40 protein-coding genes, 1 tRNA gene, 1 pseudogene and 1 riboswitch are annotated in these 44,559 nt (G+C 66.5%); of the genes and pseudogenes, 23 read left to right on the top strand and 19 right to left on the bottom strand.

Going from position 1 to position 44,559, the window contains the following annotated elements; translation table 11 throughout:
- A partial coding sequence (locus VNQ78_RS10550) for a glutamate synthase-related protein (RefSeq protein ID WP_325689428.1) occupies window positions 1-1,704 on the top strand: 1,704 nt, incomplete at its 5' end.
- Window positions 1,705-1,751: 47 nt separating this feature from the next.
- On the opposite strand, the gene VNQ78_RS10545 is transcribed toward VNQ78_RS10550, so the two are convergent.
- The gene (locus VNQ78_RS10545) at window positions 1,752-2,150 is read right to left on the bottom strand and encodes a hypothetical protein (protein ID WP_325689426.1); all 399 of its coding nucleotides are present in this window, start codon (window positions 2,148-2,150) and stop codon (window positions 1,752-1,754) included.
- A 303-nt stretch (window positions 2,151-2,453) separates the two neighbouring features.
- Between VNQ78_RS10545 and VNQ78_RS10540 the strand changes: the two genes are divergently transcribed.
- From VNQ78_RS10540 to VNQ78_RS10510, 7 genes are all read left to right on the top strand, one after another.
- Window positions 2,454-3,341 (top strand): cation diffusion facilitator family transporter, encoded by an 888-nt coding sequence (locus VNQ78_RS10540; protein WP_325689424.1) that lies wholly within the window; start codon window positions 2,454-2,456, stop codon window positions 3,339-3,341.
- Window positions 3,342-3,395: 54 nt separating this feature from the next.
- Window positions 3,396-5,285 (top strand): ATP-binding protein, encoded by a 1,890-nt coding sequence (locus VNQ78_RS10535; RefSeq protein ID WP_325689422.1) that lies wholly within the window; start codon window positions 3,396-3,398, stop codon window positions 5,283-5,285.
- Window positions 5,282-6,631 (top strand): sigma-54 dependent transcriptional regulator, encoded by a 1,350-nt coding sequence (locus VNQ78_RS10530; RefSeq protein ID WP_325689420.1) that lies wholly within the window; start codon window positions 5,282-5,284, stop codon window positions 6,629-6,631. Before VNQ78_RS10535 ends, VNQ78_RS10530 begins: the two co-directional genes overlap by 4 nt.
- Window positions 6,632-6,826: 195 nt before the next feature.
- Entirely contained in the window at window positions 6,827-7,801 is a 975-nt protein-coding gene (locus VNQ78_RS10525; RefSeq protein ID WP_325689418.1) for a tripartite tricarboxylate transporter substrate-binding protein, read from the top strand.
- Between the two features lie 57 nt (window positions 7,802-7,858).
- Window positions 7,859-8,320, top strand: a complete 462-nt coding sequence (locus tag VNQ78_RS10520; RefSeq protein WP_325689416.1) for a tripartite tricarboxylate transporter TctB family protein — start codon at window positions 7,859-7,861, stop codon at window positions 8,318-8,320.
- Between the two features lie 10 nt (window positions 8,321-8,330).
- Window positions 8,331-9,839, top strand: coding sequence for a tripartite tricarboxylate transporter permease (locus VNQ78_RS10515; RefSeq protein ID WP_325689414.1), 1,509 nt, complete (start codon window positions 8,331-8,333; stop codon window positions 9,837-9,839).
- Window positions 9,840-9,868: 29 nt separating this feature from the next.
- The gene (locus VNQ78_RS10510; RefSeq protein ID WP_325689412.1) at window positions 9,869-10,834 is read left to right on the top strand and encodes a tripartite tricarboxylate transporter substrate binding protein; all 966 of its coding nucleotides are present in this window, start codon (window positions 9,869-9,871) and stop codon (window positions 10,832-10,834) included.
- A 54-nt stretch (window positions 10,835-10,888) separates the two neighbouring features.
- Here VNQ78_RS10510 and VNQ78_RS10505 read toward each other — a convergent pair whose 3' ends face one another.
- Window positions 10,889-12,325, bottom strand: a complete 1,437-nt coding sequence (locus tag VNQ78_RS10505; RefSeq protein ID WP_325689410.1) for a helix-turn-helix domain-containing protein — start codon at window positions 12,323-12,325, stop codon at window positions 10,889-10,891.
- A 137-nt stretch (window positions 12,326-12,462) separates the two neighbouring features.
- Between VNQ78_RS10505 and aceB the strand changes: the two genes are divergently transcribed.
- From aceB to VNQ78_RS10475, 6 genes are all read left to right on the top strand, one after another.
- The gene (aceB, locus tag VNQ78_RS10500) at window positions 12,463-14,085 is read left to right on the top strand and encodes a malate synthase A (protein ID WP_325689408.1); all 1,623 of its coding nucleotides are present in this window, start codon (window positions 12,463-12,465) and stop codon (window positions 14,083-14,085) included.
- Window positions 14,086-14,181: 96 nt separating this feature from the next.
- The gene (locus VNQ78_RS10495; protein WP_325689406.1) at window positions 14,182-15,792 is read left to right on the top strand and encodes an isocitrate lyase; all 1,611 of its coding nucleotides are present in this window, start codon (window positions 14,182-14,184) and stop codon (window positions 15,790-15,792) included.
- 131 nt (window positions 15,793-15,923) lie between these two features.
- Window positions 15,924-16,123, top strand: a riboswitch (cobalamin riboswitch).
- Between the two features lie 124 nt (window positions 16,124-16,247).
- A complete protein-coding gene (locus VNQ78_RS10490; RefSeq protein ID WP_325689404.1) occupies window positions 16,248-18,113 on the top strand; it encodes a TonB-dependent receptor plug domain-containing protein in 1,866 nt (621 codons plus the stop codon).
- Window positions 18,107-18,940, top strand: coding sequence for an ABC transporter substrate-binding protein (locus tag VNQ78_RS10485; protein WP_325689402.1), 834 nt, complete (start codon window positions 18,107-18,109; stop codon window positions 18,938-18,940). Before VNQ78_RS10490 ends, VNQ78_RS10485 begins: the two co-directional genes overlap by 7 nt.
- Window positions 18,937-19,935, top strand: coding sequence for an iron ABC transporter permease (locus tag VNQ78_RS10480; protein WP_325689400.1), 999 nt, complete (start codon window positions 18,937-18,939; stop codon window positions 19,933-19,935). The genes VNQ78_RS10485 and VNQ78_RS10480 overlap by 4 nt, the downstream gene beginning before the upstream one ends.
- Window positions 19,932-20,684: an ABC transporter ATP-binding protein gene (locus VNQ78_RS10475; RefSeq protein ID WP_325689398.1), complete on the top strand. Its 753-nt coding sequence runs from the start codon at window positions 19,932-19,934 to the stop codon at window positions 20,682-20,684. Before VNQ78_RS10480 ends, VNQ78_RS10475 begins: the two co-directional genes overlap by 4 nt.
- Here VNQ78_RS10475 and VNQ78_RS10470 read toward each other — a convergent pair.
- The 10 genes and pseudogenes from VNQ78_RS10470 to VNQ78_RS10425 form a co-directional block, all read right to left on the bottom strand.
- Window positions 20,674-22,611, bottom strand: coding sequence for a M10 family metallopeptidase (locus VNQ78_RS10470; protein WP_325689396.1), 1,938 nt, complete (start codon window positions 22,609-22,611; stop codon window positions 20,674-20,676). The genes VNQ78_RS10475 and VNQ78_RS10470 overlap by 11 nt on opposite strands.
- Window positions 22,608-22,979, bottom strand: a complete 372-nt coding sequence (locus VNQ78_RS10465) for a hypothetical protein (protein WP_325689394.1) — start codon at window positions 22,977-22,979, stop codon at window positions 22,608-22,610. The genes VNQ78_RS10470 and VNQ78_RS10465 overlap by 4 nt, the downstream gene beginning before the upstream one ends.
- A gap of 205 nt (window positions 22,980-23,184) precedes the next feature.
- Window positions 23,185-23,868, bottom strand: coding sequence for an ABC transporter permease (locus tag VNQ78_RS10460; RefSeq protein ID WP_325689392.1), 684 nt, complete (start codon window positions 23,866-23,868; stop codon window positions 23,185-23,187).
- A 1-nt stretch (window position 23,869) separates the two neighbouring features.
- Window positions 23,870-24,577, bottom strand: coding sequence for an ABC transporter permease subunit (locus VNQ78_RS10455; protein ID WP_325689390.1), 708 nt, complete (start codon window positions 24,575-24,577; stop codon window positions 23,870-23,872).
- 69 nt (window positions 24,578-24,646) lie between these two features.
- A complete protein-coding gene (locus VNQ78_RS10450; protein ID WP_325689388.1) occupies window positions 24,647-25,447 on the bottom strand; it encodes a transporter substrate-binding domain-containing protein in 801 nt (266 codons plus the stop codon).
- Between the two features lie 73 nt (window positions 25,448-25,520).
- Complete coding sequence (locus VNQ78_RS10445; RefSeq protein ID WP_325689432.1) at window positions 25,521-26,267, bottom strand: ABC transporter ATP-binding protein; 747 nt, start codon at window positions 26,265-26,267, stop codon at window positions 25,521-25,523.
- Between the two features lie 138 nt (window positions 26,268-26,405).
- A pseudogene (locus VNQ78_RS10440) lies at window positions 26,406-27,410 on the bottom strand (DUF2817 domain-containing protein); the annotation flags it as partial.
- A gap of 149 nt (window positions 27,411-27,559) precedes the next feature.
- The gene (locus tag VNQ78_RS10435) at window positions 27,560-28,717 is read right to left on the bottom strand and encodes a 2Fe-2S iron-sulfur cluster-binding protein (protein WP_325689430.1); all 1,158 of its coding nucleotides are present in this window, start codon (window positions 28,715-28,717) and stop codon (window positions 27,560-27,562) included.
- A 2-nt stretch (window positions 28,718-28,719) separates the two neighbouring features.
- Window positions 28,720-29,760, bottom strand: a complete 1,041-nt coding sequence (locus VNQ78_RS10430; protein WP_325689386.1) for an aromatic ring-hydroxylating dioxygenase subunit alpha — start codon at window positions 29,758-29,760, stop codon at window positions 28,720-28,722.
- Window positions 29,761-29,841: 81 nt separating this feature from the next.
- The gene (locus tag VNQ78_RS10425; RefSeq protein WP_325689384.1) at window positions 29,842-30,771 is read right to left on the bottom strand and encodes a LysR substrate-binding domain-containing protein; all 930 of its coding nucleotides are present in this window, start codon (window positions 30,769-30,771) and stop codon (window positions 29,842-29,844) included.
- A gap of 158 nt (window positions 30,772-30,929) precedes the next feature.
- Between VNQ78_RS10425 and VNQ78_RS10420 the strand changes: the two genes are divergently transcribed.
- Window positions 30,930-32,225, top strand: a complete 1,296-nt coding sequence (locus tag VNQ78_RS10420) for an FAD-dependent oxidoreductase (RefSeq protein ID WP_325689382.1) — start codon at window positions 30,930-30,932, stop codon at window positions 32,223-32,225.
- A 165-nt stretch (window positions 32,226-32,390) separates the two neighbouring features.
- A complete protein-coding gene (gene speB / locus VNQ78_RS10415; RefSeq protein WP_325689380.1) occupies window positions 32,391-33,365 on the top strand; it encodes an agmatinase in 975 nt (324 codons plus the stop codon).
- Between the two features lie 86 nt (window positions 33,366-33,451).
- On the opposite strand, the gene VNQ78_RS10410 is transcribed toward speB, so the two are convergent.
- The 3 genes from VNQ78_RS10410 to leuB all read right to left on the bottom strand — a co-directional run bounded on the left by VNQ78_RS10410 (window position 33,452) and on the right by leuB (window position 35,716).
- A tRNA-Pro gene (locus VNQ78_RS10410) sits at window positions 33,452-33,528 on the bottom strand.
- A 57-nt stretch (window positions 33,529-33,585) separates the two neighbouring features.
- The gene (locus tag VNQ78_RS10405) at window positions 33,586-34,533 is read right to left on the bottom strand and encodes a DMT family transporter (protein WP_325689378.1); all 948 of its coding nucleotides are present in this window, start codon (window positions 34,531-34,533) and stop codon (window positions 33,586-33,588) included.
- Between the two features lie 61 nt (window positions 34,534-34,594).
- Window positions 34,595-35,716, bottom strand: coding sequence for a 3-isopropylmalate dehydrogenase (gene leuB, locus VNQ78_RS10400; RefSeq protein WP_325689376.1), 1,122 nt, complete (start codon window positions 35,714-35,716; stop codon window positions 34,595-34,597).
- Between the two features lie 144 nt (window positions 35,717-35,860).
- Between leuB and VNQ78_RS10395 the strand changes: the two genes are divergently transcribed.
- On the top strand, window positions 35,861-36,262 hold the full coding sequence (locus VNQ78_RS10395) for a hypothetical protein (protein WP_325689374.1): 402 nt from the start codon (window positions 35,861-35,863) through the stop codon (window positions 36,260-36,262).
- A 56-nt stretch (window positions 36,263-36,318) separates the two neighbouring features.
- The gene (locus tag VNQ78_RS10390) at window positions 36,319-37,131 is read left to right on the top strand and encodes a uracil-DNA glycosylase (RefSeq protein ID WP_325689372.1); all 813 of its coding nucleotides are present in this window, start codon (window positions 36,319-36,321) and stop codon (window positions 37,129-37,131) included.
- 9 nt (window positions 37,132-37,140) lie between these two features.
- Here VNQ78_RS10390 and VNQ78_RS10385 read toward each other — a convergent pair whose 3' ends face one another.
- On the bottom strand, window positions 37,141-37,947 hold the full coding sequence (locus VNQ78_RS10385) for a protein-disulfide reductase DsbD domain-containing protein (RefSeq protein WP_325689370.1): 807 nt from the start codon (window positions 37,945-37,947) through the stop codon (window positions 37,141-37,143).
- Window positions 37,948-38,069: 122 nt separating this feature from the next.
- Between VNQ78_RS10385 and VNQ78_RS10380 the strand changes: the two genes are divergently transcribed.
- Complete coding sequence (locus VNQ78_RS10380; RefSeq protein WP_325689368.1) at window positions 38,070-38,642, top strand: YqgE/AlgH family protein; 573 nt, start codon at window positions 38,070-38,072, stop codon at window positions 38,640-38,642.
- A gap of 3 nt (window positions 38,643-38,645) precedes the next feature.
- Here the strand turns inward: VNQ78_RS10380 and VNQ78_RS10375 are convergent, their stop codons facing one another.
- Window positions 38,646-39,596, bottom strand: a complete 951-nt coding sequence (locus tag VNQ78_RS10375; protein ID WP_325689366.1) for an L-threonylcarbamoyladenylate synthase — start codon at window positions 39,594-39,596, stop codon at window positions 38,646-38,648.
- A 111-nt stretch (window positions 39,597-39,707) separates the two neighbouring features.
- Between VNQ78_RS10375 and VNQ78_RS10370 the strand changes: the two genes are divergently transcribed.
- Genes VNQ78_RS10370 through VNQ78_RS10355 form a run of 4 tightly spaced genes read left to right on the top strand, consistent with a single transcriptional unit; the run spans window position 39,708 to window position 43,299 of the window.
- On the top strand, window positions 39,708-41,399 hold the full coding sequence (locus VNQ78_RS10370) for an acyl-CoA dehydrogenase family protein (RefSeq protein ID WP_325689364.1): 1,692 nt from the start codon (window positions 39,708-39,710) through the stop codon (window positions 41,397-41,399).
- A complete protein-coding gene (locus VNQ78_RS10365) occupies window positions 41,396-42,418 on the top strand; it encodes an MBL fold metallo-hydrolase (protein WP_325689362.1) in 1,023 nt (340 codons plus the stop codon). Before VNQ78_RS10370 ends, VNQ78_RS10365 begins: the two co-directional genes overlap by 4 nt.
- A gap of 55 nt (window positions 42,419-42,473) precedes the next feature.
- Entirely contained in the window at window positions 42,474-42,626 is a 153-nt protein-coding gene (locus tag VNQ78_RS10360; protein ID WP_325689360.1) for an aa3-type cytochrome c oxidase subunit IV, read from the top strand.
- A gap of 25 nt (window positions 42,627-42,651) precedes the next feature.
- Complete coding sequence (locus tag VNQ78_RS10355) at window positions 42,652-43,299, top strand: hypothetical protein (protein ID WP_325689357.1); 648 nt, start codon at window positions 42,652-42,654, stop codon at window positions 43,297-43,299.
- Here the strand turns inward: VNQ78_RS10355 and VNQ78_RS10350 are convergent.
- Both VNQ78_RS10350 and VNQ78_RS10345 read right to left on the bottom strand, forming a co-directional pair.
- Window positions 43,284-43,613 (bottom strand): AzlD domain-containing protein, encoded by a 330-nt coding sequence (locus VNQ78_RS10350; RefSeq protein ID WP_325689355.1) that lies wholly within the window; start codon window positions 43,611-43,613, stop codon window positions 43,284-43,286. The genes VNQ78_RS10355 and VNQ78_RS10350 overlap by 16 nt on opposite strands.
- Complete coding sequence (locus VNQ78_RS10345; RefSeq protein ID WP_325689353.1) at window positions 43,610-44,404, bottom strand: AzlC family ABC transporter permease; 795 nt, start codon at window positions 44,402-44,404, stop codon at window positions 43,610-43,612. Before VNQ78_RS10345 ends, VNQ78_RS10350 begins: the two co-directional genes overlap by 4 nt.
- Between the last annotated feature and the right edge of the window lie 155 nt (window positions 44,405-44,559).

The following is a 44,559-nucleotide window of genomic DNA, read 5'->3' as shown; positions in this document are numbered from 1 at the left end:
GTCACCGCCGAATACCTGAACGCCTGCGAGGAGCTTGAGATCAAGGTTGCCCAGGGCGCGAAACCCGGCGAGGGCGGCCAGCTTCCCGGCATGAAGGTCACCGACCTGATCGCCCGGCTGCGGCACTCGACCAAGGGCGTGACGCTGATCTCGCCGCCGCCGCATCACGACATCTACTCGATCGAGGATCTGGCGCAGCTCATCTATGACCTGAAGCAGATCAACCCGCGCGCCAAGATCACGGTGAAGCTGGTGGCCTCCTCGGGCGTTGGCACGATCGCGGCGGGCGTGGCGAAGGCGAAAGCCGATGTCATCCTGATCTCGGGCCATAACGGCGGCACGGGCGCCTCGCCCGCGACCTCGATCAAGTTTGCGGGCCTGCCGTGGGAGATGGGGCTGACCGAGGCGCATCAGGTTCTGGCGATGAACCGCCTGCGTGACCGCGTCACGCTGCGGACCGATGGCGGGCTGCGCACCGGCCGCGACATCGTCATGGCCGCGATGATGGGGGCCGAGGAATACGGCATCGGCACCGCCGCCCTGATCGCGATGGGCTGCATCATGGTCCGCCAGTGCCAGTCGAACACCTGCCCGGTGGGCGTCTGCACGCAGGACGAAAAGCTGCGCGCCATGTTCAACGGCTCGGCCGATAAGGTGGTGAACCTGATCACCTTCTACGCCACCGAAGTGCGCGAGATCCTGGCCTCGATCGGCGCCCGCTCGCTCGACGAGATCATCGGCCGCGCCGACCTGCTGACGCAGATCAGCCGTGGGGACAAGTCGCTTGACGACCTCGACCTGAACCCGCTTCTGATCACCGTCGATGGCTCGGAAAAGATCGTCTACGACCGTTCGAAGCCGCGCAATGCGGTGCCGGACACGCTGGACGCCGAGATCATCCGCGACGCCAGCCGCTTCTTCAGCGATGGCGAGAAGATGCAGCTGAGCTATGCGATCAGGAACACACTGCGGACCGTGGGCACGCGGACCTCGTCGATGATCGTTCAGACCTTCGGGATGCGGAACAATCTGCAACCCGACCACCTGACGGTTCGCCTGACGGGTTCGGCGGGTCAGTCGCTGGGCGCCTTCGCGGCTCCGGGCCTCAAGCTCGAGGTTTCGGGCGATGCCAACGACTATGTCGGCAAGGGCCTCTCGGGCGGCACCATCGTCGTCCGCCCGCCGATGGCGAGCCCGCTGACCGCCGCCGATAACACGATCATCGGCAATACCGTGCTTTACGGCGCGACCGACGGCTATCTCTTCGCGGCAGGCCGCGCGGGCGAGCGGTTCGCGGTTCGGAACTCGGGCGCGAAAGTGGTGATCGAGGGCTGCGGCTCGAACGGTTGCGAATACATGACCGGCGGCGTTGCCGTGATCCTTGGCCGCATCGGCGCGAATTTCGGCGCAGGCATGACCGGGGGCATGGCCTATCTCTATGACCCGAGCGGCGTGGCGCGCGATTATATCAACGCCGAGACGCTGATCCTCTGCCCCGTGACCCAGGACCATTGGGAAACCGAGCTGAAGGAACTGGTCGAGCGCCATTTCAAGGAAACCGGTTCGCGCCGGGCGGGCGAGATCCTGCAAAACTGGGCCGAAGAAAAGGCCAATTTCCTGCAGGTCTGCCCCAGAGAGATGCTGCCGCATCTGAAACATCCCATCGCGGATATGGACGATCTGGCGGCAGTGCCGGCGGAATAAGGGAACGGGGGCCGGGAGGCCCCCTTTTCCTTTGCCCCCCCTGCGGCCTAGGACGACGGAGCTTTCACCAATTTGCTGCGATCAAATGGTTCGACGTGATCGGGGATTACGCCGATCCAGGTGCCGCGCCCGATCACGAGAATCTCCATGCCCGGCGTCAAACGGCTGCGAACCTCATCCGAAAGGTCACAGATCAGTTCTCCGGTAGCCAGCTCAACCGGATTTCGGCATTTGCCCCGCCGTTCAGGCAGGGATCGCACAATCTGGACAATTCCCGCCCGCTGCCCGAGTAGAACCGCGGCCAAAGCCGGAATTGTGTGCAAAAGCAGCAGACTGCCCGAAAACGCGCCGAACATGAGCGCAGCCACAAGCGTCACGACGGGCCGTTTTGGACGAACCGGCGCAACGAAAATCGCCGCGCCTCCCAAAAGCATAGAAGCGATCACGGAAACAGGCACCCAGCCGGAAATCAGGGCGACCCAGGTACAGCGACATGACGGTCCTTACGAAGACCGACATCAGGAATGACACGACGATCAGCAGGCAGAAGATCGCGGCGAGAACGGCGGTCAGTCTGGATCTCCACCGGGGGGTGTCTTGTGTCATTGTTCGTCGCGCCCACCCTCCGCTGCAGCATATCGGTTGCGACCTTAGCTGACCGGCCTTCTGTAACAAGCGGCACAAATGGTTGGCGAGTCCGGCAATCCCCGCTAGAACACGCCTTCGACAGATTCGTACAGGGAAGCGCGATGTCCGCGACCGAAAGAATCGCAATCGGCAGTATTATCGTCGGAGTCGTAGTCCTCGGCCTCAAGGCTCTCGCCTGGTGGGTGACGGGCTCGGTGGCGCTGCTGTCGGATGCGCTGGAAAGCACCGTGAACGTGGCGACCGCCTTCGCCGCGCTGATCGCGATTCGCGTGGCGGCCAAACCCGCCGACCGGAGCCATCCCTATGGCCATCACAAGGCCGAGTTCTTCAGCGCCGTGCTGGAAGGGGTGATGATCATCGTCGCCGCGCTGCTGATCCTGCGCGAGGCCTGGCACGGCTTCCTGAACCCGCGGATCCTAGATGCACCGCTACTGGGCCTGCTGATCAACGTCGCGGCAAGTTGCCTCAACGGCTGGTGGTGCTGGGTGCTGATCCGGGGCGGCAGGCGCCACCGCTCGCCCGCGCTGGTCGCGGACGGGCATCACCTGCTGTCGGACGTGATCTCCTCGGGCGGGGTGGTGGTCGGCGTCGCGCTGGCGGTCCTGACCGGCTGGGCGGTGCTCGACCCGGCGCTCGCCGCATTGGTCGCGCTCAATATCCTGTGGTCCGGCTGGCGGGTGATGACCACCTCGCTCTCCGGGCTGATGGACGAGGCGGTGTCCGAGGGCACGCTCAACAAGATCCGCACCACGATCTCGGACAATGCCACCGGCGCGATCGAGGCGCATGACCTGCGCACCCGCCATGCGGGGCCGAAGACCTTCATCGATTTTCACCTCGTCGTGGACGGCCAGACCACCGTGGATCAGGCCCATGACATCTGCGACCGGGTCGAGCAGGCGCTGAAGGCCGATCTGCCGGGCGCGCTGATCACCATCCATGTCGAGCCCGAGCACAAGGCCAAGCATTCCGGGGTCGTGGTGATCTGACGGCATTGTTGCGCGCCGCAAGGCAAGCTGCCACATTTCCGACGGGGAAATGGGGTGAGCGCGAATGACCGTGATCTTGGCTGGCTCGGGGCAATGGGCCTGACGGTTCCGGCGACAGGCTGGACGGGCCGCCGTCCATGGCGACCGGCAGCCCTCGCCGCCGCTTTGGCGCTGGTCCTGTGGGGCGGCGCGCAACTCGCCTTCCAGCATTACCTTGCCGCCGGCGAAAACCGGGCCGCCGCCGCGCTGCGGCTGACGGTCAACGCGTTGCAGGCCGATCTGGCCCGTTACGAGGTCGTACCCCAATTGGTGGGCGAGTTCGACCTGATCCACCAGCTTGCTGCCCAGCCCCACGATCCCTCGCTGCGCAGGCAGACGAATGACTGGCTGGCCGAGCAGAACCGGGCGGTGCAGGCCTCGGACATCTATCTGGTCCTGCCCGATGGCGAGACGGTCGCCCATTCCACCCCCACGGGCCCGCAAAGCTTCATCGGGCAGAATTTCAGCTATCGGCCCTATTTCATTGATGCGATGCAGGGCCTGCAGGGGCGGTTCTACGGCGTGGGGACGACCTCAGGCGTGCGGGGGTATTTCTTCTCGGCCCCGGTCAGGGACGATGCGGGGCGGATCACCGCCGTCGTCGCGGTCAAGATCGGCGTCGACCGGATCGAAGCCTCCTGGCGGGGCGGAGAGTTTCGGATGCTGGTTACCGACCCTGACGGGGCTGTCTTTCTCTCCTCCGAGCCGGGCTGGCTTTATCACAGCCTCGAGCCGCTGACGCCCGAGCGGCTGGCGCGGAGCGCCACCTCGCGCCGCTATGCCGAGACGCCACTGACCGAGTTTCCGCTGGAGCGGCGGGTCGAGCATGGCGTCAACCTGCTGCGCCTGCCCGAGGCCGGGACGGGCACCCGCGACTATGTCATCGCCTCGGAAGCCATGTCGGGGGCGGGCTGGACCGTGCATGTCCTTCTGGACAGCGCCGATCTGCGGGCCGAGGCGAAGCTCGCCGTTCTGGGGCTGGTCCTTTTCCTGTCCGCTGCCGGGTTCGGCGCGATGATGTGGCGACAGCGCCGGGTGCAGGCCGAGGAGCGGCGGGCGATGGAACGCTTTGCCCATGCCGAGCTGGAGCGCCGGGTGATCGAGCGCACGGCGGCGCTGGCCCTCGCCAATGACCGGCTGGAGCAGGAGATCGCCGAGCGCCGCGCCACCGAGGCCGAGCTTCGCGCCGCGCAGGCCAGCCTCGTGCAGGTCGGAAAGCTGGCGGCGCTGGGGCAGATGTCGGCCTCGCTCTCGCATGAGATCAACCAGCCATTGGCGGCGGCCCGAAACTATGCCGACAGCGCGCAGGTCCTGATCGAGCGGGGCGAGCTTGCGCGGGCGCGCGAGAATATCGGCCAGATCCTGCTGCTGGTGGACCGCATGGCCGCGATCGGCAGGCATCTTCGGCAGGCAGCCCGCAAGCCGGATGACCGGCTGGGCGCCGTGGCGCTGGCCCCCCTCTTGGAGGAGACGCGGATCATCGTCGCGGCCAGGCTCGCCGCCAGCGGGGCCGAGCTGGAGCTGGACCTGCCCGCGACCCTGCCGCCCCTGCGCGCGGGGCCGACGCGGCTGCAGCAGGTGCTGGTGAACCTGATCAGCAACGCCGCCGATGCCGCCGAGACTGCCGCCGATCGCCGGATCACCGTCTCGGCCCGTTCCGAAGGCGGCCATGTCGAGATCGTCGTCCGCGACCGTGGCGCGGGCATTCCGCAGGCCATCGAGGAGCGCATCTTCGACCCCTTCTTCACCACCAAGGGGGTCGGCGCGGGGCTTGGCCTCGGCCTCTCGATCACCGCCAATATCGTGCGGGATTTCGGCGGCGAGATCACCTGCCGCAACCGCGAGCCGGGGGCCGAGTTCCGCATCCGCCTGCATGTCGCGGAAAGCGCCGGGGTGGCGGCATGACCTCGGGCCGGGTGCTTCTGGTCGATGACGACCCGCAAATCCGCAATTCGACCGCGCAGGCGCTGGAGCTGGCCGGTTTCGCGGTCGAGGCGCTGGCCACCGGCGACGAGGCGCTGGCGCTGGCCGGGCCGGGATTTCCGGGGATCGTGGTCAGCGACATCCGCATGCCCGGCATGGACGGCATGACCCTGCTGGGCCGGCTGCGCGAGGTCGATCCCGACCTGCCGGTGATCCTCGTCACCGGCCATGCCGAGGTGCCGCTGGCGGTCGAGGCGATCCGCGGCGGCGCCTATGACTTCATCGAGAAGCCCTTCGTCGTGCAGGAGCTTGCGACCGTCATCCGCCGCGCGCTGGATCATCGCGGGCTGGTGCTGGAAAACCGCCGCCTGCGCGCCGTCGCCGGCAAGCGCGACGATGTCGAGGCCCGGCTGCCCGGCCGCACGCAGGTCATGGTCGACCTGCGCTATCGCCTGCGGGCGATCGGGGCCTCGGATGCCGATGCGCTGATCATCGGTCCGACCGGGGCGGGCAAGGAGGTGGTGGCGCGCACCCTCCACGACCTTTCGCCGCGCGCCGGTCGGCCCTTCATCGCGATCAACTGCGCCGCCCTGCCCGAAGCTCTGATCGAGAGCGAGCTTTTCGGCCATGAGGCCGGGGCCTTTCCCGGCGCGTTGCGGCCCCGATATGGCAAGTTCGAACATGCGCGCGGCGGCACGGTCCTGCTGGACGAGATCGGTTCGATGCCGCCCGAGTTGCAGGCCAAGCTGCTGCGCGTGTTGCAGGAAAGGGTCATCACGCGGCTCGGCTCGAACGACGCGGTGCCGCTCGACGTGCGTTTCATCGCCGTCAGCAAGGTCGACCTCGCCGCCGCCGTCGCAAGGGAGGAGTTCCGCGAGGATCTGTTCTGGCGCCTGAACGTCGCCGTCCTGCATGTCCCGCCGCTGGCCGCGCGGCGCGAGGATATTCCACTGCTATTCCTGCAACTCGTCCGCGAATCGGCCGCCCGCCACAATATCCCCGAGCGGAGCATCCCCGCCGCCTTCCTCTCAAGCCTCGCGGCCAAGGACTGGCCGGGCAATGTGCGGGAATTGCGCAACCTCGCCGAACGCTTCGTCCTCGGGCTGGAAGGGGCCGAGCTTGGCCCCGCCAGCGGGGCGCGGCTTTCGGACCGGGTGGCCGAGTTCGAGCGCAGCCTGATCGCGGGCGCCATCGCCGCGCATTGCGGCCGGCTGCGCCCGGTCTATGAAACGCTCGGCATCTCGCGCAAGACGCTCTACGAGAAGATGCAGAAATACGCGCTCGACCGGCGGCTGATCCTCGATTCCGGCGAGAACGACGACGGCTGAGTGTAAAATGGGTGGATTTCCACCCATCATCTGCGCGCGATGTTACCATTTCCACCCAGTTCCGCGCCGAAACCTGCCGACGCGGCGTCAAAACCGCGCTTTGGATTTGTGCGACAGGTCGTGCTCGCCGCAGGCTGGTCGCAGCGGCGGCACGAGGAGCAGACCGCCGGACATCACTTTCCTTGGGAGGGGAAAATGGCTTTCTCAAAGCTTTTTGGCGCGCTTTGTGCCGTCACCATGCTGGCGGGGCCGGCGCTTGCGCAGGGCTATCCCGAACGCCAGATCACCATGGTCGTGCCTTTCGCGGCCGGCGGGCCGACCGACACTGTGGCCCGGCTGGTGGCCGAGAAGATGTCGACCGATCTGGGCCAGCAGATCGTGGTCGAGAACGTGGGCGGCGCCGGCGGCACGCTGGGCGCGGGTCAGGTCGCCAAGGCCGATCCCGACGGCTATACGGTCCTTCTGCACCATATCGGCATGGCGACCTCGGCCACGCTTTACCGCAACCTCGCCTATGACACGCTGAACGCCTTCGAATATGTGGGCCTTGTCACCGAGGTGCCGATGGTCGTCGTGGCGCGCAAGGATTTCGAGCCCGCCGATTTCAAGGGGTTCATGGACTACGTCAAGGCGAATGGCGACAAGCTGACGCTGGCGAATGCCGGGATCGGCGCGGCCTCGCATCTGTGCGGGATGCTGCTGATGCAGGCGCTCGAGACGCCGCTGGTGACCGTGCCCTACAAGGGCACCGGCCCGGCGATGACCGATCTTCTGGGTGGGCAGGTCGACATCATGTGCGACCAGACCACCAACACCACCCAGCAGATCAACGGCGGCACGATCAAGGCCTATGCCGTGACCACGCCCGAGCGTCTGGCCTTGTTCCCCGATCTGCCGACCGCCAAGGAATCGGGCCTCGAAAGCCTTGAGTTCGCGATCTGGCACGGCATCTACACGCCCAAGGGCACGCCGGCCGAGGTGAACGAGCGGCTGTCGAAATCCCTTCAGGCCGCGCTGGCGGATGAGGGCGTGATCAAGGCCATGGCCGATCTGGGCACCTCGCCCTCGCCCGCCGAGGATGCGACGCCCGCCGCGCTGAAGGCAAAGCTCGAATCCGAGATCGCGCGCTGGAAACCGGTGATCGACGCCGCCGGGGTCTATGCCGACTGACGACCCGCCTCCCCCCGGCGCAGAACCGGGGGGAGGCCACTGACCGGGGGGGAAAACATGTCCACGAAACCCAAGGACTCGACAGATATCATCACCGGGCTGCTGCTGATGGCGGTGGCGCTTTTCTTTGGCTGGCAGACGACGGGGCTGGAAATCGGAACCTCGCTGCGCATGGGACCGGGCTATTTCCCGATGGTCCTGTCGGGGCTGCTGTTCCTGCTTGGCCTGCTGGTCGTGATCAGGGCCTTCGGGCGCGAGGGCGAGCCCCTGGGACGCATCGCATGGCGCGGCATTTGCTTCATCCTGCCCGCCCCGATCTTTTTCGGGCTGACCGTGCGGGGCCTTGGCTTCGTGCCGGCGCTGTTTCTGACCACGCTGATCGCGGCGCAGGCCTCGATTCGGATGCGGCCGCTGCCGGCACTGGTGCTGGCGGTGCTGGTCACGATCGCGTCGACGCTGATCTTCAGCTATGGGTTGGGCCTGCCCTTCCGCCGTTTCGGCCCCTGGCTGCAATTCTGAGGGCGCGATCATGGATCTTCTCAACAACCTCGCCCTCGGCTTCTCGGTCGCCTCGTCGCTCGCGAACCTTGTCTTCTGCCTGATCGGCGTCATCCTCGGCACGCTGATCGGCGTGCTTCCGGGCATCGGCGCGACCGCGACCATCGCCATGCTTCTGCCGATCACCTTCCAGCTTGAGCCGGTCAGCTCGCTCATCATGCTGGCGGGGATCTATTACGGCGCGCAATATGGCGGCTCGACCACCGCGATCCTGATCAACATGCCGGGCGAAAGTTCCTCGGCGGTGACGGCGATCGACGGCTATCAGATGGCACGCAAGGGGCGCGCGGGCACGGCGCTTGCGACTGCCGCCATCGGCTCGTTCTTTGCCGGGACGGTCGCGACCTTCCTGGTCGCGATCTTCGCCCCGCCGCTGACCACGATCGCGCTGAAATTCGGCGCGGCGGAATATTTCAGCCTGATGGTCATGGGCCTCGTCATGTCGGTGGCGCTGGCGCATGGCTCGGTGATGAAGGCGCTGGCCATGGTCGTCCTTGGCCTGTTGCTGGGGCTGGTCGGGACCGACATCTATACCGGCGCGCCGCGCTTCACGATGGGCATCACCCAATATGCCGACGGGCTGAACTTCGTCGCACTTGCCGTCGGCGTCTTCGGCATTGCCGAGATCCTGCGCAACCTCGAGGACGAGCATGACCGCGAGGTGATGACCAAGTCGATCAACCGCCTGTTCCCGACGCGCGACGAACTGCGCCAGATGATCGCGCCGGTCCTGCGCGGAACCGCCGTCGGCTCGGTCCTGGGCATCCTGCCTGGTGGCGGCGCGATCCTTGCCAGCTTCGCCAGCTATACGGTCGAGAAGAAGCTCTCGAAGCATCCCGAGGAATTTGGCAAGGGCGCGCTCGCGGGCGTGGCGGGGCCGGAAAGCGCGAACAATGCCGGCGCGCAGACCAGCTTCATTCCGCTGCTGACCCTCGGCATTCCCGCGAACCCGGTGATGGCGCTGATGATCGGGGCGATGATCATTCAGGGCATCGTGCCCGGCCCGAACGTGGTCGGCGAGCAGCCGGCGCTGTTCTGGGGCATCGTCGCCAGCATGTGGATCGGCAACCTGATGCTGGTCGTGCTGAACCTGCCGCTGGTCGGCCTTTGGGTGAAGCTGCTGTCAGTGCCCTATTACATCCTGTTCCCGATCATCATGGCGATGTGCTCGATCGGGGTCTATTCCGTCAACTCGAACACCTACGACCTCTATGCGGTCGCCTTCTTCGGGCTGCTGGGCTATGTCATGTCGAAGCTGCGCTGCGAGCCTGCGCCGCTGCTTCTCGGCTTTGTCCTTGGCCCCCTGCTCGAAGAGAACCTGCGCCGCGCCATGATTCTGTCGCGGGGCGATCCCACGACCTTCATCACCCGTCCGATCAGCGCCACCCTGCTCTTGATGACCGCCGCGATCCTCGTGCTGGTCTTCCTGCCGCAGGTCCGCAAGCGTCGGGACGAGGTGTTCACCGAAAGCGACGCCTGAGGGCGAAAAAGAGAGAGAGGGAGGACTACATGACGTTCAAGATCACCCGGCGCCTCGTTCTGGGCGCGGCGGTTGCCGCGGGGCTGGCCAGCGCCGCCGCGGCCGAGTTTCCAGACCGCCAGATCACGCTGGTGATTCCCTTCGCCGCCGGCGGCTCGACCGATGTGGTCGGCCGCATCGTCGCCGACCGGATGAGCCAGGCGCTCGGCCAGCAGATCGTGGTGCAGAACGTGGGCGGCGCGGGCGGCAGCCTTGGCGCCCAGCAGGTCGCGAAGGCCGACCCGGACGGCTATACGCTGCTGATGGGGACCGTCGCGACCCATGCGCTGAACCCCCTGATCCTGAAGCAGAAGCCCTATGACCCAGTTGCGGATTTCGCGCCGGTCTCGCTTCTCGTGCTGGTGCCGAACGTGCTGGCGGTGAACCCGGAGCTGCCGGTCAACACCGTGCAGGAGCTGATCGACCTCGCCAAGAAAGAGGATCTGTCCTTCGCGTCCTCGGGCAATGGCACGCCGCTGCATCTGTCGGGCGCGCTGTTCAACTCGATGGCTGGAATCGAGATCGCGCATATTCCCTACAAGGGCTCAGGCCCGGCGCTGACCGACGTGCTGGGCAATCAGGTGCCGATCATCTTCGACAACCTGCCCTCGGCCTCGGGGCATATCACCAGCGGCAAGCTGCGCGCGCTGGGGGTCACGACCAAGGAACGCGCGCCCTCTTTCCCCGATGTCCCGGCCATTGCCGAGACGCTGCCGGGCTATGAGACCTATAGCTGGAACGCGCTGTTCGCGCCCGCCGGCACCCCGCCCGAGGCGATTGCCGCGCTGAACAAGGCCGCCGTCGAGGCGATGGCCGATCCGGCCGTCGCGAGCCGCATGGACGAGTTCTCGGCCAGCATCGTCGCCTCCTCGCCCGAGGAACTGGGCGAACACGTCAAGGCCGAGATGGCGAAATGGGAGCCGGTGGTGAAAGAGGCGAATGTAAGCCTCGACTAAGACCTGATGCGGGCCGTCGCCGGACGGCGGCCCGCCCTCCTGAGCGATTGCCGCCTAGGGCTCGGCCCCCTCGAAGCTGAAGATGGCAAGGCTGCGCTCACGCTCGTTCACGCGCAGGCGGCGGTTGATCGGCGCATGGGCGCGCGATGAGCAGTCCGGGCGCTCGCAGAGATAGCAGTTGAGGCCGATATCCACTGGCTTCGTCCGCTCAAGATCGATCCCGTCGGCATAGACCAGTCGCGGCGCATAGGCGACGTCGCAGCCCAGCCCGATGGCAAGGCGCTGCGCCGGCTGGCCATGTGTCCCGCCCGCGCGGGTGACGGTGCGCGCGATCGAGAAATAGCTCGCCCCCTCCGGCATGCGGATCACCTGGGTCTGGACGCGATCGGGCATCTCGAACGCGGCATGGATGTTCCACAAAGGACAGGTGCCGCCGAAGCGCGAGAAGGGGAACCGCCCGGCGCTGAACCGTTTCGAGATATTGCCCGCCCGGTCCACGCGCACGAAGAAGAAGGGGATGCCGCGCGCATCCGGCCGTTGCAGCGTCGACATGCGATGCGCCGTCTGCTCGAAACTGGCGCCGAAGCGATGGCCCAGCAGCTCGACATCGTAGCGCACCGATTCGCAGGCGGCCAGAAAGCGGCCATAGGGCATCATCAGCGCGGCGGCATAGTAATTGGCAAGGCTGACGCGCAGCAGCGTCACCGCCGCGGTCTCGGTCAGGCCGGATTTCTCGACCAGTTCAGCAATCGCCTCCTCCTGCTCCAGCCGCGCCAGCAGCACGCCGATCTGAAAGCGGCGGCTGTCCTGACTCAGCAGTTCCGACAGCATCAGCTCGCGTCGGTGCGGGTCGAATCGGCGAAGCTGGTCACCCATGACATGCGCGGGCAGGATGCGAACGGCGATCCCGTGCCCCGCCAGCCGATGGGTCATGGCCATATGCGGCTCGTTGCGGTGCAGCGCCAGTTCCTCGGCCACGGCCTCGGCGGCGCGGTCCAGCGCATCGACATGGTTGTTCTGGGCATAGAACCAGTTGCGCACCATATCGACCGGCCGCGAGCTGCCGGTCAGCGCCTCGACCTTGTCGCGGTCGGTCAACGGATTCTCGTCCGCCTGCGGGCGCAGCAGGGCCTCGCGATGGCTGTCATGCAGGCGCACGAAGGCGCTGGCGATGCGGGGCGAGGCTTGCAGCACCGCCTCGATCTCGGCCCGGGGCAGCGGCCCGGCCTCCAGCGCCGGATCCTTCAGCGCCGCCGCGAATTCCGCCGCAAGCTGGGCGTCGGTCGAGGGTGCCAGTTCCGAGATGTTGAGGTCATAGACCTCGGCCAGCCGCATCAGGAACCGGGCCGAGGCGGGACGCTGATCCGCCTCGATCAGGGTGATGTAGCTGGCCGAGACGCCAAGCTCCAACGCCATCTGCGCCTGGGTCAGGCCAAGCGACTGGCGCAGGACGCGCAGGCGCTGGCCGATGATGAGTTTTTCGCCCCGCATATGACAAACCTTACAAGTTGGCTCGAACCGCCGTGACATGACTGACTGCCACACCCAATCCACGCAAGCAATTAATGCACATTCAGCATGACATTACTAAGCTGACATAACAACAGACGACTCAACAGGAGCATGTCATGCCTCTCGACCGCAATGCCACCGCGCTGCCGCCCGTCGTCCTGCGTAAGGTCGCCGGCGGCGAGCATGTGCTGACCCCCCTGGCGCTGGCCTTCGTGGCCGAGCTGCAGGACCGCTTCGGGCTGCGCCTCCATGCCCTGATGGTCGCCCGCGCCCGTCGGCAGGAACGCATCGACCGCGGCGAAATGCCCGATTACCTGCCCGAGACCAAGGACATCCGCCGCGGCATCTGGCAGGCGGGGCCTACTCCCCCTGCCCTGAACGACCGCCGGGTCGAGATCACCGGCCCGGTCGAGCGCAAGATGATGATCAACGCGCTGAACTCCGGCGCGCGGGTTTTCATGGCGGATTTCGAGGACGCGACCTCGCCCAGCTTCCCCAACATCATCGCGGGGCACGCGAACCTGATCGATTATCGCGACGGCACGCTGGAACATGACGACCCGAAAACCGGCAAATCCTATCGCGTCGGCCCGGATCCCGCGCTGCTGATCGTGCGCCCACGCGGTCTGCACCTGTCCGAGGCGAATGTCCTGATCGGCGGCCAGCCGGTTTCGGCGGCGCTGTTCGACTTCGGCCTGTCGCTGTTTCATTGCGGCCGCGCGTTGGCCGCGACGGGTCGCGGGCCGTTCTATTACCTGCCGAAACTGGAAAGCCACGGCGAGGCGCGGTTCTGGAACGAGGTCTTCGTCTTTGCGCAGGAGCGCACCGGCCTCGCCCAGGGCACGATCAAGGCCACCGTCCTGATCGAGACCCTGCCCGCCGCTTTCGAGATGGACGAGATCGTCTGGGAGTTGCGCGACCATATCGCCGGGCTGAACTGCGGTCGCTGGGACTATATCTTCAGCTATATCAAGACGCTCAGGAACCACGCGGCGTATGTGCTGCCCGACCGTGCAGAGGTCGGGATGGACCGCGCCTTCCTCGCGACCTATGCGGCGCGGGTCGTCAAAGTCTGCCACCGGCGCGGCATCCACGCAATGGGCGGCATGTCGGCCGCGATCCCGGTCAAGGGTGATCCCGCCGCGAACGAGGCAGCTTTCGCCCGCGTTCGCGCCGACAAGCAGCGCGAGGTCGGGATGGGCTTCGACGGCTGCTGGGTCGCCCACCCGGATCTGGTCCCGGTCGCGCAAGCCGTCTTCGACGCCGAAATGCCGGGGCCGAACCAGATCAGGAAGCCCCGTCAGGAATGGCGGATCGAGCCTGCGATGCTGCTGAAGCCGCATGAGGGCGCGATAACCGAGGCAGGGGTCACCACCAATGTCTCGGTCGCGATCGAGTATCTGGCGCAATGGCTTTGCGGCCGGGGCGCGGTGCCGATCCACAACCTGATGGAGGATGCCGCCACCGCCGAGATCAGCCGCGCCCAGCTTTGGCAATGGATCCGGCATGGCGCGACGGTCACGTTGGCCGATGGGGGCGAGCGCCGCCTGACCGCCGATTGGCTGGGCGAGCTGGTCCAGGCCGAGATCGTCGGCATCCTCGACCGGCTGGGGGCCGACCGCTTCCATCGCGGCCGCTATGCCAGCGCCGCCCGAATCGTTCAGGAGGCGGCGACCGCTACGCAACTGCCCGATTTCCTGACCCTGCCTGCCTATGACGTGCTGAACGCATTGGAGTAACGCGCATGGACGATACCCGCACCCTGCCCGCCATGGGTCGACCCCTTTCCCATGGCCCCGCCACATCCGAACTCGATCAAATTGAAAGGACCGACGATGACCACCCGAAAGACTTTTTTGGAAATCCGTGCCGAAGTGCAGTCCCGCTACCCCTCCGGGGCTACACCGGGTGGCGTTTCGGTCGATGACATCGTCCAGCTGAAGCTGCAGAACAGCTATGACACGCATCTCGACATCGCCCGCGACATGGCGCGGGTCATGCGGGCGGACATGGCGGCCTATGACGCGGACAGCGCCAAGTTCACGCAATCACTGGGCTGCTGGTCGGGCTTCCATGCCCAGCAGATGATCAAGTCGGTCAAGCGGATGCGCGGGACGGCCAAGGGCACCTATGTCTACCTCTCCGGCTGGATGGTCGCGGGCCTGCGCAACCGCTGGGGCCACCTGCCCGACCAGTCCATGCATGAAAAGACCGCCGTGGCCGAGCTGATCAACGAGATTTATGTCTCGCTGCGTCAGGCGGACGAGGTGGCGATCAACGACCTTTTCAAGGTGCTGAAAGCCGCCAAGACCGAGGCCGAGCGTAACGAGGCCATCGCCGCGATCGACAATTTCGAAAGCCATGTCGTGCCGATCATCGCCGATATCGACGCGGGCTTCGGGAACGAACACGCGACCTATCTGCTGGCGAAGGAGCTGATCAAGGCCGGCGCCTGCGCGCTCCAGATCGAGAACCAGGTCTCGGACGCCAAGCAATGCGGCCATCAGGACGGCAAGGTCACCGTCCCGCGCGAGGATTTCATCGAGAAGCTGCGCGCCTGCCGCCTCGCCTTCGAGGAAATGGGCGTGGACGAGGGCGTGATCGTCGCCCGGACCGACAGCCTTGGCGCCGGCCTGACCCAGAAGGTTCCGGTCAGCCAGCAGCCGGGCGACCTCGCCTGGGAATACAACAAGTGGCTCAGGACCGAGCAGATCACCGAAGCGAACCCGATCCGCGAGGGCGAGCTTGCGATCTATCAGGGTGGCGAGTTCGTGAAGCCCGCACGCCTTGCGAACGGTCTTTTCCCCTTCCGCGAAGGCTCGGGCCGTGCCCGCGTCATCGAGGATTGCATCGCCTGCCTGACGCAGGGCGGCGCCGATCTGCTGTGGATCGAAACCGACACGCCCAATGTCGACGAGATCGCCGGCATGGTGGGCGAGATCCGCAAGGTGGTCCCGAATGCGAAGCTGACCTATAACAACTCGCCCAGCTTCAACTGGACGCTGAACCTGCGCAAACAGGTCCGCACGCAATGGCTCGAGGAAGGCCGCATCAACGCCTCCGACTATCCCGAAGGCAACGAGCTGATGAAGTCCGATTTCGACGCGACCGAACTGGGGCGCGAGGCGGATCAACGGCTTCAGCGCTTCCAGACCGACATCTCGGCCCGTGCGGGCGTGTTCCACAACCTGATCACGCTGCCGACCTTCCACCTGACCGCCAAGTCGATGGACGAGCTGAGCCGTGGCTATTTCGGCGAGCAGAAGATGCTGGCCTATGTCGCCACCGTCCAGCGCGAGGAGATCCGTCGCGGCATCTCGGCCGTCAAGCACCAGCACGAGGTCGGCTCGGATCTGGGCGACACGTTCAAGGAGATGGTCGGAGGCGAGCGCGCCCTGAAGGCGGGCGGTCATGCCAACACGATGAACCAGTTCGCGGCCGAGTAACGCCGCAACGATGAAGGCCGGTTTCCCTGCGGGATTCGGCTCACCGGCCCTCATGGCGCCGCCCCCTCGGGGCGGCGCCTTTCGCATTCCGGCCACGCGAGGCAATGCTTGACATCGCACGTGATTGTGAGCCAACACGTTCCCGCTTCGGTTCCGGCGGCAATCCCGCCGGATCAAAAGGGAATGCGGTGCGCCACCCGGCAATGCCGCAACTGCCCCCGCAACTGTAGGCGGTGAGCAAGGGCCGACGATGCCACTGGGGAACACCCGGGAAGGCCGGCCTGCGCCTTGATCCGCAAGTCAGGAGACCTGCCGCAGCACTCACCCATTCCCGGCGCGAGGGGCGCCGAGGGAGCGGCGATCCGCAGAGGTGACCTCACCCGCCCTGCGGCCGGACCATTGGTCCGCGGGGCATCTTGCAGGCAAGCACCGCCTGTGCCCGGAAAGGTCTAGGAATGAAGTTCTGCCCCAATCTCCCGATCGCCCTTGCTGCGGCAATCCTGCCCGCCGCCACCGTTGCGCAAGAGGCGGTGACGCTTGACCCGCTGATCCTCTCGGCGGGTTTCGATCCGATCGCCAGCGACGCCTATGGCCGCGCGGCGACCGTGCTGACCTCCGAGGAAATCGAGACGCGCGGCCTCGTCACCCTGCAGGACGCGCTGCGGGCCGTGCCGGGGGTCTCGGTCTCGAGCAGCGGCGGCTCCTATACGCAGGTTCGGATGCGGGGCGGCGAGGCCGATCATGTCCTGATCCTCGTCGACGGGATCGAGATCGCGGGCGGGGCCGATGAATATGTGCTGAGCGGATTCGAGACCGCGAATATCGACCGGATCGAGGTGCTGCGCGGGCCGCAATCGGTGTACTACGGCTCGAACGCCTCGGCCGGGGTGATCAATATCATCACCCGGACCGGCGGTCCCGGCCTCTCTTATGGCGGCGCGGTCGAGCTTGGGAACGGCGCCTCGGCCTCGGCCAATGTGTCGCGGAACGGGGATCGCGGCGGGATCGCGCTGGACCTCTCGGCGCGCGACGATCACGGCTATGACCAGTCGGGCGATGGCGGCGAAAAGGACGGGCTGAACCGCAAGACGGTCGGCCTTTCGGGCTGGTTCCAGGCGACCGAGAACCTGAAGCTGGGCGGCAGCCTGCGCCAGGCCTGGGAAACCTATGACTATGACGCCGAAAACTACTTCGCGACGACGGCCGAGGAATATGTGCAGGACGACCCGACCCTTTCCGGCGACCGGGACGAGTTTCAGGGCGCGGTCTGGGCAGATCTTGCCATGATGGACGGACGCCTGACGCAGCGGCTCGACTATCAGGACAGTGTCCTGAAACAAAGCCGGACAGACAGCGGCGAGACGCGGGGCGAGACGCGCAAACTGAAATACCGGCTGAGCTTCGGGCTGGACGGGCTGGCCGTGGCCGAGACGCGGCATGTCCTGAATGTCATGGCCGAGCACCAGACCGACGAATCCTCCTCTGCGCCGGGGCGCGACCGCGAGATGACCTCGCTGGCGGTGGAATATCGCGCCTTCCTTGATAATGGTCTCGATATTCAGGCCGGGCTGCGTCACGACACGAACAAGGTGTTCGACGATTTCACCAGCTGGAACATCGGCCTCTCGTGGCAGGTGCCGGACCTGCCGCTGCGGCTGCGCGGCTCGGCCGGGACCGGGCTGGTCAACCCCTCGTTCTTCGAGCTTTACGCCGATGACGCCTATACGCGCGGCAATCCCAATCTGGCGCCCGAGACGAATCGCGGCTTCGATCTGGGGATCGAGGCCGAGCTTCCCAATGATCGCGGGGTCATTGAGCTGACCTATTTCCGCGAGCGGCTGGAGGACGAGATCGCCTATGTCTTCGTCCCCGGCGACCGCGCGACCTATACGAACCTTTCGGGCGAAAGCACGCGCGAGGGGATCGAGGCCAGCGCGCGGATCAAGGCCAGCGAAAATCTGGGCCTCGCGCTCAGCTATACCTATATCGACGCGAAAAATCCCGATGGCTCGATCGAGGTCCGCCGGCCCCGGAACGAATTCGGCCTGTCCGCGACGCTCGCCTTCATGGAGGGGCTCGGACAGGTGACGGCGGACCTGCGCCATGTCTCGGGGAATTACGACAGCCAGTTCTTCGGCGACTATGCCACTGCGGAGTTGTCGGCCTATAACGTCGTGAACATGTCGGCAGGGTTCGACCTGACCGACGAGGTGCGGCTGACGGGGCGCGTCGTGAACCTTTTCGATACGGAATATTCGGATGTCTGGGGCTTCGCCTCGCAGGGCAGGACGTTCTATGCCGGGCTTCAGGCGCAATGGTAGGGCGCTGGCTGGCGGTGCTGGCAGCCATCGGCATTGCCATGCCCGCGCTGGCCGAAGGGCCGGAACGGGTGGTGTCGATCAACCTCTGCACCGACCAGCTTGCCATGATGATCGCGGCGCCGGGGCAGCTTGTCTCGGTCTCGCGTCACGCCCTTGACCCCAGCATGTCGGCAATGGCCGATGAGGCGCGCGGCCTCTCCGCCAATTCCGGCACGGCTGAGGAGATCTTCCTGCTCCGCCCCGACCTCGTGCTGGCGGGCAGCTTCACCAATCCCATCACCCTCGCGATGCTGGAGAGGCTGGGTGTCCCGGTCGAGGTCTTTCCGGCCGAGGAAACCGTCGAAGGCATCCGGGACAATATGCGCCGCATGGGCAAGGCGCTGGGGCGCGAGGCCGAGGCCGGGGCCGCGATCACGGCCTTCGACGCCGAGCTTGCCCGGCTTGACGACGCCCCGGCAACGGCGCGCCCGCGCGCGGCGCTTTACGCGGCGAACGGCTACAGTTCGGGCAGCCAGAGCCTTGCCGGACAGATCGTGGCGCTTGCGGGTTTCGACAATATCGCCGACGAGATGGGCTTTGGCGCGGGCGGCCACCTCTCGCTTGAGAGCCTGCTGCTCTCGCATCCCGACCTGCTGGTCGAGGGGCGCCGATACCCCGGCCATTCCCGTGCCGAGGAGCCGCTGGACCACCCCGCCCTGCGCGCGCTGACCCGCAGCGTGCCTTCGGTACGGACGAATGATCCCGACTGGGTCTGCGGGACGCCCCGGATCCTGCGCGCCGTGTCGCAACTGCGCGACGCCCGCCTTGCCTTGCCGGAGGCGAAATGACCCGGCCCCGCTATTGCCTCCTGCTGGCCGGGCTGGGCCTGCTGGTCGGCCTGCTGTTTCTCGCCTCGCTGCTGACCGGACCGGCCGGGATCGGCATTGGCCGATCGCTCGCCGCGCTTTTCGGCGGCGGGGACGAGGTGCTGGGTCTGGTGATGCGCGAGATCCGGCTGCCGCGCGCGATCCTCGGCCTCGCGGTCGGGGCGGCGCTTGGCGTCTCGGGCGCGGCCTTGCAGGGCTTTCTGCGCAATCCGCTGGCCGAGCCGGGCCTGATCGGGACCAGCGCCTCGGCCGCATTGGGCGCGGTCATCGCGATCCATACCGGGCTGGCGGCGGCCTTTCCGCTGGCGCTGCCTTTCGCCGCGCTGGCCGGGGCGCTGGCCTCGGTCGCGCTGTTGCTGGTGCTGGCCGGGCCGAGGGCCATGACGCTGTCGCTGATCCTTGCGGGCATCGCGATTTCGGCGTTGGCGGGGGCCGCGACCTCGCTGGTGCTGAACCTCTCGCCCAATCCCTTCGCCGCGAATGAGATCGTCTTCTGGATGATGGGCTCGCTTGCCGATCGCTCGATGTTGCATGTCTGGATCGCTCTGCCCGTCATGGCGCTTGGCCTTGCGATGCTGCTGCCAACGGCGGGATCGCTGGACGCGCTGACGCTGGGCGAGGATGCCGGCGCCTCGATGGGCGTCGATCTTGGCCGGCTGAGGCTGCTGCTGGCCGGCGGCACGGCGGCGCTGATCGGCGGCGCCACTGCGGTTGCGGGCAGCATCGGCTTTGTCGGGCTGGTCGCGCCGCATGTCCTGCGCCGCGCGGTCGGATCGCGGCCCTCGCGCCTCTTGCCCGCCTCGGCCCTTGGCGGCGCGGCGATGGTGCTGGGCGCGGATATCGCGGTCAGGTTGATCATGCCGGATCGCGACCTGAAGCTGGGCGTGCTGACGGCGCTGGTCGGCGCGCCCTTCTTCCTGCACCTGATCGTCAAGACCCGGGGGGACACGCCATGAGCCGCCTGACCCTCTCGGGACTGACCTGCCGGTTGGCCGGGCGAACGGTCGTCGATGCTGTGGACCTGACCCTGCAACCGGGTGAGTTCGTCGGCCTGATCGGCCCGAATGGCGCGGGCAAGACGACGCTTTTGCGTGCCGCGCTGGGGCTGCTACCCTTTACCGGCCATTCCTCGATCGCCGCACTGCCGGTCCGGGCGCGTGCCCGCGCCGCTGCCTTCATGCCGCAGGGCCGCGAGATCGCCTGGCCGCTGACGGTCGAGGATCTGGTCGCCCTTGGCCGCGTCGCCCATCCCGATGCTGCGGCCGCCGCCGACCGCGCCGCGACCGACCGCGCCATCGCGGCGCTGCGGCTGGACGGGCTGCGCCACCGCCCCGCCACCTCGCTTTCGGGGGGCGAACAGGCCCGCGCGCTGCTGGCCCGGGCGCTGGCGCAGGAAACCCCGCTGCTGGTCACGGACGAGCCTGCCGCCGCGCTGGACCCGGCCGCGCAGATCGAGGTGATGGAGCTTTTCCGCAACCTCGCAGCCGAGGGGCGCACCATCCTGAGTTCGCTGCACGATCTGGGCAGCGCCGCGCGCCATTGCTCGCGGCTGATCCTGCTGGAGGGGGGGCGCATCACCGCCGATGGCCCGCCCGAGGCAGTCCTGACCGCCAAAAACCTCGCCCGCAGCTTCGGCGTCACCGCCCATGTCGAACGCGGCCCGCATGGGTTGATCTTCCAGATCCTCGGCCGGATCACACGATGATCAGATCGTTCGACAACAGCTGGATGTTGGTCAGGTTGTCGACGGTCAGGACATTGCCATTGCCGAAGCGGAAAACGGCATCCCCGTTCTCGACATGGGCGAAATTCAGCACCTGCGCGACGGTGCGGGGCGTGCCGCCCCACAGCGCGTTCTCGATCAGCAGCGTATCGACGTCATTCTGAAAATCCGCGACCAGATCGCGCCCGGCATTGAACAGGAACTCGTCGGCACCGGCGCCACCCCACAGGGTATCCGCCCCTCCGTTGCCGACCAGCCGGTCATTGCCGCCCAGACCGCGGAGGATATTGGCACCCGCATTGCCATGGAGCAGGTTGGCCGCGCTGTTTCCGGTGCCGTTCACCGCCGCCGTGCCGGTCAGGCGAAGATCCTCCATATTCGCGCCGAGGGTGGTCGAAAGACCGATGCGCAGTTGGTCCCGGCCCGCCCCCGCCGCCTCGACGATCGTGTCGAAGCGATCGGCCAGATAGACGTCATTGCCCGCGCCGCCGGCGAGCGTGTCGCGCCCTGCCCCGCCGACAAGGGTGTCCCCTCCGCCCCCGCCACGCAGCACGTCATTCCTGCCATTGCCCCAGATCGTATTGTTTTGGGCATTGCCGGACAGCCTGTCATTGCCTGACCCGGCGCGGATGTTCTCGATCCAGGTGCCCGGCGCAATCGAGACATTGCCGATCAGGCCGTAGGCGTCCGAAAAGCTGCCCGGCGCCAGCGAGATCCGCTGGTTGTCGCTGTCCCGCGCCAGATTGAGCGTGTCGATCCCGCCGTCATCGACGATGGCGAAGGCAATGTCATCCCGCGTCTCGGTCGAGGCGAGGAGGTTCGAGATCCGGGCATAATTGCCGCCCGCGTTGCTGCCTTCGCCATAGATGCTGTTCCCCATGCGAAGGTCGGCATCGCCATAGAGGCTGCGCATCGCCAATATATCGGCCGACATGGCCGAGACGATATAGGCAAAGTTCGCGTTGACATAGGTGTTGTCGGTCTGACTGAAGTAGGACATGACCGAGGCCTGCCAGCTGTCGTTGCGATAGTGATTGTCCTCGCCGAAGGTCGCCGCGCCATTGTAGTTGCCGGCATGGCCCAGTCCCAGCGCGTGACCGATCTCGTGAATATAGGTCTGGAAGGAATAGGTCGCGAAACCGGTGCCATAGGCCGAAAGCCAGTCCAGCCCGACATTCACCGTGGAGTGGTCGATGACGCCGCCAAACACGGTCGATTGCGAATAGGCGCCGCTATACTGGTCGTCGAAACGGATATCCGCTCCGCCCGCGCCGGGATTGGGGTTGAAGCGGATGCCCGTCACGTCGGTCCATGCTTGCAGCGCGGCGGTGGCGAGCCTGCGCCCGTCCGCCGTCAGACCCGAGAGGTCGACCGTCAGCACCTCGCCCGGCCCGACATCGAAGGCGCGACGGCTGCCGCCCTGCTCCTGCCAATAGCCATCGGTCAATTGGCGGGCGATCTGGGCCAGGGTGAATGTCGGCGTGGTGTCGGGCGCGACGTAAAGGACATAGTCCCCCGTCCCGCCCCCGTCATAGGCCCTCGCGTCGATATAGAAGCTGCCCGCCCGCGTGACGTTCAGCGTGACGCTGGAATCGAGGCTGTCGGGCGAGCGGTCGTCATTGTAGGTGACCAGCCTTCCCGATGAATCGTAGATCCGCAGATAGGGATCCGTCAGGTCGTTGCTGCCCCTGCCGTCAAGCGTGATGGCATAATGTCCCGGCTGGAGATCGACGCGAACCCAGTCGGCGTCGCCCGCCCGCCCGATCCTGCCGTTGAAGCTGTCGCCCGGATTGATCACATAACCGGTGCCCGCATGGGCCGGCGCGTCACCCATTTCCGTGCGGATCGCGCGCGCGGTGCTGGTGGCGGCTGCGGATGTCAGCCTGTCGTCTGTCGGTGCAAGCGTCATCTGCCCTCCTCAGGCACCAGCCCTGCCCGATCGAGCAGGTTTCTGGCGAATAGCTCGATTCCCGCCCGCGTCGGCGCGGCGCGGTCCATCACGGCAAGCTCGGCCTCCTCTCCCCTGGCCGTCCTGCCGTCGCGAATGATGTCGAGGCGCGCCCGCAGCGTTTCGGGTCGGGGCGACCGGGCCGTCAGCACCAGTTCGACCCTATCCGGGAACGCGCGGCGGGAAAGCGCGCCGCGCAAGGCATCGCAAAGCATGAGCGCGTCCTTGCCGACCACGTCGCAACTGAGGCCCGAACGGTCCTCGGCCCGCAGGACGCCCGCCATGCCAAGAGATGCGATGAGAATGAAGGCAGGCGCGCATCTGGACATCGAAAACCCAATGGATCAAGGAAAGCCCGCGCTTCCCCGAACGCATGCTTCTGCCCGATTAAACACGCAGCACCCGACCCGGGGCCAGTTGTCCATTTGGTTGGGTATCACCTCGCCCGATGCGGTGCGAAGCAAGGCGCTTCCCGCACGGCATCGTGCTTTATCGTCCTCGGGAACGCAAAGCACGGTCAGTCAGGGCTGACCCTCATCTTGCCGGGCTGGTCAGCCGGTTCTCGATACGGCGGACGGCGAAGATCAGAGCGGCATTGATCAGCAGGTAGAAGATGCCGGCGATGGTGAAAACCTCGAAAATGGCATAGGTCTGGCTCATCAGCCGCTTGGCGTGGCCGGTGATCTCCAGCACCGTGATGGTCGAGGCGAGACTGGTGCCCTTGATGACCAGCACCATCTCGTTGCCATAGGCGGGAAGCGCCTGACGGATCGCCAGCGGAAACTCGATCCGGCGAAAGCGCAGGGCGCGCGACATGCCTGCGGCCTTCGCCGCCTCGATCAGGCCAACCGGGATGGAGATCAGCCCACCGCGCAGGATTTCCGAGGTATAGGCGGCGGTGTTCAGCGCCAATGCCATGATCGCGCAATGCGTGCCGCCGCCGATCACCCACCAAAGGACCGGGTTCTCGCGGACGAAATCGAACTGCCCCAGCCCGTAATAGAACAGGAACAGCTGCACCAGCAGTGGCGTGCCGCGAAAGACGGCGCTGTAATATTCCGCAAAGCCCGACATCAGGCGGTTGCCGGAGACCCGCATGACGGCCAGTCCCAACCCGAGGCAGAAGCCGATCGCAAGCGAGACCGAGGCGAGCGTCAGGGTCGTCCCGACCCCCTTGCCGATCGTCGTGACGGCGCGGTGCAGCAAATCCCAATCCATTTCAGGCCCTTCCCTTCAGGACGAGTGCGCGTTCCGCGCGCTTGAAGCCGGACTGGCTGACGAAGGTGATGGCAAGATAGACAGCCCCCGCGACGAGGTAGAAGATGAAGGGGCTGCGGGTCGATCCCGCGCCGACAAAGGCGGTGCGCATCAGCTCTTGCAGCCCCACGACCGAAATCAGCGCCGTGTCCTTCATCGTCGCCTGCCAGACGTTGTTCACCCCCGGCGCGGCGATGCGCAGCATCTGCGGCAGGATGATGCGGCGGAAGATGCGGGCCTTCGGCATCCCGAGCGCGCGGGCGGCCTCGACATGGCCGGTCGGGATCGCGGCCAGCGCCCCCCGCACCACCTCGGTCGAATAGGACCCCGAGATCGCGCCGATGGCGATGATGCCGATCAGGAAGGGATAGCCGGTCTCGGCCAGCCCCGCCCAGCCGAAGGCGGTTCCGATCCGGGCCACGAGTTCGACCGACGAAAAGAACAGCAGGTAGATGATGAGCAGTTCAGGCACGCCGCGCACGACCGTCGTATAGATGTCGACCAGCCAGTTCAGCGGCACCACGCGCGCCCATTTGATCAGCCCGCAGGCGATCCCGGTCGCAAGGCCCAGCAGCATCGCGCCGACGCCGACCAGAATCGTGACCGAGGCGCCGCGCAGCAACGCGCCGACCCAGCCGCCTTCCCAAAGCTGCATTAGCCCGAATTCCATTGAGTCCGCCTGCCTGGATGGGTGGGTGGTTGGGGGAAGGCGATCCTCGCCTTCCCGGTCAGCCCTGGCTCACTTGCACTTCTGCGAGATGTCCAGCTTGAACCATTTCTCCGAGGCGGTTTTCAGTGTTCCCTCCTCGCCCAGATCGCAAAGCGCCTGGTTGATCTTTTCCTTGAGTTCGCCTTCGTCCTTGCGGATGCCGATGCCAAGCCCCTTGCCAAGCGTCGCGTCCGAGGTGGAATCGATCACGACATCAACAAGCTGGAAGTCGGCAGCTTCGGGCTGGGCGAGAAAGTCGTTCTGTGCAGAGGTATCCGCAAAGGACGTGTCCAGACGTCCGCTGGACAGGTCGATCTGCATCTGGTCCAGCGTGTCATAGGTCATCAGCTGCGCGTCGGGCATGTTCTTCTCGACATAGGCCGCATGGGTCGTGCCCGACTGGACACCGATGCGCAGGCCGCTCAGATCCTTCTTCAGGGTGTCGAGATCCTTGACCCCAGCAAGCTCGGACTCCTTCTTCACCACGAACTGGTTGGGGAACTCACCATAGCTGTTCGAGAAGTCGATCTGCTTCTGGCGTTCGTCCGTGATCGACATGCCCGAGATGATGACGTCGAAACGCTTGGCGTTCAGCGCCGGGATCAGCCCGTCGAAGGCCTGCACGACGAAGCGGCATTTCAGTTGCAGCTTCTCGCAGACCGCGTTGCCAACATCGGCGTCGAAGCCGGTCACGTTGCCATTGGCATCGGCCATCGAGAAGGGCGGATAGGCGCCCTCGGTGCCGATGACCAGCTCGCCCTCGGCGGCATGGGCGACGGGGCCAAGCCCGCAAGCGAGGACGGCGGCGAGAGACAGGAGTTTCAGTTTCATGCTTGGTTCCCTTGGTTGGATGAACGTCACATTCTTTCGCGTGTGATCGTCGGGTTGCCGCATCAGGGCCGGGCTAGTTGCATCTGGCGAGGAACTGGCTCAGCCGTTCGGAGCGGGGATTGGTGAAGATATGGTCCGGGGCGCCTTCTTCCTCGACCCGGCCCTGATGCAGGAATTTGATGTGATGCGAGACTTCGCGCGCGAACTGCATCTCATGCGTGACGAGGATCATGGTGTTCCCCTCTTCGGCAAGCTGGCGGATCACCCGCAGCACCTCGCCCACAAGCTCGGGGTCAAGGGCCGAGGTCGGCTCGTCCAGCAGGATGACCTTGGGGCGCATGGCCAGCGTCCGCGCAATCGCCGCGCGCTGTTGCTGACCGCCCGAAAGCTGGCCGGGGAAATGCGCGTGCTTGTCCGACAGGCCGACCTTTTTCAGCAACTCATGCGCGCGGTCCGTCGCCTCGACCTTGCTTTCCTTCAGGACGTGCACGGGCGCCTCGATGATATTGTCCAGCACGGAAAGATGCGGCCACAGGTTGAAGTTCTGAAAAACCATGCCGACGCGGGCCCGGATGCGTTCGACCTGTTTCTGATCGGCGGGAACCGCCGCCCCGTCCCTGCCGGGCTTCAGGCGGATCTCCTCTCCGTCGATCAGGATGCGGCCGCTTTTCGGCTGTTCGAGCAAGTTGATGCAGCGCAGGAAGGTCGACTTGCCCGAGCCGGAAGACCCGATCATCGACACGACCTCGCCCGGTTGCGCAACCAGGTCCACACCCTTCAGCACCTCAAGCGTGCCATAGCTTTTGTGCAGGTCATGGATTTCGACCGCCGGCTGGCCGGATTGCGGGGCGCGGGCCGCCGGACGGGCCGCGACGGCGCGTTTCGGGGCGCTGCCGCCCTTGGCCTCAAGGTCCGCAAGCGCGCGGTCGAAACAGGACAGGCTGACCGCCAGCACCTGCGTTTGCCAGGCCGGATCCGCGGGAATGAAGGCGTGGCGCAGGCTGTCCTTGATCTGCTGTCCCTGGGCCGAGGCGACGTCGCCATGCAGGTGCAGCCAGTTATCTGCCCGGACGGTGTCGTTGACTTCTTCCCCCGGCAGCGTCCCGCATTCGATCACCAGCGGCAGGACGCGCGCCCGCGGCGTCCCCCTGCGCACCGCGTCCGAGACATAGCCCGTCGCCGTCGCCGCAATGCCGGTATCCGTGGTCTTTCCCGCGCCGGTCAGGACGACGGAGAGCGCCGGGCCGTAAAGCGCCTTGCCCCAGTCGAGTCCCGCATGGTCCTCCACCGCCACCGACAGCAAAGCCGGATAGCCATAGGGGCCCGCGCCGGTATGCAGGTCGAAGACGACCACATCCTCGGCCCCGGACGCGAAGTCGGACAGGATGCGGTTCAGCGTCAGGTTCGACCAGACCGCGCCATCGCCACCATAGAACAGCCCGTCGGGATGGGTGTATTGCCCTGCCTCGATCGTCGAGGCGAGGCCGGCATAGCCGCCCGCCCGCTGCTGCGCCTGCGCATAGGCATCGCGCGCCCGCGCCCGGTCGGGGCCGTCCAGATCGGTGAAGGTCAGCGCCGGATGCAGCGCCGGATAGCCCGGATTTTCGGGCCGCGGCTGCGACCAGTCGATGAAGTTGCGGTTCAGGTCGACATTGTCCTCGTTCACGCGGCGCGACCAGGCGGCGCCCCATGGGTTGATCAGATGGATCAGCAGGACGGCGACATTCTCGGGCAGGTGCCAGGGCGTGTGCCTGCGCATCCACGCCACCTGCGCGGCCGAGCCATAGGCGCCCTCGACCCCATGCGTGCCGGAATTGACGATCAGAAGCCGCGTCGCATTCCGGCTGCCGATCAGGGCCACGTCGGTGGCAAGGACCTCGGCATGGGGGCCGGGCAAAGGGTGGCGATATTCGACGATCTCGGCCCCGGCGGCTTTCGCTGCCTCCAGGAACCCGGCCCGCATGGTCGGATAATCAAGCGGCATGAAGGTCATGGCGTCGCCCCTTCCCTTTCCTTGAATGTCAGGAAAGTCCCGCGATTTTTCACATGACGGCCCGATTACCCTCAGGTTGACGCGGCCTTCGGGACGAGGTTGCAAGCTTGGCATCGGCGTCACAGCTCCAGAACGACGCGCCCGGCGGGACGCGAACAGCAGATCAGCACCTGACCGGGCGGCGGCGGGTCGAGCGGGTCCGAGACATATTCGACCGCCCCTTCGGCGATGCCGCAGCGGCAGGTGCCACAGATCCCCGCGCGGCAACTGAAGGCTGGGTCCAGCCCCGCCCCTTCGGCCAGTTCAAGGATCGAGGCCGCGCCATCGCTCCACGGGACGGTCACGCCCGAGCGGGCAAAGACCACCTCGGCCCCCGGCCCCTCCGTGGCGGACAGAACCGGGCGCGCAATCTGATCGGGCAAGGCGCGGGCATCGGGGTCGGTGATGAACTCCAGCCGGGACAGCGATTGCGGCGCATGGGCGGGCATCCGGCGGTCGGTATGGGTCGCCGCCACGGGCGCGGCGGCCAGCGCGGCCAGCGACCCACCTTTGCCGAAAAACTCATAGGCGATGCGGTGGGGCGCGATGCCGAGCCCGGTCAGAAGCCGCCACATCGCGACCATGAAGGGGGTCGGCCCGCACAGATAGACGTCATAGTCATCCAGCGGCAGCAGCGACTGCAAAAGCGCCCGGTCCACCATGCCCTCGCCGTCGAAGCGTGCCGCGGCGCGGTCCTCTTCGGTCGGCGCACGATAGACGTTGCGCAGGGTGATGCGCCCGTCCGAGGCGGCGGAGAGCGCCGCAACCTCGTCCCGCAGCGCGTGAACCTCGCCATTCTCGACGGCATGGACGAACCATGCCCGGCGCCGGGTCTGCACCAGCCGGTGCAGCATGGCCAGCAAGGGAGTCATGCCGACGCCGCCCGCCAGCAGCAGGACCGGCCGCTCGCTCGTCTCGTCAAGGCAGAAGCTGCCGCGGGGGGCGGCGATTTCCACGATGTCGCCTTCGGCCAGCTTGTCATGCAGCCAACCCGACCCCGATCCCATCGGCTCGCGCTTGACGCTGATCCGATGGTGATCGCGACCCTCGGCCGGGGCGGACAGGGAATAGGTGCGCAGCACCGGGCCTTCGGCAAGGGGGATGCGCAGGGTCAGATACTGGCCCGGCCGCATGTCCCAAAGCGGGCCGCCATCCTCGGGCACCAGATGGAACGAGGTGATGACGCTGCTTTCCGGCAATTTCCGGGCGACTCGGAACCGGCGAAAACCCCCGGCCATGGTCACGCCCGCATCTTTTCGTCGACCATCCGCTCTTCGGCGATCATCGCCTCAAGCTGGCGGCGGAAGCGCAGCTGGCCCGCGTCGATCGACAGGTCGATATGGGGCGAGGTCTTGGAGGTCATGCCGACCTGCACCTCGTTCAGCACGGCGCGATCTTCCTCGAAGGCGTGGCGGACGTCCTCGGACATCATCAAGGACAGGTCTGCGTCATCGGGCCGGATGTTGCGCAGCTGGAACCAGTAATAGCGGGTCTCGGTCTCGGTCGTGGGCGTCATGAAATTGTAGCTGTCCATGACGAAGGTTTTTTCATCCAGCGTCCCGTCAGGCCCGCCGGTGCCCGCCGGGGTAAAGACCGCGCGGATCAGCGCGTGGCTGGGATAGCGCACCTCGTAATGCTGCAACCGGTCGCAATTCCCCTCGAACTCGACGATCTTCTTGTAGAAGGGCGCGGGCTCGACATTCATCATCCAGCGGTGGACGATGACGCCATTGTCGGTGCGCGTCACCTTCAGCGGCGCATCCTTGGTCGCGGCCTGGGCGAAGCTGCTTTCGTGAACCCATGCGACATGCGTGGGGTCCAGCAGGTTGTCGCACATCAGCAGGTAGTTGCACTGCAACTCCATCGCGGCGCCGCGATTGATGCCCCAGTCCGGGCTGTCGAAATTCGGGATGTCGATGATGTCGTCGGCATCGGCGATGGCGGCATTGCCCATCCAGATCCAGACGAGGCCGTATTTCTCGTGCACCGGATAGGGCCGGACCTTCGCGGCCGAGGGGATGCGCCCGCCGCCCGGCGCCCAGACGCATTGACCGGCGCAGTCGAAGGTCAGGCCGTGATAGCTGCATTCGACATTGTCGCCCTTGATGCGGCCCTTGGACAGCGGAAGCTTGCGGTGCGGGCAGGCATCCTCAAGCGCGATCACCTCATCCTGGCTGTTGCGATAGACGCAGATCTTTTCCCCCAGAACGACGATCTGCTGCAGGCTGTCCGTGACCTCGTGGCTCCAGGCCGCAACGTACCAGGCGTTCTTCAGAAACATGGCTGCATCCTTCGTAGCTGTGTTGGGTCAACCTTAGCGCCGGGGCGCCGCAGGATAAGCACAGAAGGAGTGGGCAATCGTTTAGTTTTTCTGCTGCATCTGATCGCGCATCGACTTCGCCATCTGCATCAGCCAGTTCAGGAACTGGCGCGCGACGGGCCGGTCCAGCGTGGTCTGGCCCCAGCAGATGAAATAGGGATCGGGCAGCGCAAGCCGGTCCGGCGACAGGCGCACCAGCCGGCCGGATTCGAGGTCACCCCTCGCGAAGGACCATTGCGCCAGGACCGCACCCTGCCCAGCGGCGGCCGCTTCCAGCCCCATGCCCGAGGCCGAATAGATCGCGACATGGCGCAGCGGCGGCGGGTCGGCGGTAAGCTGCATCTTGAACCAGTCGCGCCAATGCGGCTCGGTCGTGTATTGCGCGCCCCAGTCAATGCCGATCAGGGGCAGGCGCGACAGGCCGTCGGCGGTCAGCGCCTCGGGGTGGCGGGCCAGGAAATCGGGCGAGGCCGCCGGAAAGCAGTGATCGGTGAAGAGCACGCGCGAATGGGTATAGCGCCGCCCGGCCTCGCCATAGGTCAGGCGGAACATATGCTCGAGCATATGCGAATCCGGCTCGAGATCCTGTGCGATCAGCCGCAGGGTCGATTCCTGCGCGGCAGCCTGAAAAGCGGGCAGCAACGGGTTCAGCCAGCGTTGCAGCAGGGTCGGCAGGCAGGAAAGCGTCAACTCCTGCGCGACCCGGTGTTCCGCGATATAGTCCTGCGCCAGCGCAAAGCGCCCGAACCCCTGCGAGATCAGCTCGTGATATCCGCGCGCGGCCGGGGTCAGGGCGGCGCGGCGGCCGTCCTTGACCAGCAGCACCATGTCCAGATGTTCCTCGAGCAGGCGCAATTGCTGGCTGACCGCCCCCGGCGTCACATTCAGTTCCTGCGCCGTCGCGTGGACCGTGCCGAGACGCCCGAAGGCCTCGAAGATCTGCATCGCGCGCAAAGGGGGAAGCTGCGCCAAGGGAACTCCCGCTTGCTGGTCGTTAGTTTAGCTGGCCTGTCGCACCCGCCAGGCGAACTGAATTGCCCGCCCCGAAAGCCTGCGTATAGCATCGGTGAAGCCTCAGGCAACAAGCCGCTGCGGCGGAAGGTCACGGCTTTACCAAGGGAGAGCGGGGAATGAAGCAGGTCGTCATCATCGGGGCGGGGATCATCGGTGGCGCCATCGCCTATGAAATGGCGAAAGCGGGTTGGGCCGTCACCGTCGTCGACAAGGCCCCCGAGGCCGGCTACGGCTCGACCTCGAATTCCTCGGCGGTGATCCGCATCAACTATTCAGTCATGGAAACCTGCGCCATGGCGCTGGAGGGCTGGACCTATTGGCGCGACTGGGCCGCCTATGTCGGTCTGCCCGATGAACGCCCGCTCGCCACTTATAGAGAGACCGGATCGCTGGTGATCTATTCCGGCGAGGGCGCGGCGATGACCAGAATCACCGAGATCATGGACCGGATCGGCGGGGCCTATGACCGCGTCGCGCCCGAGGGCATCCGCGATTATCTGCCCAAGGCCGACCTGCAATCCTATGCCCCCGCCCGGCGCCTCGACCACCCCGATTTCGGCGAACCGAACCCGGAGCAGGTGGGCGGCGCGGTATTCTTCCATCAGGCGGGCTATGTGAACGATCCGAAACTGGCCGCGCAGAACCTGCAATGGGCGGCCGAGCGCGAGGGGGCGGCGTTCCGCTTCCGCGCCAAGGTGGCGGGGATTGAGACGCGGGAAGGCCGCGTTTCGGGCGTCCGGCTCGAGGATGGCTCGGTGCTCCCCGCAGATGTCGTGGTCAATGCGGCCGGTCCGTGGTCGGCGGCGCTGAACCGTATGGCCGGCGTGACCGGGGACATGACCATCCGCAACCGCCCGAACCGTCAGGAGGTCGCCTATATTCCCGGCCCCGCCAATATGGATTATCGCCAGGACGGCATCGTGATCGCCGATCTGGATGCCGAGTTCTATGCCCGCCCCGACCCGGTCGGCATCTGCGTCGGCTCAACCGATCCGGCCTGCGACACGCATGAATGGATCGAGGATCCCGACGCGCTCGACACCCGCTTCACCGACCAGTGGACGACCATCGTGATGCGCGGGGCGATGCGCTTGCCCGAGATGCGCATTCCCGGTCAGGCAAGCGGGCTGGTGGCGCTTTACGACACGTCGGACGACTGGCTGCCGATCTTTGACAGGACCAGCCTGCCGGGTTTCTACCTCGCCTGCGGAACATCCGGGAACCAGTTCAAGATGGCGCCTGTCGTGGGCAAGCTGATGAACCACCTCATCACGGAATCCGAGGCCGGACATGATCACGATGCCGAGCCTCTGGCTTTCCGGCTGGAACGGACGCGCCGCGAGATCGGCCTTGGCACCTACAGCCGAAAACGCGCGATCAATGCCGAATCGAGCTTCTCGGTCATGGGCTAGCCATCGGGATCCCGGCACGCCCGCCGCGAATGGTCGCACGCTTGGGTCTTGAGCTGGCGCGCCAAAACCCGTTCCTATGGGGCGTGGGCGGCCCGTCCCAAGTCCCTCGACGACGGACAAGGCGCCGACGCGATGTTTCCGTGAACCCAGCCGGAGAGGGCCGCCATGCCTCGCTATCACAAACCCGTCGATGCAGCCGAAGTGCCCCGCTTTGCCGGCCAGTCCACGTTCATGCGCCTGCCGGCGGTGGCAACGGCCGAAGGGCTGGATATCGCGCTGGTCGGCATCCCCTGGGATGGAGGCACGACCAATCGCGCCGGCGCCCGGCATGGCCCGCGCGAGGTCAGAAACCTCTCAAGCCTGATGCGCAGCGCCCATCATGTTTCCGGGATCGCGCCATATGAAATGGCAAATGTCGCGGATGTGGGCGACCTTCCGGTCAATCCCGTCGATCTGGCCGACAGCATCGCCCGAATAGAGGAGGGCATGTCCCGGATCGTGGCGGCGGGCGCGCTTCCGCTTTCGGTCGGGGGCGATCACCTCACCACGCTTCCGGTCCTGCGCGCCATTTCATCGGGCAGGCCTGCGGGCGGAAAGCCCCTCGGGATGATACAGTTCGACGCGCATTCCGATACCAATGACAGCTATTTCGGCGGCAATCGCTATACCCATGGAACGCCCTTCCGACGCGCCATCGAGGAAGGGTTGCTCGATCCCAAACGTCTCGTGCAGATCGGCATTCGCGGCTCGGTCTACGAAACGGGAGAGCATGACTGGGCCAAGGCGCAGGGCGTGCGGATCATCTATATCGAGGAATTCATCCGCCGTGGTGCTGCCGATGTGATCGCCGAAGCCACCGCAATCGTCGGCAGCGATGCGACCTATATCACCTTCGATATCGACTGCATCGACCCCTCGATGGCGCCCGGCACCGGCACGCCCGAGATCGGCGGCTTCACCACCCGCGAGGCTCAGGAGATGCTTCGCCTGCTGGACAAGGTGAATATCGTCGGCGCGGATGTCGTCGAGGTCTCGCCCCCGTTCGATGTCGGCGGCATGACCGCGCTTGTGGGCGCAACCGTGGTTTTCGAGCTGCTCTGCATCATGGCCGACCATATTCGGCGCCACCGGACCGACTGATGAACACGTCGCCCGATGCGAAGCGAACGAACGGCGTTCCCGCGCGGGTGGCTTACGATGCGACAGATTTTCGGGATGATGTTCAATGGTCGGAGCGAGAGGATTCGAACCTCCGACCCCCTGCTCCCGAAGCAGGTGCGCTACCAGGCTGCGCTACGCTCCGACCGTGGAGGGGCAGGTAGCCCGACGGACGGCGGAATGCAAGGGGGTTCGTGCGCTTTTATCGCCGGTTCAGCATCCGCCTGAGCAAGCTGGCGCGCGGCGTTATGACCGTCTCGCTGCGCAGGCGTGCCTCGGTCACGGGCCGCAGGTTCGAACTGCCGCTGCCCTCGCGCATCAGGATGAAAAGACCCGAGCCGATGATGAGCGCGGCGCCGATCAGCGTCGCCCGGTCGGGGCGCTCCTCGAACAGCAGCCAGCCATAGGCGATTGCCCAGAGCATCTGGGAATATTGCATCGGCGCGACATTCGCGGCCTCGCCATTCTGATAGGCGAGGATCAGCAGGAATCCGGCGGCAAGTCCCAGCAGCGCGATCAGCGCGGTGAGGGCAAGGTCTCCCCCGGCCATCGGGCGATAGGCCAGCCCGAGGGAAAGCCCGGTCAGCAGGAAGTTTCCGAGGATGGGCCAGAGGATCAGGATCACCGTCCGCTCAGACCGGCCGAGCTTGCGCACCACCACCGCCGCCATGGCATTCGAGAGTGCCGCGAAAAGCGCCGCGAGATGGCCGAGGTCGAGGGGCACATAGCCCGGCCGCAGCACCACCAGCACGCCCGCCAGCCCCACGGCGACGGCCAGCCAGCGCTGCGGGCCAACACGCTCGCCCAGGATCGGCACGGCAAGGATGGTGATGATCAGGGGTGCGGCGAAAAGGATCGAATAGACCTGCGCGAGGGGCAGCGCCGAGAAGGCGTAGAAGCCGCAGATCCCCGAATTGACGATGCAGAGCGAGCGCAGCGTGACCCAGAAGGGAGAGCGCGGCCTGAGCGTCCCATGCGTTGGATCGCGCAGCAGCAGGATGGCGATGGGCGGGAACGAGAACAGGGCCGAAAAGAACAGGATCTGCAGCGCGGGATAGCCCCCGCCCAGATATTTGATGATCACGTCATGGGTCGAATAAATCCCCATCGACATGAGGGCGAGCAGCGCCCCCCTGAGATTTCCCCGCATAGCCCCTCCCCGGCCCGCAGAAATGACCGCGCCCGCCTTTCGGGGCGGGCGCGGCGGTATCTCAGAGTGCGGAAAGGGCCTCGACGATCTTGTCGCCCATCTGCGAGGTCGAGACCGGGGTACCGCCCTCGGGGCCCATCAGGTCGGCGGTGCGTACGCCGTCGGCCAGCACCTTCTCGACCGCCTTCTCCAGCAGATCGGCCTCGGCGCCGAGGTCGTAGCTGTAGCGCAGCGCCATGGCGAAGCTGAGGATGCAGGCGATCGGGTTGGCCTTGCCCTGACCCGCGATGTCGGGGGCCGAGCCGTGGACCGGCTCATACATCGCCTTCGGACGGCCATTCGCCATCGGCGCGCCGAGGCTGGCCGAGGGCAGCATCCCAAGCGAGCCGGTCAGCATCGCGGCGGCATCCGAGAGCAGGTCGCCGAACAGGTTGTCAGTCACGATCACGTCGAACTGGCGGGGGCGGCGGACAAGCTGCATGGCGCCGTTATCGGCATACATGTGCGACAGCTCAACTTCCGGGTATTCGTTGTCGTGGACCCATTGCACCTCCTCACGCCAGAGGATGCCCGATTCCATCACGTTGGCCTTTTCCATCGAGCAGACGCGGTTGTCGCGCTTCTTCGCCAGCTCAAAGGCCGCGCGCGCGACGCGCCGGATCTCGCCCGAGGTATAGCGCTGGGTGTTGATCCCGACGCGGCCACCCTCGTTCTGGGGGTTATTGTCGTCGGAATGGATGCCGCGCGGCTCGCCGAAATAGACGCCCGAGGTCAGTTCGCGCACGATCAGGATATCGAGGCCCGCGACCACTTCACGCTTCAGCGACGAAAAATCGGCCAGCGCGTCAAAACATTGCGCCGGGCGCAGGTTCGCGAACAGGTCCATCTCCTTGCGCAGCCGCAGAAGGCCGCGCTCGGGCTTTACCGAGAAATCGAGGTTGTCATAGGCCGGGCCGCCCACGGCGCCCAGAAGGACAGCGTCCACTTCCTGCGCCTTGGCCATGGTCTCGTCGGCCAGCGGCACGCCATGCTTGTCATAGGCCGCACCGCCGACCAGATCCTCGCTGACATCGAACTGGATGCCCTTGTTGGTCTGGAACCAGCCGATGACCTTGCGCACCTCGGTCATCACTTCGGGACCGATGCCGTCGCCGGGCAGGATCAGCAGGGAATGGGTGGTCATCGCAGGGCATCCTCTCGTGCTACGCGCGTTCGGCAAACCGCCTAGCCCTGCCGTCACCCTGCGTCAAGTTCACGGCGAATTGGGTTGCGCCCGGTGTGGCCTTGGGGCGGGATGGGCGGGCAACCGGAAATAAAGGGGCAACCCATGAAACCAAGCACGGCTTTGGCCGCAGCGCTGGTGCTGATGGCCGGCGCGGCGCTGGCCGACGGCGGCGTCACCGTCCAGCTTCCCGACATCTCGGGCCTCGATCAGGAGGAGGCGACGCGGCTGATCGCCGACCTCGCGAATGTGAACGTGATCACCTCGAACTGCCCGGGATACGAGATCTCCAACGGCGAATGGACGCTGATCACCGGCACCGGCGATCTGCTGGCGGCCAAGCTCGGGCTGGATGCGACGGCCTATGACCGCAAATATTACGGCCCCGCCTTCAAGCTGCTCGACGATCCCGCCGCCTGCGACCGGATCGGGCCGACCGCGAAGCCGCTGATCCAGCGGCTGGTCGGGATGGGCGGCGACACCACCCCCCTCGCCAAGTCCCGTTAGGACCATCGCGCGCGCTGGTCCTTGTCGCGGCGCGGCTTGCGCCCTAGCCTGCGCGCATGACGGCAGATCCGACCTATAGGGGATTCGCGCTCGACGCGGAAACGGCACTCGCGCTTTTGCAGTGGCAGGCCGAGCTTGGCGCGGACGAGCCATGCCTTGACGCGGCGATCGACCGCTACGGCCTGCCCGACCGCCCCGCCGCGCCGGTTGCCGCCCAACCGGCCCCCGCAGCCGCGACTGCGCCGCCGCCGGATGCCGCGACCGACCATGCCGCGCGGGCCGAGGCGCTGGCCGGGGCCGCGACCACGCTTTCAGCCCTCGCCGCCGCGCAGGAAAGCTTCGAGCCGATCGAGCTGCGCAAAGGTGCGCGCAATTTCTGCTTTGCCGACGGGCGCGCCGGTGCGCGGGTCATGGTGATCGGCGAGGCCCCGGGCGAGGAGGAGGATATGCAGGGCCGCCCCTTCGTCGGACGGGCGGGCCAGCTTCTCGACCGGATGTTCGCCGCCATCGGCCTGTCGCGGGACGCGACCGATGCCGAGCGCGGGCTCTATATCACCAATGTCCTGCCCTGGCGGCCGCCGGGGAACCGCAGACCCGAACCGGCCGAGATTGCCTTGATGCTGCCCTTCCTGCGCCGCCATGTCGAGCTGGTGCAACCCGAGCTGCTGGTCCTGATGGGCAATACTCCCTGCATCGCGGCGCTGAACCGGCAGGGCATTCTGAAGCTGCGCGGCAAGTGGAGCGAGGCCTTCGGCCTGCCCGCCCTGCCGATGACCCATCCCGCCTATCTGCTGCGCACGCCGCTGGCGAAGCGCGAGGCCTGGGCCGACCTGCTCTCGGTCGCGGCGCGGCTCGACGGCGAGGCCTAGTCGCGCGCCTTAATCCCGGGCCGGGTTGCAGCCCAGAAACTCGGTCGCGTCATCCGGCCCGATCAGGGTCAGGCGCAGTCGCGCGGGATCGAGGGGGAAGGGCTTGCCCGTCTCGGGAACGAAATCGGCCCGCGCGCTCAGCACGCCGTCGACATTGGCAAGCTCGGGCTGCGAGACCCAGACCGGGTCTCCGGGCAGTTCCATCGCCACTTCGGGTGCATCGCGGCCAGCAAAGCGCGCGGTCACGCGCATGCCGTCGCCGATCTCCTCGACATGGCAATCAGGCAGTTCGGTTTCCTGCGTCGGAACCGTTGCCAGCGAGGCCTCGATCAGCGGGTCGGGCGTCTCCTGCGGCGGGGGCGCGGCCAGCGTGACCTGAACCGGCACGCAGATATCCTCGCAAAGGCCGAAATCGACCACCACGGCCAGATCGACCGGCAATGCCGGATCCACGGGCGCAATCTCGATCGGCAGGACCAGCCGGTCGTGATAGCCCAGCGTGCGCTCTCCGCCGGATTCGATCGTCTCGGGGCGCGGCCAATGCATCGCGACCTCGCCCATGTTCCGCGACCCCGACCAGTCGAAGACCGGCGGCACGCCGGCATCGCCGGGGCTGCGCCAATAGGTCTTCCAGCCCGGCTGAAGTTCCAGCCGCAACGCGGTCATGCGGTGCCCTTCCGGGGTAAGCCAGCCCGGCATCAACTCGGCCGAGACGAGGCCGGGCGGCTGCGCGCCCGGCTGCGACAGGTTCTGAGCGAAAGCACCCTGCGCAAAGGCAGGCATGACCGAGAGGAAAAGAAGAGCGACGGATTTCATGTTCGTAGTCTTAGGCGCGCGCGGGGGTGTCGGTGAAGTCACAATGACGCAAGCAGGGTCATCCACTCTTGCGCAATCGCAAACCAGTGCCGATCTTTTGGTTAAGTACGAGGGAGCAGCCATTGGACACGTCCGCCGATCTGACCGGCAAATTCCTGATCGCCATGCCCGGAATGCGTGATCCGCGCTTCGAGCATTCCGTCATCCTGGTATGCGCGCATACCGAGGACGGGGCGATGGGGATTCTGGTCAACCGCCCCATGCCCGAGATTGGCTTCAGCGACCTGCTGGCCCAATTGGGGATCGACGCGGGCGCCAATGCGGTCGACCTTCCGGTGCGATTCGGCGGCCCGGTCGAGCCGGGGCGCGGCTTCGTCCTGCATCACGTCCCCGAGGGCAGCACCCCGAACGAGACGCGGATGCTGATCGGCGACAGCATCGCGCTTTCGACCACCCGTGACATTCTTGAGGATTATGCGGCCGGGCACGGCCCGCAGCCCGCCTTCCTCGCGCTCGGCTATGCGGGATGGGGTCCGGGTCAGCTCGATTCCGAGATCCTCGCCAATGGCTGGCTGACCGCCGACCGGCTGGACGATCTGGTCTTCGGTTCGGACAATGCCGGGAAATGGCGCGCGGCGCTTGGCGGCCTCGGGATCGACCCGCTGGCGCTGTCACCCAGCGCGGGCCATGCCTGAGCGCTAGCGCGGCGCGGCGGCCCGGCGCAGCCGGTCGTTGATCGCAGCGCCCAGCCCGGTCTCGGGCACCGGCGCGATGGCAATGGGCCGTTCCATCGCATCGGCCTGATGCAGAACCTCGAAGAGGCGCGCCGCCGCCTCGACCATGTCGCCGCCGGCGCTGAGCGTCAGGTCGCCAGACACCTTGCCGAAACCGATCATCACCTCGCCCGTCTCTGCCCCGGTCGCGTTCAGCCTCAGGCTGGCACGCGGGGCGTAATGGCTCAGCAACTGGCCCGGCGCGCTCGGGGCATCGGGATCGTGGGAGGGACGCATCAGGCGCTGGCCCAGCGCGGCCTCGATCGCCTCGGCGGGAATGCCGCCGGGGCGCAGCAGCGCCGGACGCCCGCCCGACCAGCCGACAATGGTGGATTCGACACCGACCGGGCAGGCCCCTGCGTCCAGAACGGCCGGGATCCGCCCGCCCAGCCCGTTCGCGGGATCGGCGACATGGGCGGCGGTGGTCGCGGTGATTCGACCCGAGGGATTGGCCGAGGGCGCGGCCAGTGGCCCGCCGAAAGCCACCAGCAGCCTGTGCGCCACCGGATGCGCGGGCATACGGATCGCGACCGTATCAAGCCCCGCCGTGACCAGCGACGCGATCCCCGCATCAGGCCGCAGCGGCAGCACCAGCGTCAGCGCGCCGGGCCAGAACGCATCGGTCAGCACCAGCGCCTCGCTGTCGAAGACCGCGAAACGCTCGGCCATGTCCTGATCGGCGACATGGACGATCAGCGGGTTGAAACTGGGCCGCCCCTTCGCCGCATAGATTCGCGCCACCGCCTCGGGGTTGCGGGCGTCGCCGGCGAGGCCGTAGACCGTCTCGGTCGGGATGGCGACGACCTCGCCCGCTGCCAGCAGGGCGCAAGCCTCGTCAATCCCTTGATCGTCCGGTGAAAGAAGTCGGGTCTGCATTTGTTACGTCGGGTTCGGGTTGCTGGCCTGAGCGACGGCCATCATGATCGCGCCAAGGGTTCAATTATGCGCCAACGCCGGTTTTGCCAAGGCGCAGGGGGGAAATGGATCATGGCATATAACGCTCCGGTCGAGCAGATCGCGTTCATCCTGAACAAGGTCGTGGGCCTGCCCGAAGTCGCGGCAACCGCGATGTTCGCAGAGGCCACGCCGGAAACCGTCGATGCCATCCTGACCGAGGCCGGCCGCGTCGCGACCGAGGTGATCGCGCCGGTGAACCGCTCGGGCGATCTGACGCCCGCAAGGATCGAAAACGGGCGACTCCGCTCCAGCCCCGGTTTCGCCGAAGCCTTCGCCGCGCTGGCCGAGGGCGGCTGGATCGGCCTCGCCTCCAGCCCCGAGCATGGCGGCATGGGCCTGCCGCAGGCGCTGAACATGGCCGTGAACGAGATGGTCGCCTCGGCCTGCCTTGCCCTGCAACTGAACCCGCTGCTGACACAGGGCCAGATCGAGGCGCTGGAGCATCACGGCAGCGAGGAGCTGAAGGCGCTTTACCTGCCCAAGCTCAATTCCGGCGAATGGTCGGGCACGATGAACCTGACCGAGCCGGGGGCGGGCTCGGATGTGGGCGCGCTGACCACGCGGGCCGAGCGGGCGGAGGACGGAACCTATCGCATCACCGGGCAAAAGATCTTCATCACCTGGGGCGACAGCGACGTGACCGCGAATGTCTGCCACCTCGTCCTCGCGCGGCTGCCCGATGGCGCGCCGGGAACGCGGGGGATCAGCCTCTTCATGGTGCCGAAATTCATCCCCGACGAGAATGGCGAACCCGGCGCCCCGAACGACCTGCGCGTCGTCAGCCTTGAACACAAGCTGGGCATCCACGGCTCTCCCACCTGCGTGATGAGCTTCGAGGGCGCGAAGGGCTGGATCGTGGGCGCCGAGCACAAGGGCATGGCCGCGATGTTCACGATGATGAACTGCGCCCGGCTTGGCGTCGGCATCCAGGGCGTCGCGCAGGGCGAGGCCGCGTTGCAGCAGGCCGCCGCCTATGCCGCCGAGCGCGTCCAGATGGGCCCGATCATCCGCCATCCCGATGTGCGCCGGATGCTGGCGACGGCGCGGGCCGAGGTCTTTGCCGCCCGCGCCATCTGCCTTGCCTGCGCGGTCGCGATCGACATGGCGAAGGCCACGGGCAGCGCCGACTGGGCCGCGCGCGCCGCTTTCCTGACTCCGATCGCCAAGGCCTATGGCACGGATGCGGGCACCCGCGCCGCCGATACCGCGGTGCAGGTCCATGGCGGCATGGGCTATATCGAGGAGACCGGCATCGCCCAATATCTGCGCGACGTGCGCATCACCTCGATCTATGAGGGGACGAACGGCATTCAGGCCATGGATCTGGTCGGGCGCAAGCTCGCCGATGGCGGGACCGCCGCCATGGCCCTGCTGGACGAGGTCCTTGACGGGGCCAAGGCTGCGCAGAGTGCCGAGCCTGAGCTTGCCCATCAGGTCTGGCAATGCGCCGAGACCCTGCGCGAGGCGACGCAGGATCTGCTGGACCGCGACCTGCCCGAGCGTTTTTCCGGCGCGGTACCCTATCTCTCGGCCTTCGCGCGCGTCCTTGGCGCGCATTACCACCTGCTTGCGGCGACGCGGGGCGGCAGCGCGGCATTGGCGCGGGTCCATATCGCCCGGATCCTGCCGCAATTCGCAGCCGATCTTGCGGCGGCGAAGGCCGGGCTTGCCGATCTCGAGGCGCTTGACGACGCGGTATTCCTCGGTCAAATGGCGTCGTGATCCACAGCTTGACGCATATCCAGCCCGCCGAGGGCGAGGCGCATGAAGTCGCGCCGGGGGTGCTGTGGATGCAGATGCCCCTGCCCTTCAAGCCGGATTTCGTCAATGTCTACGCGCTGCGCGACGATGACGGCTGGACGGTGATCGATACCGGAATAGACACCCGCAACTGCCGCGCCATCTGGCAAAGGCTGATGGCCGGACCGCTTGGCGGCCTGCCCGTCACCCGGCTGATCGTCACGCATCACCACCTCGACCATATGGGACTGGCTGGCTGGTTCGAGGCCCGTGGGGCGGAACTCTGGACCTCGCGCACCGCCTGGCTGATGGCACGGATGAGCATTCTGGACCTTCAGGACCGCCCGACGCCCGAGGCCGTCGCCTTCTGGCGCCGCACCGGGATGCCATCGGCGATGATCGCCGAACGGGCCGAGGAACGCCCCTTCAACATGGCCGACCACAGTGCCCCATTGCCGCCCGGTTTCCGCCGTCTGGTCGAGGGGCAGGAGATCGCCTTTGGCAACCGGCGCTGGACCGTGCACATGGGCGAGGGGCACGCGCCCGAGCATGTGACGCTCTGGTCGCTGGACGACGACCTCGTGATCGGCGGCGACCAGTTGCTTGCCTCGATCTCGCCCAATCTGGGCGTCTATCCGAACGAGCCGGAGGCGGATACGGTCGGCGCCTGGATCGAATCCAGCACGCATCTGCTGACCCATGCGAATGAGCGGCAGCTGGTCCTGCCCGGCCACAAGCTGCCCTATCGCGGGCTGCCGACGCGGCTGCGCCAAATGATCGACAACGAGAACGCGGCAATCGACCGGCTGGCTGCCGGCCTTGCCCAATCGCCGCGCACGGTGGTCGACTGTTTCGAGCTGCTCTATCGCAGGGCGATCAGCAAGACGGAATTCGGTCTCGCCTTGGCCGAGGCGGTCGGGCATATCAACCACCTGCGGGCTGCGGGACGGGTGTGGCACGCGGGCCAGACCTCGGACGGGGCCGACCTATGGGGGGCGTGACAGGGATGCCGCTTTAGGCTATCCCTTGGCCCACATGTCGAACGAGGGGTATGGGATGGCATCGCACCACGAGATCACCGAACACAAGCATGGTGAAATGGATATCAGCGAGCATCAGAAAACCTTTGCGGGTTTCGTCAAGGCCTCGACCTGGGTGGCGGGCCTCTCGATCGCAGTCCTGATCTTCATGGCGTTGACCAACGCCTGACAGACGCCCTTTCCGGAGAATTGAGATGCAACGGCGTGCCTTTCTTGCGCTGACGCTGCCGGCCGTTCTTGCGGCTTGCGGCGCAGACAACATCATGGCCAGCGACCAGGAGGTGCAGCGCGCGCGCTATGTCTCGAACGAGCCCCCCTCGATCACCCTCCTGACGGTGATCGGCATTCCCCGGGGCGAGGGCGGGCATTCCGCGCTGATGATCAACGGCAGCCAGCGCGTGATCTTCGACCCGGCCGGAAGCTGGAGCCATCCCCAGATCCCCGAGCGCCATGACGTCCTCTATGGGATCACCCCGAACTTCCGTAACTTCTACATCGACTATCACGCCCGCCAGACCTATTGGGTGGCCGAGGATACGGTGCCGGTTTCGCTGGCCGTGGCCGATGCCGCGATCCGCTCGGCCGAGCGGCAGGGCGCCACGAACAAGAGCTTCTGCGCCGTGGCGACGGGCCAGGTGCTGCGCCGGGTGCCGGGATTCGAGAACGCGCCGACCGGATTCGCGCCGCTGAAGCTGCGCAACTGGTTCCTGACCCTGCCCGGCGTCACCTCGAAAAAGCACATGGACGGCGATCCGGCCAACAACCATGACGTGCTGCTCAGGCAAAAGAACGGCGTGGTCGTCGGCTATGGCACCGACGGCCATCTTCACGCCCAGAGGTAGAGCATCCCGAAAAGCGTCACCATCCCCGCGACGATCGCCAGAAGCACGTTGCGGGTGATGATCCCGGTGGCCAGCGCGACTGCCGCCGCGCTCAGCCGCACGGGATCGGGCTGCCCCCCTGTCGCGGCCGGCCAGACGACCAGCGGCGCCGCGATCGCCGGCAGAACGGCGACGGCGGTATAGCGCAGCGCGCGCGCCGCCCATTCCGGCACCGGCCGTTTCCCGATCACCCCAAGGAACGACCAGCGGATCAGATAGGTCCCGATCCCCAGCGTCAGGATCACGAACCAGACCTTCATGTCGAAACCGCTCATTCGAGCCCCCTTGCGGCGATGCGTTCCATCCGCCGCTCGACCAGCGCGCCCGTGGCCATGGCCAGCGGCGCGGCCAGCAGGATCCCCAGCCCCGAGGGCAGCGTGCTGAACCCCAGCGTCGCGATGATCGAGACCGCGGCCGCCGCCAGATGCGCCGGCGTGCGCAGCATCGGCGCCACCATGGCGATGAAGGTGATCGGCAGCGCGAAATCCAGCGCCCAGCTTTCGGGGATCGCCCGGCCCAGCCGGAAGCCCACCGCGCTGGCGATGACCCAGGGGATGCACGAGCAAAGCGCCGTCCCGAAGAAATAGGCAAGGCGCTGATCCACCCGCAGGCGGGGATGCTTCTCGAACTGCTGGATCGACAGCGCATAGGACTGGTCGATCAGCAGATAGGCCAGCAGACCCCGCTGGCACGGCGACGCGCCGCCCAGCCAGGGCACCAGCGAGGCCGAATACATCGCCATCCGCAGGTTCACCGCCAAGGCCGAAAGCAGGATGATGACGACCGGGGCATGATCGTTCAGAAGTTGCACCGCGGTGAATTGCGACGCGCCCGCAAGCACCAGCACCGAAAAGCCCAGCACCTGCGCGAGGTCGAGACCGGATTCCGCCGCCAGCACGCCAAAGAGCAGACCGAAAGGCACCAGAACCAGCAGGAAGGGCAGCGACTGGATCACGCCATGTCGCAGGCATTCGGCTGGACTGCGGGCCAGAACGCGACGCTCATCCGGCGTCAGGACGGGATCGGCCTCGGGCGTGACCGCCGGAGGGCTTTCTGGGAAGGTCATGGTGGAAACGGCTTCGACTTGCGCTATGGGTGGAGGGAGATTGGCCAAAGCCCGCGACGGGCGCAAGGGTGGGATGATTTCGACCGCAAGCAAACGGGCCGGGTTCGACATTCGCCACGGCGTTCCCCCGCATCTTCAGGGCGCGGCGGCGCGGC

It is taken from the genome of Paracoccus sp. (in: a-proteobacteria), from assembly GCF_035556475.1.
Classification (GTDB): Bacteria; Pseudomonadota; Alphaproteobacteria; order Rhodobacterales; family Rhodobacteraceae; genus Paracoccus.
The sequence above is the reverse complement of the archived record's forward strand: the minus strand, read 5'-3'. Positions and strand labels throughout refer to the sequence as shown.

Coding starts and splice junctions, on each gene's coding strand:
- VNQ78_RS10470 (WP_325689396.1), bottom strand. CDS start 22,611: ATGACGCTTGCACCGACAGACGACAGGCTGACATCCGCAGCCGCCACC.
- VNQ78_RS10495 (WP_325689406.1), top strand. CDS start 14,182: ATGACCACCCGAAAGACTTTTTTGGAAATCCGTGCCGAAGTGCAGTCC.
- VNQ78_RS10490 (WP_325689404.1), top strand. CDS start 16,248: ATGAAGTTCTGCCCCAATCTCCCGATCGCCCTTGCTGCGGCAATCCTG.
- VNQ78_RS10435 (WP_325689430.1), bottom strand. CDS start 28,717: ATGGCCGGGGGTTTTCGCCGGTTCCGAGTCGCCCGGAAATTGCCGGAA.
- VNQ78_RS10455 (WP_325689390.1), bottom strand. CDS start 24,577: ATGGAATTCGGGCTAATGCAGCTTTGGGAAGGCGGCTGGGTCGGCGCG.
- VNQ78_RS10405 (WP_325689378.1), bottom strand. CDS start 34,533: ATGCGGGGAAATCTCAGGGGGGCGCTGCTCGCCCTCATGTCGATGGGG.
- leuB (WP_325689376.1), bottom strand. CDS start 35,716: ATGACCACCCATTCCCTGCTGATCCTGCCCGGCGACGGCATCGGTCCC.
- VNQ78_RS10355 (WP_325689357.1), top strand. CDS start 42,652: ATGCAACGGCGTGCCTTTCTTGCGCTGACGCTGCCGGCCGTTCTTGCG.
- speB (WP_325689380.1), top strand. CDS start 32,391: ATGCCTCGCTATCACAAACCCGTCGATGCAGCCGAAGTGCCCCGCTTT.
- VNQ78_RS10465 (WP_325689394.1), bottom strand. CDS start 22,979: ATGTCCAGATGCGCGCCTGCCTTCATTCTCATCGCATCTCTTGGCATG.
- VNQ78_RS10375 (WP_325689366.1), bottom strand. CDS start 39,596: ATGCAGACCCGACTTCTTTCACCGGACGATCAAGGGATTGACGAGGCT.
- VNQ78_RS10520 (WP_325689416.1), top strand. CDS start 7,859: ATGTCCACGAAACCCAAGGACTCGACAGATATCATCACCGGGCTGCTG.
- VNQ78_RS10475 (WP_325689398.1), top strand. CDS start 19,932: ATGAGCCGCCTGACCCTCTCGGGACTGACCTGCCGGTTGGCCGGGCGA.
- VNQ78_RS10420 (WP_325689382.1), top strand. CDS start 30,930: ATGAAGCAGGTCGTCATCATCGGGGCGGGGATCATCGGTGGCGCCATC.
- VNQ78_RS10510 (WP_325689412.1), top strand. CDS start 9,869: ATGACGTTCAAGATCACCCGGCGCCTCGTTCTGGGCGCGGCGGTTGCC.
- VNQ78_RS10515 (WP_325689414.1), top strand. CDS start 8,331: ATGGATCTTCTCAACAACCTCGCCCTCGGCTTCTCGGTCGCCTCGTCG.
- VNQ78_RS10530 (WP_325689420.1), top strand. CDS start 5,282: ATGACCTCGGGCCGGGTGCTTCTGGTCGATGACGACCCGCAAATCCGC.
- VNQ78_RS10370 (WP_325689364.1), top strand. CDS start 39,708: ATGGCATATAACGCTCCGGTCGAGCAGATCGCGTTCATCCTGAACAAG.
- VNQ78_RS10430 (WP_325689386.1), bottom strand. CDS start 29,760: ATGTTTCTGAAGAACGCCTGGTACGTTGCGGCCTGGAGCCACGAGGTC.
- VNQ78_RS10345 (WP_325689353.1), bottom strand. CDS start 44,404: ATGACCTTCCCAGAAAGCCCTCCGGCGGTCACGCCCGAGGCCGATCCC.
- VNQ78_RS10360 (WP_325689360.1), top strand. CDS start 42,474: ATGGCATCGCACCACGAGATCACCGAACACAAGCATGGTGAAATGGAT.
- aceB (WP_325689408.1), top strand. CDS start 12,463: ATGCCTCTCGACCGCAATGCCACCGCGCTGCCGCCCGTCGTCCTGCGT.
- VNQ78_RS10395 (WP_325689374.1), top strand. CDS start 35,861: ATGAAACCAAGCACGGCTTTGGCCGCAGCGCTGGTGCTGATGGCCGGC.
- VNQ78_RS10525 (WP_325689418.1), top strand. CDS start 6,827: ATGGCTTTCTCAAAGCTTTTTGGCGCGCTTTGTGCCGTCACCATGCTG.
- VNQ78_RS10540 (WP_325689424.1), top strand. CDS start 2,454: ATGTCCGCGACCGAAAGAATCGCAATCGGCAGTATTATCGTCGGAGTC.
- VNQ78_RS10485 (WP_325689402.1), top strand. CDS start 18,107: ATGGTAGGGCGCTGGCTGGCGGTGCTGGCAGCCATCGGCATTGCCATG.
- VNQ78_RS10480 (WP_325689400.1), top strand. CDS start 18,937: ATGACCCGGCCCCGCTATTGCCTCCTGCTGGCCGGGCTGGGCCTGCTG.
- VNQ78_RS10450 (WP_325689388.1), bottom strand. CDS start 25,447: ATGAAACTGAAACTCCTGTCTCTCGCCGCCGTCCTCGCTTGCGGGCTT.
- VNQ78_RS10350 (WP_325689355.1), bottom strand. CDS start 43,613: ATGAGCGGTTTCGACATGAAGGTCTGGTTCGTGATCCTGACGCTGGGG.
- VNQ78_RS10505 (WP_325689410.1), bottom strand. CDS start 12,325: ATGCGGGGCGAAAAACTCATCATCGGCCAGCGCCTGCGCGTCCTGCGC.
- VNQ78_RS10390 (WP_325689372.1), top strand. CDS start 36,319: ATGACGGCAGATCCGACCTATAGGGGATTCGCGCTCGACGCGGAAACG.
- VNQ78_RS10385 (WP_325689370.1), bottom strand. CDS start 37,947: ATGAAATCCGTCGCTCTTCTTTTCCTCTCGGTCATGCCTGCCTTTGCG.
- VNQ78_RS10460 (WP_325689392.1), bottom strand. CDS start 23,868: ATGGATTGGGATTTGCTGCACCGCGCCGTCACGACGATCGGCAAGGGG.